The sequence below is a fragment of the Desulfovibrio litoralis DSM 11393 genome (assembly GCF_900143255.1).
Taxonomy (GTDB): domain Bacteria; phylum Desulfobacterota; class Desulfovibrionia; order Desulfovibrionales; family Desulfovibrionaceae; genus Frigididesulfovibrio_A; species Frigididesulfovibrio_A litoralis.
Genome location: NZ_FRDI01000002.1, coordinates 461,208 through 518,878 on the forward strand (window position 1 = coordinate 461,208; position 57,671 = coordinate 518,878).

Annotated in this window: 56 protein-coding genes and 1 tRNA gene (2 of these 57 cut by a window edge); 33 read left to right on the plus strand and 24 right to left on the minus strand. The window is 35.5% G+C overall.

Features of this window, described 5'->3' with window-relative positions:
* The 7 genes from BT999_RS01915 to BT999_RS01945 all read right to left on the minus strand — a co-directional run.
* Nucleotides 1-1,142 carry the 5' portion of an ATP-binding protein gene (locus tag BT999_RS01915; RefSeq protein ID WP_143145474.1) on the minus strand. It extends 382 nt beyond the left edge of the window, so 1,142 of the gene's 1,524 nt are visible here — the first part of the coding sequence; it begins with the start codon at nucleotides 1,140-1,142; its stop codon lies off the left edge, out of view.
* Between the two features lie 209 nt (nucleotides 1,143-1,351).
* Nucleotides 1,352-2,524 (minus strand): sulfate reduction electron transfer complex DsrMKJOP subunit DsrP, encoded by a 1,173-nt coding sequence (dsrP, locus tag BT999_RS01920; protein WP_072695920.1) that lies wholly within the window; start codon nucleotides 2,522-2,524, stop codon nucleotides 1,352-1,354.
* Between the two features lie 9 nt (nucleotides 2,525-2,533).
* Nucleotides 2,534-3,316 (minus strand): sulfate reduction electron transfer complex DsrMKJOP subunit DsrO, encoded by a 783-nt coding sequence (gene dsrO / locus BT999_RS01925; protein WP_072695922.1) that lies wholly within the window; start codon nucleotides 3,314-3,316, stop codon nucleotides 2,534-2,536.
* Between the two features lie 2 nt (nucleotides 3,317-3,318).
* Complete coding sequence (gene dsrJ, locus BT999_RS01930) at nucleotides 3,319-3,768, minus strand: sulfate reduction electron transfer complex DsrMKJOP subunit DsrJ (RefSeq protein ID WP_072695924.1); 450 nt, start codon at nucleotides 3,766-3,768, stop codon at nucleotides 3,319-3,321.
* Between the two features lie 2 nt (nucleotides 3,769-3,770).
* Complete coding sequence (gene dsrK / locus BT999_RS01935) at nucleotides 3,771-5,384, minus strand: sulfate reduction electron transfer complex DsrMKJOP subunit DsrK (RefSeq protein WP_072695926.1); 1,614 nt, start codon at nucleotides 5,382-5,384, stop codon at nucleotides 3,771-3,773.
* 8 nt (nucleotides 5,385-5,392) lie between these two features.
* Nucleotides 5,393-6,400, minus strand: coding sequence for a sulfate reduction electron transfer complex DsrMKJOP subunit DsrM (gene dsrM, locus BT999_RS01940; protein WP_072695928.1), 1,008 nt, complete (start codon nucleotides 6,398-6,400; stop codon nucleotides 5,393-5,395).
* Nucleotides 6,401-6,604: 204 nt separating this feature from the next.
* On the minus strand, nucleotides 6,605-7,147 hold the full coding sequence (locus tag BT999_RS01945; RefSeq protein ID WP_072695930.1) for an RsbRD N-terminal domain-containing protein: 543 nt from the start codon (nucleotides 7,145-7,147) through the stop codon (nucleotides 6,605-6,607).
* Nucleotides 7,148-7,939: 792 nt separating this feature from the next.
* On the opposite strand from BT999_RS01945, the gene BT999_RS01950 reads away from it, so the two are divergent.
* From BT999_RS01950 to BT999_RS02010, 13 genes are all read left to right on the plus strand, one after another.
* Nucleotides 7,940-9,211: an HD domain-containing protein gene (locus BT999_RS01950; protein WP_072695932.1), complete on the plus strand. Its 1,272-nt coding sequence runs from the start codon at nucleotides 7,940-7,942 to the stop codon at nucleotides 9,209-9,211.
* Between the two features lie 70 nt (nucleotides 9,212-9,281).
* Nucleotides 9,282-10,337, plus strand: coding sequence for a CobD/CbiB family cobalamin biosynthesis protein (locus BT999_RS01955; protein WP_072695934.1), 1,056 nt, complete (start codon nucleotides 9,282-9,284; stop codon nucleotides 10,335-10,337).
* A 126-nt stretch (nucleotides 10,338-10,463) separates the two neighbouring features.
* Complete coding sequence (lon, locus tag BT999_RS01960) at nucleotides 10,464-12,920, plus strand: endopeptidase La (protein WP_072695936.1); 2,457 nt, start codon at nucleotides 10,464-10,466, stop codon at nucleotides 12,918-12,920.
* 177 nt (nucleotides 12,921-13,097) lie between these two features.
* Nucleotides 13,098-13,922 (plus strand): 16S rRNA (adenine(1518)-N(6)/adenine(1519)-N(6))-dimethyltransferase RsmA, encoded by an 825-nt coding sequence (gene rsmA / locus BT999_RS01965; RefSeq protein ID WP_072695938.1) that lies wholly within the window; start codon nucleotides 13,098-13,100, stop codon nucleotides 13,920-13,922.
* 194 nt (nucleotides 13,923-14,116) lie between these two features.
* On the plus strand, nucleotides 14,117-14,389 hold the full coding sequence (locus tag BT999_RS01970; protein ID WP_072695940.1) for an HU family DNA-binding protein: 273 nt from the start codon (nucleotides 14,117-14,119) through the stop codon (nucleotides 14,387-14,389).
* An 18-nt stretch (nucleotides 14,390-14,407) separates the two neighbouring features.
* Nucleotides 14,408-14,644: a hypothetical protein gene (locus BT999_RS01975; RefSeq protein ID WP_072695942.1), complete on the plus strand. Its 237-nt coding sequence runs from the start codon at nucleotides 14,408-14,410 to the stop codon at nucleotides 14,642-14,644.
* Between the two features lie 64 nt (nucleotides 14,645-14,708).
* Nucleotides 14,709-14,912 carry a 30S ribosomal protein S21 gene (gene rpsU, locus BT999_RS01980; protein WP_072695944.1) on the plus strand — a complete coding sequence of 68 codons (204 nt, stop codon included), beginning with the start codon at nucleotides 14,709-14,711 and terminating at the stop codon, nucleotides 14,910-14,912.
* 157 nt (nucleotides 14,913-15,069) lie between these two features.
* Nucleotides 15,070-15,513, plus strand: coding sequence for a GatB/YqeY domain-containing protein (locus BT999_RS01985; protein ID WP_072695946.1), 444 nt, complete (start codon nucleotides 15,070-15,072; stop codon nucleotides 15,511-15,513).
* A gap of 60 nt (nucleotides 15,514-15,573) precedes the next feature.
* On the plus strand, nucleotides 15,574-17,982 hold the full coding sequence (locus BT999_RS01990) for an endonuclease MutS2 (protein WP_072695948.1): 2,409 nt from the start codon (nucleotides 15,574-15,576) through the stop codon (nucleotides 17,980-17,982).
* A 124-nt stretch (nucleotides 17,983-18,106) separates the two neighbouring features.
* The gene (gene dnaG, locus BT999_RS01995) at nucleotides 18,107-20,035 is read left to right on the plus strand and encodes a DNA primase (RefSeq protein WP_072695951.1); all 1,929 of its coding nucleotides are present in this window, start codon (nucleotides 18,107-18,109) and stop codon (nucleotides 20,033-20,035) included.
* Nucleotides 20,032-21,801, plus strand: a complete 1,770-nt coding sequence (gene rpoD, locus BT999_RS02000; RefSeq protein ID WP_072695953.1) for an RNA polymerase sigma factor RpoD — start codon at nucleotides 20,032-20,034, stop codon at nucleotides 21,799-21,801. Before dnaG ends, rpoD begins: the two co-directional genes overlap by 4 nt.
* 103 nt (nucleotides 21,802-21,904) lie before the next feature.
* Nucleotides 21,905-22,945: a threonine aldolase family protein gene (locus tag BT999_RS02005; RefSeq protein ID WP_072695955.1), complete on the plus strand. Its 1,041-nt coding sequence runs from the start codon at nucleotides 21,905-21,907 to the stop codon at nucleotides 22,943-22,945.
* Nucleotides 22,946-23,111: 166 nt separating this feature from the next.
* Nucleotides 23,112-23,204: transfer RNA gene (locus BT999_RS02010), tRNA-Ser, on the plus strand.
* 172 nt (nucleotides 23,205-23,376) lie between these two features.
* On the opposite strand, the gene BT999_RS02015 is transcribed toward BT999_RS02010, so the two are convergent.
* The 6 genes from BT999_RS02015 to BT999_RS02040 form a co-directional block, all read right to left on the minus strand.
* A complete protein-coding gene (locus BT999_RS02015; protein WP_072695957.1) occupies nucleotides 23,377-23,628 on the minus strand; it encodes a type II toxin-antitoxin system RnlA family toxin in 252 nt (83 codons plus the stop codon).
* A 19-nt stretch (nucleotides 23,629-23,647) separates the two neighbouring features.
* A complete protein-coding gene (locus BT999_RS02020) occupies nucleotides 23,648-24,571 on the minus strand; it encodes a tyrosine-type recombinase/integrase (RefSeq protein ID WP_178139295.1) in 924 nt (307 codons plus the stop codon).
* A complete protein-coding gene (locus BT999_RS12470) occupies nucleotides 24,501-24,887 on the minus strand; it encodes a hypothetical protein (RefSeq protein ID WP_072695962.1) in 387 nt (128 codons plus the stop codon). The genes BT999_RS02020 and BT999_RS12470 overlap by 71 nt, the downstream gene beginning before the upstream one ends.
* Nucleotides 24,884-25,702 carry a rolling circle replication-associated protein gene (locus BT999_RS02030; RefSeq protein WP_072695964.1) on the minus strand — a complete coding sequence of 273 codons (819 nt, stop codon included), beginning with the start codon at nucleotides 25,700-25,702 and terminating at the stop codon, nucleotides 24,884-24,886. Before BT999_RS02030 ends, BT999_RS12470 begins: the two co-directional genes overlap by 4 nt.
* Nucleotides 25,703-26,144: 442 nt before the next feature.
* Nucleotides 26,145-26,933 carry a hypothetical protein gene (locus BT999_RS02035; protein ID WP_072695966.1) on the minus strand — a complete coding sequence of 263 codons (789 nt, stop codon included), beginning with the start codon at nucleotides 26,931-26,933 and terminating at the stop codon, nucleotides 26,145-26,147.
* Nucleotide 26,934: 1 nt separating this feature from the next.
* Nucleotides 26,935-27,261, minus strand: coding sequence for a DUF2958 domain-containing protein (locus BT999_RS02040; protein WP_072695968.1), 327 nt, complete (start codon nucleotides 27,259-27,261; stop codon nucleotides 26,935-26,937).
* A 307-nt stretch (nucleotides 27,262-27,568) separates the two neighbouring features.
* Here BT999_RS02040 and BT999_RS02045 point away from each other — a divergent pair, with 307 nt between their 5' ends.
* Nucleotides 27,569-28,591, plus strand: a complete 1,023-nt coding sequence (locus BT999_RS02045; RefSeq protein ID WP_072695969.1) for a helix-turn-helix transcriptional regulator — start codon at nucleotides 27,569-27,571, stop codon at nucleotides 28,589-28,591.
* Between the two features lie 33 nt (nucleotides 28,592-28,624).
* Here BT999_RS02045 and BT999_RS02050 read toward each other — a convergent pair whose 3' ends face one another.
* The gene (locus tag BT999_RS02050) at nucleotides 28,625-28,948 is read right to left on the minus strand and encodes a helix-turn-helix domain-containing protein (RefSeq protein ID WP_072695970.1); all 324 of its coding nucleotides are present in this window, start codon (nucleotides 28,946-28,948) and stop codon (nucleotides 28,625-28,627) included.
* A 197-nt stretch (nucleotides 28,949-29,145) separates the two neighbouring features.
* Here BT999_RS02050 and BT999_RS02055 point away from each other — a divergent pair, with 197 nt between their 5' ends.
* The 14 genes from BT999_RS02055 to BT999_RS02115 all read left to right on the plus strand — a co-directional run bounded on the left by BT999_RS02055 (nucleotide 29,146) and on the right by BT999_RS02115 (nucleotide 42,301).
* A complete protein-coding gene (locus BT999_RS02055; protein WP_072695971.1) occupies nucleotides 29,146-29,676 on the plus strand; it encodes a DUF2628 domain-containing protein in 531 nt (176 codons plus the stop codon).
* A 124-nt stretch (nucleotides 29,677-29,800) separates the two neighbouring features.
* A complete protein-coding gene (locus BT999_RS02060) occupies nucleotides 29,801-30,157 on the plus strand; it encodes a hypothetical protein (RefSeq protein WP_072695972.1) in 357 nt (118 codons plus the stop codon).
* An 18-nt stretch (nucleotides 30,158-30,175) separates the two neighbouring features.
* Entirely contained in the window at nucleotides 30,176-30,748 is a 573-nt protein-coding gene (locus tag BT999_RS02065; protein ID WP_072695973.1) for a hypothetical protein, read from the plus strand.
* 28 nt (nucleotides 30,749-30,776) lie between these two features.
* On the plus strand, nucleotides 30,777-31,325 hold the full coding sequence (locus tag BT999_RS02070; protein WP_072695974.1) for a hypothetical protein: 549 nt from the start codon (nucleotides 30,777-30,779) through the stop codon (nucleotides 31,323-31,325).
* A gap of 225 nt (nucleotides 31,326-31,550) precedes the next feature.
* Nucleotides 31,551-31,835 (plus strand): type II toxin-antitoxin system Phd/YefM family antitoxin, encoded by a 285-nt coding sequence (locus BT999_RS02075; RefSeq protein ID WP_072695975.1) that lies wholly within the window; start codon nucleotides 31,551-31,553, stop codon nucleotides 31,833-31,835.
* Nucleotides 31,828-32,148 carry a type II toxin-antitoxin system RelE/ParE family toxin gene (locus BT999_RS02080; protein WP_072695976.1) on the plus strand — a complete coding sequence of 107 codons (321 nt, stop codon included), beginning with the start codon at nucleotides 31,828-31,830 and terminating at the stop codon, nucleotides 32,146-32,148. Before BT999_RS02075 ends, BT999_RS02080 begins: the two co-directional genes overlap by 8 nt.
* Nucleotides 32,149-32,343: 195 nt before the next feature.
* On the plus strand, nucleotides 32,344-33,906 hold the full coding sequence (locus tag BT999_RS02085; protein ID WP_072695977.1) for a type I restriction-modification system subunit M: 1,563 nt from the start codon (nucleotides 32,344-32,346) through the stop codon (nucleotides 33,904-33,906).
* Between the two features lies 1 nt (nucleotide 33,907).
* On the plus strand, nucleotides 33,908-34,933 hold the full coding sequence (locus tag BT999_RS02090) for a virulence RhuM family protein (protein ID WP_072695978.1): 1,026 nt from the start codon (nucleotides 33,908-33,910) through the stop codon (nucleotides 34,931-34,933).
* A 51-nt stretch (nucleotides 34,934-34,984) separates the two neighbouring features.
* Entirely contained in the window at nucleotides 34,985-35,854 is an 870-nt protein-coding gene (locus BT999_RS02095; protein WP_072695979.1) for a hypothetical protein, read from the plus strand.
* A complete protein-coding gene (locus tag BT999_RS02100; protein ID WP_072695981.1) occupies nucleotides 35,847-37,100 on the plus strand; it encodes a restriction endonuclease subunit S in 1,254 nt (417 codons plus the stop codon). The genes BT999_RS02095 and BT999_RS02100 overlap by 8 nt, the downstream gene beginning before the upstream one ends.
* Nucleotides 37,100-40,222: a type I restriction endonuclease subunit R gene (locus BT999_RS02105; RefSeq protein WP_072695983.1), complete on the plus strand. Its 3,123-nt coding sequence runs from the start codon at nucleotides 37,100-37,102 to the stop codon at nucleotides 40,220-40,222. The genes BT999_RS02100 and BT999_RS02105 overlap by 1 nt, the downstream gene beginning before the upstream one ends.
* A gap of 504 nt (nucleotides 40,223-40,726) precedes the next feature.
* Complete coding sequence (locus BT999_RS02110; protein ID WP_072695985.1) at nucleotides 40,727-41,257, plus strand: YcxB family protein; 531 nt, start codon at nucleotides 40,727-40,729, stop codon at nucleotides 41,255-41,257.
* A gap of 19 nt (nucleotides 41,258-41,276) precedes the next feature.
* On the plus strand, nucleotides 41,277-41,438 hold the full coding sequence (locus tag BT999_RS12475) for a hypothetical protein (RefSeq protein ID WP_178139296.1): 162 nt from the start codon (nucleotides 41,277-41,279) through the stop codon (nucleotides 41,436-41,438).
* A 26-nt stretch (nucleotides 41,439-41,464) separates the two neighbouring features.
* Entirely contained in the window at nucleotides 41,465-42,301 is an 837-nt protein-coding gene (locus BT999_RS02115) for a PoNe immunity protein domain-containing protein (RefSeq protein ID WP_072695987.1), read from the plus strand.
* Nucleotides 42,302-42,806: 505 nt separating this feature from the next.
* Here the strand turns inward: BT999_RS02115 and BT999_RS12600 are convergent.
* Genes BT999_RS12600 through BT999_RS02130 form a run of 3 tightly spaced genes read right to left on the minus strand, consistent with a single transcriptional unit; the run spans nucleotide 42,807 to nucleotide 47,054 of the window.
* Nucleotides 42,807-43,430, minus strand: coding sequence for a DUF5989 family protein (locus BT999_RS12600; protein ID WP_072695989.1), 624 nt, complete (start codon nucleotides 43,428-43,430; stop codon nucleotides 42,807-42,809).
* A complete protein-coding gene (locus tag BT999_RS02125) occupies nucleotides 43,423-45,258 on the minus strand; it encodes a carbamoyltransferase family protein (RefSeq protein ID WP_072695991.1) in 1,836 nt (611 codons plus the stop codon). The genes BT999_RS12600 and BT999_RS02125 overlap by 8 nt, the downstream gene beginning before the upstream one ends.
* Entirely contained in the window at nucleotides 45,255-47,054 is a 1,800-nt protein-coding gene (locus tag BT999_RS02130; protein ID WP_072695993.1) for an SGNH/GDSL hydrolase family protein, read from the minus strand. The genes BT999_RS02125 and BT999_RS02130 overlap by 4 nt, the downstream gene beginning before the upstream one ends.
* 298 nt (nucleotides 47,055-47,352) lie before the next feature.
* Here BT999_RS02130 and BT999_RS02135 point away from each other — a divergent pair, with 298 nt between their 5' ends.
* Entirely contained in the window at nucleotides 47,353-47,616 is a 264-nt protein-coding gene (locus BT999_RS02135; RefSeq protein WP_072695995.1) for a hypothetical protein, read from the plus strand.
* Between the two features lie 130 nt (nucleotides 47,617-47,746).
* Here BT999_RS02135 and BT999_RS02140 read toward each other — a convergent pair whose 3' ends face one another.
* Nucleotides 47,747-48,724, minus strand: a complete 978-nt coding sequence (locus BT999_RS02140; RefSeq protein WP_072695997.1) for a M48 family metallopeptidase — start codon at nucleotides 48,722-48,724, stop codon at nucleotides 47,747-47,749.
* Between the two features lie 94 nt (nucleotides 48,725-48,818).
* Here BT999_RS02140 and BT999_RS02145 point away from each other — a divergent pair, with 94 nt between their 5' ends.
* Nucleotides 48,819-49,058, plus strand: a complete 240-nt coding sequence (locus tag BT999_RS02145) for a hypothetical protein (protein ID WP_072695999.1) — start codon at nucleotides 48,819-48,821, stop codon at nucleotides 49,056-49,058.
* A 37-nt stretch (nucleotides 49,059-49,095) separates the two neighbouring features.
* Here BT999_RS02145 and rfaE2 read toward each other — a convergent pair whose 3' ends face one another.
* The 5 genes from rfaE2 to rimI form a co-directional block, all read right to left on the minus strand.
* Nucleotides 49,096-49,611, minus strand: coding sequence for a D-glycero-beta-D-manno-heptose 1-phosphate adenylyltransferase (gene rfaE2 / locus BT999_RS02150; protein ID WP_072696001.1), 516 nt, complete (start codon nucleotides 49,609-49,611; stop codon nucleotides 49,096-49,098).
* Between the two features lie 5 nt (nucleotides 49,612-49,616).
* The gene (trpS, locus tag BT999_RS02155; RefSeq protein WP_072696003.1) at nucleotides 49,617-50,642 is read right to left on the minus strand and encodes a tryptophan--tRNA ligase; all 1,026 of its coding nucleotides are present in this window, start codon (nucleotides 50,640-50,642) and stop codon (nucleotides 49,617-49,619) included.
* 365 nt (nucleotides 50,643-51,007) lie between these two features.
* Entirely contained in the window at nucleotides 51,008-51,319 is a 312-nt protein-coding gene (gene secG, locus BT999_RS02160; protein ID WP_072696006.1) for a preprotein translocase subunit SecG, read from the minus strand.
* A gap of 48 nt (nucleotides 51,320-51,367) precedes the next feature.
* Nucleotides 51,368-52,132 carry a triose-phosphate isomerase gene (gene tpiA, locus BT999_RS02165; protein ID WP_072696008.1) on the minus strand — a complete coding sequence of 255 codons (765 nt, stop codon included), beginning with the start codon at nucleotides 52,130-52,132 and terminating at the stop codon, nucleotides 51,368-51,370.
* A 60-nt stretch (nucleotides 52,133-52,192) separates the two neighbouring features.
* A complete protein-coding gene (gene rimI / locus BT999_RS02170) occupies nucleotides 52,193-52,666 on the minus strand; it encodes a ribosomal protein S18-alanine N-acetyltransferase (RefSeq protein ID WP_072696010.1) in 474 nt (157 codons plus the stop codon).
* A gap of 37 nt (nucleotides 52,667-52,703) precedes the next feature.
* On the opposite strand from rimI, the gene BT999_RS02175 reads away from it, so the two are divergent.
* Complete coding sequence (locus tag BT999_RS02175; RefSeq protein WP_084650544.1) at nucleotides 52,704-53,291, plus strand: NUDIX hydrolase; 588 nt, start codon at nucleotides 52,704-52,706, stop codon at nucleotides 53,289-53,291.
* Here BT999_RS02175 and BT999_RS02180 read toward each other — a convergent pair.
* Entirely contained in the window at nucleotides 53,286-54,350 is a 1,065-nt protein-coding gene (locus BT999_RS02180; RefSeq protein WP_072696012.1) for a glycosyltransferase family 9 protein, read from the minus strand. The two genes, BT999_RS02175 and BT999_RS02180, sit on opposite strands and share 6 nt — an antisense overlap.
* Before the next feature lie 187 nt (nucleotides 54,351-54,537).
* Here BT999_RS02180 and BT999_RS02185 point away from each other — a divergent pair, with 187 nt between their 5' ends.
* Nucleotides 54,538-55,698, plus strand: coding sequence for a PAS domain-containing protein (locus BT999_RS02185; protein WP_178139297.1), 1,161 nt, complete (start codon nucleotides 54,538-54,540; stop codon nucleotides 55,696-55,698).
* A gap of 335 nt (nucleotides 55,699-56,033) precedes the next feature.
* Nucleotides 56,034-57,671: the 5' portion of a SulP family inorganic anion transporter gene (locus BT999_RS02190; RefSeq protein WP_218587505.1), read on the plus strand. Its footprint extends 42 nt past the window's final position; only the first 1,638 of its 1,680 coding nucleotides appear in the window; its start codon is at nucleotides 56,034-56,036; the stop codon falls past the right edge of the window.

Below are 57,671 nucleotides of genomic sequence, written 5' to 3' on the forward strand. Positions count from 1 at the left end.
TTTCCCTCAAAAGCAACATGAGTCAGCGTTTCGGTTTCTTGAATAACTGGTGTTCCTTGAGGTAAAAAGACTTCAAAATAGAATGTACTGCCTTGATCTTCTACACTTTTTACTTTTATGCTGCTTCCTAAAAGATTGACGATATTTTGGCTTATTGCTAAGCCAAGACCGGTTCCGCCAGATTGACGCACAACCTTGTTGTCTGCTTGTTTAAAGGGTTGAAACAAGTTTTTCATAACGCTTTCGGGCATACCTATACCCGTATCATGCACAGCAAAATAGATAAGATATTGGCTGTTTACCTTGTCGGAAACTTTGATTTCAAGAGTAACTGTTCCGTTTTTGGGAGTAAATTTAACTGCGTTTCCAATTAGGTTGATTAAAACCTGCATTATTCTAAGTTTGTCTGTAGATACCCAAATATTTTGCATTTTTTCAAGTTGTACGTTAAGTTTTATTTCTTTTTCGTTACAACGCGGGTTGATAATTTGTTGGGTTTCTTGGACAAGTTCTTCAATTGAAAAGTCGTCTACGCCTAAGGTGAATTCTCCGGCTTCTATTTTTGACATATCTAAAATATTATTAATCAGGCCAAGCAAGTGTTTAGAGGAAACTAAAATTTGTTTAATGCTGTTTAAAACTTTTTCTTCGTTATTTGGAACGCCAAAATTTTTTTCCGCAATATTTGCCATACCCATAATAGCGTGCATTGGTGTACGAATTTCATGGCTCATATTGGCCAAAAAGGCACTTTGGGCTTGTGCAAAAGCAGAGGCTTGGATATAGCTTTCTTCAAGGTTTTTGTTTAATGTTTCAAGTTCGGCGGTTCTTTCTTTGACTTTATTTTCAAGTTTATAGATTAATGTTTTTAATTCTTCACTATAGTTATCGGTAGAAACTTTATATCTTCCCGCCACAAAGGCAAACAAACCTAAGAAAAACGGGGCGGTATCAATCATAAAGAGCATTCGGTTATAGCTATGTATCATTGCAAGGCTGTCTCTTGTCCATGGCAAAGACGCACTATAGATTTCAAAAATCCAAGCGACAACCGGGAATAAAATCCCAAAAAATACTCCATAGAGAGTATATCGTACTAATTTACAGACATCTCTCAATGTATTATTTTGGCTTTTAAACACAAAAGATACCAAGCCTTGTTCATGATTATAAAAGTAATATTGTTAAACATAATCTCTACAAAGATAAGCTGATTTTTGTAAAAAGTCAAAATGTAAATTATTATTATCTGTTAGTTTAATTATATGTATTCAATTTTGTAATGATTTAAAATAAAAAGCTCCGAAAAACATATGTTTCTCGGAGCTTTCTATTTTTTTATATTGTTTAGTTATTGCAATTCATAGGTTTCTGCTTCTTTTTTTACTTCTAAAGCAATCTTCCAAAGTATAGAAAGAATTAAAAGACCTATTCCAAATACGCCCATAGCAATAAGAATTTCAACGATGCTTGGAGTATAAGGGGTTATTTGTTCAAAAGTATTTGGGGTAAAACCACCAATCATCAATCCTAAGCCTTTATCAATCCAGCAGGCTAAAATGAGTAAGCCTAAAGCCCAAGGTAAGATTTTTTCATTCTCACGCAAGCTTGAGGGAATGAGTAAGGCAAGAGAAACGAAAGCACATACTACAGCTGTCCACATCCAACCGTTTACCCAAGATGCGTGTCCGTCATGTCCCATAAATAAGAACGTAATCGGGTGCATAGCTTCGGGGATTTGGCTATAGAAAGCGGTGAATACTTCCATGAGGAAGAAGAAAATATTGATGCACATAGCATAAATAATAATCTTTGTGAGGGTTTGCACAGCTTCTTTGCCCGGATCAAACTTTACTACTTTTTTAAGTACAAAAAGTAATAATAATAAAATAGCAGGACCGGAAGCAAAGGCTGAAGCCAAGAAACGAGGAGCCATAACGGCGGTTAACCAATAATGGCGACCCGGTAAACCGGCAATTAAGAACGCGGTTACGGTATGAATACTTACAGCCCAAATAATGGACAAATAAATAAAGAATTTAATCCATTTTGGCGGATCAACGTCGAGGCGTTCCGCTTCGAGAGTAACCCAACCAACAACGGCATTAATAACAAGATAGCCCATTAATACGCTCATATCCCAAAACATAATTGAGTTTGGAGTTGGGTGAAGCATAACGTTAAGCATGCGTTGAGGTTGACCTAAGTCAACAACAATAAAGAGCATACAAACGATAACTGCGGCTATTGCCATAAATTCGCCAAAAATGACGATACGTTTAAACTTTTTATAATGGTGAAAGTAAATGGGTAATACGAGCATGACTGCACCGGCCGCCACACCAACCATATAGGTGAATTGTGCGATGTAAACACCCCAAGATACATCACGAGAAAGTCCGGTTAAAGACAAACCGTAATACATTTGGAATAACCAAGCAACAAATCCTATACCGATGATGGTAACGAGAAAGCCCAGCCATTTATAGAATGCCCAAGATCCCTTGAATACATTTTCAAGCATGGCTGCCTCCTAAAGAATATAATAGACGCCGGGTTGGGTGCCTATTTGAGCCTTGCGGCGTAGGGTAAAGTTTTGAGATAATAACTTACGCACTTCTGACTTAGGGTCGAGAAGATCACCAAAAACAACACTACCTTCGGAAACTTCGACACAGGCAGGCATTTTGCCTAAAGCCAGTCTTTCGCTACAGAAAGTACACTTTTCTACTACGCCTTTTGTGCGAGTAGGAAAAGTTGGGTCAGTTTCTTTAAGGAAACGGCGAGGGTCAAAATAGTTAAAACTTCTGGCGCCGTAAGGGCAACCGGCCATACAATAACGACAGCCGATACAACGGTGATAATCCATCATTACTATACCGTTAGGCATTTTGTAAGTGGCTTGAGTAGGGCAAACCCTTACACAAGGAGGATTTTCACAGTGGTTACATAAAAGAGGGAATTGACGAGCGGCGACTTCTTCTGATGGGAAGTTGTCTTCTTGCCCGGCAAAGGTTGCGTGATAGCTGTCTGACCAGATCCATTTTACATCTTGGTTTCCCATTTTAGGATCAGTAGGAACGTTATGAATAGAGTGGCAAGCATGTACCATATTATTCATAATTTCAGGTGTTACCTTTCTGCTGTCTATAACCATTGCCCAACGTTTTGCGTTTAATGCCCCTTTCGGATCTCCAAAAGTATCGGCAGCGGCATTTGCAGGCGTTGAGTTTAAAAGACTAAAGGCTGTACCTGTTCCCAGACTTAAAAGAGATAAGCCGGCTACCTTAAGGAGTTGTCTTCTTGTTTTTTGCATTTCTAATTCCCCCTTGGCTCAACATGGCAGTCCCAACAGTATGGGGTAACGCTGTTAGTTGTATGACACTTATCGCAAAAATCTGCTTTGTTGCCGTGGCACTTCATACAAGTGTTTTGCAAGCTGACTTCCCAGATTCTTCCGTCTTTTGCCGTATAGGCTCTTTTGCCTTCACGCAGGGCCATATCGCGCCAAGTATTGAGCATTTGCATGTGTTCTGAACGCATATCAGCAGCAGGCAAAATACAAGCGGGGTTTTTGTCTGCTTCCGGGTTGGCTTTTAAATACTCAGCTCTAACAGTTTCATTGATACCTAAAGGTTGTACATTTCTGTTAGGAAGTGCCAACTCAGGCGTTCTGTACTTTTCAGAGGCAATGTTAAAGATAATCGGAGCTAGTGCCAATACAACAAAAATTACCAGACCAGCGATGATATAATTTTTATTATACATAATTATTCATCCTCCATTCCTGGTAAATCTTCTTGTCTTAAGTCCATGGTACGCTTGATTTCGCCTTTCATAACAAGGGCATTTCCAACAAGCTCATGAAGTCCTGTAACAGTAACACCCGGAGCCCAATAGTTTGCTACCGGAGGTAGAGTCGCTCTATCGATAGCACAAATGCAAGATAAGGTGTTTACATCATGCTTTTGTTGTACATAACGAACTGCATTACCACGAGGCATTCCGCTTCGCATACGAAGTTCCATAATTTCTTCTGTGTTAAGCCCGGATCCGGCTCCACAACAGAAGGTTTGTTCTCTTATTGTATTTTGTGGCATTTCAAAGAAGTTTTTACAAACTGCTTTAATAACCGCTCTTGGTTCTTCTAATAAGCCCATTGCTCTCGCCGGGTTACAAGAATCGTGGAAAGTAACGATTTTTTCATCGTTACGACTTGGGTCAAGAGTAATTTTATTATTATGAATCAAGTCTGCGGTAAACTCAGCGATATGCACCATTTTTGTAGAAGCTGCGTTTTTAAATACAGTTCCGGTAATTGGTGATTTCGGAACTTCCATTTTTGGTGGAGTAGGTCCGTTCATTGTGTCCATGTATTGGTTAATAACACGCCACATATGTCCGCATTCTCCGCCTAAAATCCATTTTGAACCAAGGCGTTCTGCTTCCGCATACATTTTTCCGTTAATCTTTTTCATCATGTCGGCAGAGGTAAAGAGACCGAAGTTTCCGCCCTCTGAGGCATAGGTTGAGATAGTATAATCAAGGCCTATTTCATGGAATAACATCAAATAACCCATAAAAGTATAAATACCCGGGTCGGCAAAAACGTCGCCGGAAGGAGTAATAAATAATACTTCATGGCCTTTTTCGTTAAAAGGCGGATTGATTTTGATGCCGGTAATGGTTTCAATATCTTCGCATAAAAATTCAACAATTTCTTTAAATGCGTGAGGTTGAATTCCAAGGTGGTTACCAGTACGGTTACAGTTTGATACTGGGTCCATAATCCAGTGTAAACCAAGACCAAGTTCATGTAATAATTCACGAACAATCATGGTTATTTCGGCAGTATCAATACCATAAGGGCAAAATAAAGAACAGCGACGGCACTCAGTACACTGATATGCGTAATAAAACCATTCTTTGATTACGTCTTTGTCGAGGCTACGAGCTCCAACGACTTTACCGAGCAATTTACCGACTTTGGTAAATTCTTTACGATAAACAGAGCGTAAGAGTTCTGCTCTTAATACGGGCATGTTTTTAGGGTCGCCTGTTCCGATATAAAAATGGCACTTATCAGCACAAGCACCACAACGTACACAGGTATCCATAAAAACTTTTAACGAACGATATTTGTCTAAACGATCTTGAAGGGCATTATATATAATCTCTTCCCAGTTTTCAGGTAGATTCCAGTCTTCATTTTCCGGAGCCCATTCATGAGGATTAGGCATTTTTAAACCTTTCATGGTGTCATATTTAGCAGGGTAGCAATATGAACCAGGTTTAAATTCCGGTTTTGTATTCATCCAGTTTGCTGTTGGGAGAGAATAGTTGATGCTCTTTACAAGATCTTTGGGAGTTGGTAACTTAGCCATGTATTCTCCTACTTTGATGTATCAGCATCAGGTTGTTTTTCTAAAGGTAGACCCGCTTCAGCCATAAGATCGCGAAACTCATCTTCGTATTCATTATAAGTACGATGTTTTTTCGGTGGGTTCCAAGGGTTAACGTGGCGAACAGCACGGCTGTTGTTCGGCATATTACGCGTTGGAGAGAGGAAAATTCCGCCCATGTGCATGAGTTTTGAAAATGGAAAGTATACTAATAAGATACAAACCAAGAAAATGTGTGCAAAGAACATTGGTCCTATGTTGGCAGGCAAATTAGGGTTTAAAGTTGCAAGCCCCATTGTAAGTACTTTAACACCGGCGATATCTACTTTAGAAAAATAACGCATGCAAATACCGGTTCCTACTATCCCAATCAATAAGAATAGAGGAAAATAGTCGTTTGCCAAAGAGATGTAGCGTACTTTTGAGTTGAAAATACGGCGTAACAATAAAAACAGTAAAGCACCTAAAATAAGGGCATCAGAACCATAAAAACGTGGAACACCGACTTGCATGATTCCATCAACGAACTCTATTCCCGATACAAACATAGGTACGGGTTCAAAGAAGAAACGTAGATGTCTCAATAAAACAACCGCAAAACAGTAGTGGAACGCTAATGCGAATAGCCACAACCATTTTGAGGAATAATAGACAAGTCTTGGTCCTTGCTGTAGGTCCATACTGGTGTTTCTGAATAAAGAACGAAAACACAATACTTCCAAAACCATACGTCCAACTGTTTCGAGTTTGGTGTAAGGGGCATCTAGTCTTTCGGGTTTAATCCAATCAAGAGAACGTTCCTGTCCTCCTGTTGTTGCTATGGGAAAAGGTACGGGAGATTTTGCCCAGTACACTATTCTCCATATAAAACCCGCGATAAAGACGGGTACTGCGATCATTGGCAATGCTAATCCAAAAAGATATTGCATACTTGTGTATTGTGAGCCAAACCAAGCCACAAGACCTAAACCAATAACCGCCAATAGTGAAATAATCATTGTACGTCACCTCGCTATTTGGCTTTAGGATACTATAAAATCATTCAAAGCACATTATCAAACAATATACAAAGTTGTTTAAAGTGTTTTGATAATTACATGTTTTTATTCGATAATACCCTGTTAAAATAAAATAGTCCTTAAAAGTTTAATAAATATAGAGGGGTTAAAGCTCTATAGATATTTTTTTATATAAACAGCCGGTTAGCTGTCTTTGCTCTCAGGGTCATCGGCGGCAACCAATAATCCTGCTTTTCGCATAATTTGACTATGTCTGCGTTTATAGTCTTCAAGTTTAAGGTTAAACATAACTTCGCGGTTTTTAATGTAAAATGAAAAACTTAGCAAAGAGATTCCGTCCAAACGAGATGATATATCCCATAATTCCAGCCAGAGATTATTATTTTTTATTTCTGACTTAAATCTTTTTAAAATACACTCTTTCATTAAAAATAGTACTGCCAAGGCTTGTTCGGGGGTAAAGTCTTGAACGGCTCTGACCCTGATAAACTCATCTAAAGTATGATTGAGTTCATCAATGTTCACATGTTCGTTTGTGATGGCTTTAATCAGGCTTTCTCCTACATGAGTTGTTCGCCACCCGACGGGGTTGGTAAATTGATCGTTTTTTGTTCGTAAAAAACCGGCAGTATCAAAAGCGTAGCCTGAATAAACTAGGGTTGTCCAATCTTCAAGCAATTTGTCTTTATGTTCTGTGATGAGTTGTTTTAATGAGGTTTTATTCATGTTATAGTGCTTTGTTTTCGTCTGGTTTGTTATGTTTAACGACGAGATTATACATTAAAATTATTTATTGACAAAGTAAAAAAACGCTTTTTTATTTTTTTTGTTTGGATAGCCTGAAAAAGATTAAAGGTCAACAAAGAATAAAGTAAGACTTGCTTTTAATCTCGGTTAGCTATTTTGAACTTGTGTATAAAAAATTATACCGTGTTTTTTTGAGATATATAGTATAGAACCCTTGTGTTTATTTAGTTTTTATCTTTTTTCTTTTTTATTGGAATGTCTGATTGTGTAAAAAATTTTAAATAAATTTGTATCTGTATTTTTTTGATGTTTTTTTATAATATATTGATTTATATATGTATAGTTTGTTTTTATTGTTTTGGCATGTATTATGCTAATAATAAATAACCTTCCTAATTTATAGTTATAGTTTAAATAAGATGATTACAGCAAAACAATAAGGGAACAGACAGAGCTAGTGTTTGTTCCCTTATTGTTTTTATTTTATTTTTCGAGTATTGATTTAGCTTGTTGATGAATAAGTTGTACTTTAAAGTTAGTTTGAGACTATTGCACAATAGGCTCAAAGTGGCTTTCGTCAGAAAGACACTCCAAAAACCACGAATAAGGAAAATTTAATTTTCCTGTAAAATGAGTGGGTTTTGTGACTTAAGACGTTTTATGCTATGTGCATACAGAGCATAAAACGATGACAAAAGTACGCAAAACAGAGTTTTGCAATGGTCTTAGTTTGTTTGATATTGTTTTGAAGTTTTTTTAAGGAAAATAAAAATGGCGAGTATTCGTAAAAGTTTGTTACAGTTTTTAATGAGCGGCGTTTATATGAAACGTTGGAATGATAAGTTGCGTCCAACCGAGTTTTACGAAGTCGATAAACAAGCTCACAAAATGATTGTGGCTTTTGCACTCGCCGAACTTTATGCTCAAAATAGAAACTTGAACATATCAGAACGTCAAGAGCTACACGCCACTATTGTAAAAAACGGTATTTACGAATATTTGTTTCGTTTAGTTATAACAGATATTAAACCTTCGATTTTAAACAATATAAGAAACAAAGAAAGTGAATTTTCCGCATTGGCTCAGTGGGGGCTTGATGAAACAGAGCGTTATGTGCGTCCTTTGGGTGATGCTTTGTGGAATGATTATGTTCAATATGTTAAGCGTCCAAAGCTTGTTGCAAAAAATGATAGTATAGAACAGGTTGCCGAAACAATATTATATGCATCTCATGTTTTTTCGAGTTTGTGGGAATATAAGCTAATTGAAAAGTTAAATGTTTATGATGATGAAACTAACAGTGTTTTAAAAGAGTTGCGTAATACTTTAAAAGAATACGCAATATTAGACGAAATCAAACTTTTGGAAGATCGTCATTCGGCATTGTATAAGTTTGTTGCGTTTTGTGGACAGTTGCGTTTTCAAAAACGCTGGTCGCAAGTTCCGAGGGTTCCTGAGACAAGTGTTTTGGGACATATGTTTATTGTTGCGGTTTATGCTTATTGTTTTAGCGTTGTGGAAGAAGCTTGTTCGGCTCGTTGTATAAATAATTTTTACGGCGGTTTGTTCCACGATTTACCAGAACTTCTAACCAGAGATATTATTTCGCCCGTAAAAAAAGCAACCGAAAATTTAGCAAATATTATTCAACAATATGAAAAAAGCGAAATGGATAAAAGGGTTTTTGAGCCTTTAAAAAATGCAGGTTTAACAAATATTTTAGAGAGATTAAAATATTATCTTGGCTATGAAGTCGGTTCTGAATTTAAAGAGTGTATTATTTTAGATAATAAAGTAAAAAAAATAGATTTTAATGAATTGTCTACCTTTTATAATGAAAATAAATATGACCCGAAAGACGGAAGTCTTATTAAAACTTGTGATACTTTAGCCGCTTTTATTGAGGCTTATCTCGCCGTTCGTAACGGTATGAGCTCAGAACAGCTACACGAAGCCTTGTGGCGTATGAGAACTGAACAAATGAAAAAGACAACTTATTTGAAACATATTCATTTAGCTTCTCTTTACGCTGACTTTGATTAGTCTTTTACTTTTGAGGCATTAATTCTCTTTTGAATATTTCCTATAAAATTTTTAACACAAACTTTTAAAAATGTACTTTGATTATCCTCTTGTTTTGTGGGCTCTTGTTTTGGATTATTATTTTGCAGATCCTCAAAAAGTTCCACACCCTGTTGTGTTTTTGGGGTTTATCGCAAAAAAAACAGAAATAGCTTTGCGTAATTTGGCAAACTTCATCTTTTTACGTTTTCAAAATAAGACCGGTTTGTGGTTAAGTCATGATTTGTTGTTAAAAATTGCCGGGTTTTTTGGTGTTGTTATTTTAGTTGGAACAAGCGTTGGCTTGGTTTCTGGGTTTATTTCTCTTGCTAATTATCTTGGAGGCGATAAGGCGGCTTTTTTGATAAAATTATATTTTGCTTGGGCGGGGCTGGCTCTTGGTTCTTTGTTGAGAGAAGGGCGGTTTAGTTTGAGTATTTTAAAAAAGCTTGAAGAATGTGAAAAAAACGCTAATTCCTGTGATGAATTGTTAAATAAAGCCAGATTTTCCGTTAGTATGTTAGTGAGCCGAGATACAAAAAACATGAATTCAACAAATCTCAATCGTTCTTTGGCGGAAAGTTTAAGTGAAAATTTTTGTGATGCTTTTATTGCTCCTTTGTTTTGGTTGTTGATTTTAGGCCCTGTGGGGTTATGGGCTTATAAGGCGATTAGTACGCTTGATTCTATGTGGGGCTATAAAACGGAAAAGTGGCGAGCTTTTGGTTTTGTTGCGGCTCGGCTTGATGATATTGTGGCTTATATTCCAGCAAGGTTGAGTGCTTTGGTTTTTTATTGTGTGAGCTTGGTTAATAAAAATTACCCTGTGTTATCGCTAAAAAAAGTCGCTTGCGATGCCCGTAAAATGGACAGCCCTAACGCCGGTTGGTCTATGAGCAGTGTGGCTTGGTTATTACAAGCTAAAATGGGCGGACTGACTCCATATAACGACGCTTTAATAGACAAACCGCTTTTGGGAGATAAAGGTTCCTCTGATTGGGCTTGTGTTAAATTATATACTTTGTTATCTTTAATCAAACAGAGTACAATATTTGTTTTTTCTTTTATTTTGTTTATTTATCTTATTTTACTCCTGTTTAAAAACTGATTTGTTTAAATTTGTCTGGAATGTTTTTTGCATCTTAGTTTGGGTTAAGAAAAATATGCCTAAGGCTGTTTTTGCGTTTTTAGAATGGTTACAGTTTAAGTTTATATAAAATTATGAGGGTTTTTCATGAGTATTTATAGCGGTGATGCTTACACAACAGAGTTGCCAATTATGAGCTTGCGTGAAGTTGTTATGTTTCCTCGTTCCATTGTTCCGCTTTTTGTTGGTCGCGATGCTTCGGTTAAGGCAATTGAAGCGGCACAATCTTTGTATGATAAAAAGATTTTTCTTGTGGCACAAAGAAATCCTGATCAAGAAAAGCCCACTATCAAAGATTTATATGAAGTTGGAACGGTAAGCCGTATTTTACAGCTATTACGCTTGCCTGATGGTACGATAAAAGTTTTGTTTGAGGGTTTGTATAAAGCCAGACTTGTTGATTTTCAAGCTCAAGAATCAGAAACAAACACCAAAGGCATTGACCTTGTTTATGTTGATGCAATTCCTATCGAAGATGGTGAATATAACAATACAAGCGAAGCTCTCTTCCGAATGATTAAAGAAGCTTTGGAAGAATATGCCGAAATTAATAAAAAACTCTCTCAGGAAAATATTCAGGCAATTTGGAGTTCTCAATCTCCCGGAGCTTTGGCTGATGCCGTTTTACCTCATGTTAAAGTAGATTATAGACGTAAACAAGAAGCTCTTGAGATGGCTGACCCTATTGAGCGTCTTGAAAAAGTATATGAAATTCTTTTAACCGAAATTTCTATCTCTGGTTTGGAAGCACGCATTAAAAACCGTGTCAAAACTCAAATGGAGAAAAATCAAAAAGAATATTACTTAAACGAACAGATCAAAGCCATTAATAAGGAAATGGGGAGAGATGAAGACCCTCAATTTGAACTGCTTGAACTTGAACGTCAATTAAAAGAAAAAAATATGCCGGAAGAAGCAAGAGAAAAGGCTTTGCGTGAGTGTAAAAAACTACGCATGATGTCTTCGACTTCTGCTGAATATTCCGTTGTACGCAACTATATTGATTGGATTTTAGATTTGCCTTGGAATGAGCTTAAAGAAACTCAAATCGATATTGATAAGGCGAGCGAAATTTTAGAAGCCGAACATTATGGTTTGGAAAAACCCAAAGAGCGTATTCTTGAATATCTTGCCGTACAAAAGTTAGTCAACAAGCTAAAAGGCCCTATTTTATGCTTGGTTGGTCCTCCTGGTGTGGGAAAAACTTCTTTGGCAAGGTCTGTCGCAAGGGCAACAGGGCGTGAGTTTGTGCGTTTGTCTTTGGGAGGAGTGCGTGATGAAGCTGAAATACGCGGACATAGACGTACTTATGTAGGGGCGTTGCCGGGTAAAATTATTCAGTCGCTTAAACGAGTTAAACATAGCAACCCGTTGTTTTGTTTAGATGAAATAGATAAAATGAGTGCTGATTTTCGTGGAGACCCTTCCTCAGCCCTTTTAGAGGTTTTGGACCCTGAACAAAACAGTACTTTTAACGATCACTATCTTGACTTAGATTATGATTTGTCTCAGGTGTTTTTTATTACTACGGCAAATAGCCTACACTCAATTCCTCTTCCTTTACAAGACCGTATGGAAATTATACGTCTTCCCGGATATTTGGAAACAGAAAAAGCCAGAATTGCACGCAACTTTTTATTACCTAAACAAATAGAAGCTCACGGGCTTAACTCTCAAAACTTAAAAATTTCCGATAATGCTATTTTGGAAATTATCAGAACTTATACTCGAGAGGCCGGAGTCAGAAATCTTGAAAGAGAGCTGGCTACGGTTTGTCGTAAAGCGGCTATGCATATAGTTAAGGCTGATGCATCAGATAGAATGGTGAATGTAGGCTTACAAAACTTACATCTTTCTCTTGGAGTAAAAAAATATCGTTACGGAGAAAGAGAAGAAAAGGCTCAAGTCGGAGTCTGTACCGGGCTTGCTTATACGCAACTCGGTGGTGAAATTTTAATGGTTGAAACAACACTTATGCCGGGTTCCGGAAAGGTAGAAATTACGGGACAACTCGGCGGAGTTATGACAGAATCGGCAAAAGCGGCGTTTTCTTATGTGCGTTCGCGTTCTGATGTGTTAAGTTTAAAACCAGACTTTCATAAAGAGATTGATTTACATATTCACGTTCCCGAAGGGGCTACGCCAAAAGACGGTCCTTCGGCGGGAATTACTTTGGCAACTTCGATAGTTTCAGCTTTGTTAGGTATTCCCGTTAGAAACGATGTTGCCATGACAGGGGAAATAACTTTAAGAGGGCGTGTTTTACCTATTGGCGGTTTAAGGGAAAAGCTTTTAGCCGCACACAGGGGCATGTTGTCAACCGTTTTAATTCCAAAAGAAAATGAAAGAGACCTTAAAGAAGTTCCTCCTGAAATTTTAAAGGGGCTTAATATTGTTTTCGTCGACCATGCCGATGAGGTTTTAAATCTTGCGTTAAGTATTGATACTGGCGTTTCCGTGTTCTCTTCGGTTAGCGATACTTTGCCGTTTTATAGAACCCTTGCGAAGGGTTTTGTTAGAGAAGAAGATAGCCCTCATCAATAACCATTTGATTTTAATTTGTTTTTTATAAAGACCATTGTGCCCTTGCATAGTGGTCTTTTTTAGTGTTATAATAAAATTAAGACCATTGCAAAACTATGTTTTGAGTCGTTTTTCTAGTGTTTTATAGAATTTTATTTTTAGATTAATATAATATTTTTTTGAGTTTTTTACTTGATTATGCAAGATTTATTAAATTCTCCGAGGGCAAAAAAAAGCCTTGGTCAAAACTTTTTACAAGATAAAAATATTGCCACAAAAATTGTTAATGCTTTAGGTATAACGCATGATGACAACGTTTTGGAAATAGGTCCGGGTCCCGGTGCGTTGTCTAGTCTTATTTTACAACAGAATCCGTCTTTGTTCTTTATGTTGGAAAAAGATTATCATTGGGCAAGAGTGCGTTTTGATGAAGTGAAAAATAGCCTTAAAGAGAAAGAGGCTCAAAAACATCAAGTTATTTTGGGCGATGCGTTAAATTTTGATTGGGAACGCTTTGGACCAGATTGGAAGTTTATAGGAAACCTTCCTTATAATATTGCTTCGCCGATTATGTGGGATTTATTAAGTAATCATAATGGTTTTAAACGTGCTGTATTTATGATTCAAAAAGAAGTAGCAGAACGTATCATTGCGAAACCTGATACGAAAGCCTATGGTGCTTTATCAATCTGGCTACAAACTTTTACTTGTCCCAAAATACTGTTTCATGTTCCTCCTCATGTATTTTTTCCTGCACCAAAGGTTACTTCAAGCGTAATTTGTTTTGAACCTTTAAAGAATGAATTTTCGCCAGAAGATAAAAGTATTTTAAATAAACTGCTTTCTTTTTGTTTTCAAAGAAGACGAAAACAACTACAAAATATTTTTAAAGAGTTTTTTGGAGACAATGGACTGATATTTTTAGATAAATGCGATATAAAACACAGCCTGCGTCCTGAAAATTTAACTTGTAATGATTTTAAAAAACTTGTACAAATTATAAAAAATAAGAACAATGCTTGACTTTAATTAAAATATGATGTTTTTATAAAATGTATCTTTTATGGGATAACATGATTTTTTGCTTGCTTTATCGAGAAAAAATAAATATATGTTATTCGTTATGAGCGTACACAAGAAAACGGAGTAGATATTTTCGTTTGTTAAATGTCTACGTTTATGGTAAAAATATATCTTATTTTCCTAGGAGGAATTCCATGACTAAAGCTGACTTAGTAGATAAAATTGCTGCCAAATCTGAAACCACTAAAGTGAGTGCAGAACGTGCGTTAAACGCCTTTATCGAGTCTGTTCAAGAGATTCTTGTTCAAGAAGGTAAATTAACTCTTACAGGTTTTGGTACTTTTGTTGTTGAAGGCCGCAAAGAGCGTATCGGGCGTAACCCTCGTACTCGCGAACCTATTACTATTCCTGCTGTTAAAGTTGTAAAGTTTCGTCCCGGTAAGATTCTTAAAGAATCTGTAAAGTAAATTTAATGGAGGTGTGCCATGTTGCACGGAGAAACCATTCAAAGCCCATTACCCTTTGATATTCCTTGGTGGATGCCGGATCATGCAATATTCTTTGGGGTGCTTTATGCCGTATTGTTTGTAATTATGAGTGGTCTTGGCTACGTTATAATTAAATCATTGTCGCAGGCTTCCAAAGATGCAACTAAAGACGCAACCCAAGACGCACCTCATGGTGCAAAATGTTGCGACATGGAACACACAAGTTGCCATTAAAGTTTTTCTTTTTATTGTCTGATTTTTAGATAATAAAAAATGTTGAAGAGGGGAGGTGATATTTATGCCCGGTGTATACTTAAATGATGATGAATATAGTTTTGATATTGCTTTACGTCGTTTCAAAAAACAGATCGAAAAAGCAGGCATCCTCTCTGAGATGAAAAAACGTCAACATTATGAAAAACCAAGCGTAATGCGTAAAAAGAAAAAAGCTGCCGCCCGTAAGCGTTTGCTTAAAAAAATGCGTAGAAACGGCAACGCTTAGTTCTATGTATAGTTTTGTTGTTTAGATGATCTATCTCTAAATAATAATGAAATAGTTAATGCCCGGTTTGTCCGGGCATTTTACATTATATTGCCAGAAATATTTCCAGAATATATGGCTTAGAGCTTATTTTGCAACTTTATCAACAGGAGGATTTATGAGCTTAATTCAAAAAATAGAACAAGACTATATTGTGGCTTATAAAGCTAAAGATTCCGTTAGATTAACTGTTTTACGCCTGTTAAAAACAGCTATGAAAAATTTACAGGTTGAATTGATGCGCCCTATTAAAGAAGATGAAACTTTAGACCTTGTTATGAAACAAGTAAAACAACGCAGGGATTCAATTGAACAATTTATCAACGCAAAAAGAACGGATTTAGCAGAAAAAGAAGAAGCAGAGTTAAAAGTATTGCAAGATTACCTGCCTCAAGCCCTCACTCAAGATGAACTTATCAAAGTCGTTGATGCGGCTGTTTTAAAGTTAGAGGCAAAAACCCAACAAGATATGGGTAAGGTGATGCAGCTTATTTTGTCAGAATATAAAGGACGCATAGAAGGCAAGCATCTTTCTGATGCCGTTCGCAGTCGCCTTAGTTAATTTATTTTTTTGTTGTTTTTAAAGTTTAATTAAAATTATTGTTATATTTAGGTCTGTTGTATGCAAAAACGTGCTTGGGAATTGTTGGAGTTCAATAAAGTTTTAAAATGCCTTTCAAGTTATGCGGTTTCTGAATCAGGGGCAAAAAAAGCTTTAGCTTTAGAACCTTTTACCGACCTTATTCAAATCAACCGTGAAAGTAGTTTGTTTGAAGAAACAAGAACTTGGTTTGTTGAAAGTGGTTTTAAAATACAAGATTTTCCTTCGCTTGACTTTTTGTTTAAACAACTAAGTATTCCACATTTTTGTCTTGAACTTGAAACTGTTTGGGCTTTAAGGATCGTTTTAACTCAAGCCGCTAAAGCGTTGAATTTACTTAAAGACCCTAAAACAGGCGAAGTTCACCCGCTATATCCGAATCTTTGTGCTTTGGCGTTTGCATTTGAAAACCCCAAACAAACGTTACAGGCTGTTCAGCGTTGTCTTTCTGATGACGGAACTTTAAAAGATGAAGCGTCTCCTGCCCTTTCTTTAGTACGAGGTGAGCTAAGACAGCTACACCAACAATGTACTCGCAAAGTAAAAGAGTTTGCCAATACTTATAATATTGCTCAATATTTACAAGACGAGTTCATGACTTTATCTTCTGATCGTTATGTTTTACCTTTAAAAACAAACTTTAAAGGGCGAGTTCAAGGGATTATTCATGACTATTCGCAAACCGGCGAAACTTGTTATTTTGAACCTTTCTTTTTGGTGGAAATCAATAACCGTTTGCAAGAGTTAAAAAGAGAAGAGCGTAGCGAAGAACGTAAGGTTTTGTTATATATTTCCAAATTGGCACAAGAAGAAAGCTTGGGCATCTCGGCTCAATTTAATTTTTTGGTAGAGCTTGATTTTCTTCAGGCAAAATGTGTATTGGCAGCAGCCTTTGACGGACATGCCCTGACTATTGACCAAGATGCTTCAATAAACCTTATAGAAGCACGCCACCCTTTGTTGGCGTTAAGTATTGCTTCTAAAGAAGGCGTTGGAGAAACACCAAAAACGCTGTCTTTAAATCAAAAACGTAGCATTGTTCAACCTATTGATTTGACTCTTAATTCTGATCAACGAGTTTTGGTTGTGAGTGGTGGTAACGCCGGTGGTAAAACCGTTTGTTTAAAAACACTTGGCTTGATTGCTTTAATGAGCCATGCCGGTTTACCTGTTCCCGTTAAAGGTTCAAGTTCTCTACCTCTTCTTACAGCGGTACACGCTTTTATTGGTGATGAGCAGAGTTTGGAAGATAGTGTATCTACTTTTACTGCTCAAATTGAACACCTCGCAGGTATTTGGAACAAGCTTGATGCAAGTAGTTTGATTATTCTTGATGAATTTGGAGCAGGCACTGACCCTGCTCAGGGGGCCGCTCTAGCTCAGGCGGTTTTAGACGGAATTTTGGAACAAAAAAGTTATGGAATTGTCGCAACCCACTTTCCTTCTCTTAAAGCTTATGCTTTAGCTCAACAAGGGGTAAGGGCGGCTTCCGTTTTGTTTGACCCCAATACAAAACGTCCTTTGTTTCGCTTGGCTTATGATCAAGTTGGTTCAAGTCAAGCTCTTGATGTGGCAAAGGCACACGGCTTGCCTGAATCTGTCTTGAAAAAAGCTGAGCAGTATTTACTATTGAGCGGAGAAGATAGTTCGGCATTGTTAGAACGTCTTAACACTGTAGCAGTCAGCAAAGAATTGGAGATTGAGACTCTCAAAAAAGAACAGCTTAAATTGAAAGAGAGACGAGCTAAACTTGAAGATTCGTTTAAAAAAGAAAAAGAAGCTCTTTTTAATAAAATTCAAGAAGATGCACATAAAATTTTACATCAGTGGAGAGATAACAAAATATCTCACAAACAGGCATTAAAAGAATTGGCACAAGCAAGAACAACGCTTGCCAATACTGATTTAAGTTCAGCAAATTCAGCCTCTTCAAAATCTGTTGATAACAACAGACAGTTTAAGGTTGGTCAAACAGTCGTTTATTTGCCTTGGGATAAAAAAGGCGAACTATTAGAGCTTGATACACGCAAAGCGAAAGCTCGTTTAGAGATTAATGGGGTGCGTTTATGGGTTGGTTTGGATCAGGTTGCAGAGCTTGGTTCTTCTGTTTCCAATATAGGCATAGTTAATACTGCACAGCCAAAAACCCAAAGTTCAACAGGAATTTCCGTAAATACTGAAATTAATTTTGCCTTAACTCTTGACTTGAGGGGAAAACGTGCTGATGTTGCAATTAGCGAGTTAGCACAATTTATTGATTCAGCTATAGTTTCAGGTAGAAATGAACTCGAAATTATTCATGGGCGTGGAACCGGAGCGTTAAGAAAAGAGGTACATCTTTTTCTTAAAACTTTTCCTGCTGTTAAAAGTTTTAATTTGGCTAACGAAGATCAGGGTGGAGACGGAAAAACAATAGTTGTTTTACGTTAGATTTTATTGGGGCAAATTGTTTAATAAATATTAAGTCTTAGCTTGATGTTTATTGACATTTTTTATTTTTTACCAATGTTGTTTTAGAATAATATAATATTTAGTTAAATAAGATTAAACTGTTATGATAAAAGACAATAAAGCTGTAATTAGAGAAATCAAAGAACGCTTAAATATAGCAGACGTCATTAGACGCTATGTTGACTTGCGTTCCGCAGGGTCTCGTCTTATGGGCTGTTGTCCTTTTCATCAGGAAAAAACCGCTTCTTTTTCGGTGAACGCCGAAGAAGGTTTTTTTTATTGTTTTGGGTGTCAGGCTTCCGGAGATATTTTTGAATTTTATTCCCGTATTAATGGCTTGGATTTTAAAGAAAGTTTGGAACAATTAGCCGAAGAATGTGGCATTAGCCTTCAAACTTTTACTCCAAACCAAAATACGTCGTCTCAAAACCAGTCTTTGAGCCAAAAAAAACAAGCTCTTGATATGTATGAACTGGCAAAGTTACATTTTGTCAAAAATCTAAATTTTAACGACAACGAAGCCAAAATAGTTCAAAAATATTTGGAAAGCCGAGGCTTAAATAGCGAAATAATTCAAGCTTTTGAACTTGGTTGGAGTAAAAATAGTTGGAATTCTTTGAGCGATACTTTGAAAAAAGGTGGCTTTAATTTAAACGAAGCGATGAATTTAGGGCTTTTGGGCAAAAATGAGCGTGGTGGTTATTATGATCGCTTTCGTGAACGTTTAATGTTTCCTATTCGCAATTTAAGCGGAAAAGTAATTGCATTTGGCGGAAGAATTATTGAAACAAAAGAAGGACAAGCAAAATATATAAACAGTAGTGATTCTTTGATTTATAAAAAAGGTGAACACCTTTACGGTCTTTTTGAAGCACGCAAAGCCATAGCTCAAGAAAAATCAATAGTCTTAACCGAAGGCTATATGGACGTAATCAGCTTGCATCAATTTGGCATAAAAAATTCTTGTGCTGTTTTGGGAACTGCTTTAACCCCAGAACAAGTCAAACGTCTCGGACAGTTGAGTTCTAAAATTACGCTTATTTTTGACGGTGATACCGCAGGAAGAAAGGCGGCTTTACGCAGTGCGGAAATGATTTTAGCCAAAGGTTTGAGTTGCAAGGTTGTGCTTATGCCTGAGTCTGAAGATATTGACAGCTTGTTGCATAAATATGGAAAGAAAGCTTTTGATAATTTAGAGCAAGCGGCTCCTGATGGTTTGTTTTTTTGCGTTAATACTTTAAGAAGAGATTTTGCACCAAAAGATCAAATATTTTGGGTTGATGATTTCCTTAAACAAATTTCAGATTTGGCGTTAAAGTCATATTACATCAGAGAACTTGCTTCTCAACTAGGTATTGACGCTCAAGTATTAAATAATAAATATTTAAAAGAAAGTTTGGTGGGTCAAGAAAAAAATGACTTTACCCCTCAAAAAACAAACAATTTTCAAAAACAAGCCTTGCGTTTCGGTGATAAACAATTTACGCAAAATGATAAATGGAGTGGAATTACTGGGTTAGGTTATACAAATAAAAATAATGAATTTCCTCAAAAAAAATATTATAAGAAAAATGCTAATGAGGCTATACCTTTGCCGATAAGGCGTGTATTACCCCATAACAACGTTTTTGAACAACAACTTTTAAAATTTGCAGTCAGGTATCCTAAACATATAGAAAGGTTAAAAGAACTGGGTGCGGATTTTTTTTTGAATCATCCTTTTGCCAAAGGATTATGGAATAAACTGGTACAAGTAAAACAGAAAGATAGTGAGGCTGAAGTTTTTAGTGTTTTAACCGATATGGAAAAAAACTTTTGGATTCGTTGTCGCATGGTCGATACTCTGCCTAAAGACACAGAAGAACAGGAACTAGAAGATGTGTGCACTACATTAATTAAGTCACACCGCCGTGAACACGGAAAAACCTGTCTTATGGCTTTACGTCAGAGCGGAGGCAACAGCGAGACGGATATTGACCTCTTAAAAGCCCTTCAAGAAACCTTGAAAGAGCCAAGCGAGCAAGATAAATGAGCAGTATAAAAGATATAGCACAAATAAAAGTATTAATTGCCAAAGGTAAGGTAAACGGTTTTTTAACTTTTGACGAAGTTAATAAAGCCTTACCCGCCGAAGCAACAACTCCGGAGCATGTTGAAGAGATTATCAGTCTGTTTGACCAGCTTGATATTGCTATTGTTGACTCAGAAAAAGACGGCAAGAAAATTGCTGTTGCAACGACTGAAGCCGATGATGAAGTAATAGAGGGTAGCGTTGAAGTAACCGACGAAGAAGACACACTTGATTATTCTTCTCGCAGTACTGACCCCGTGCGTATGTATTTAAGAGAGATGGGTGCCGTTCCTCTTTTAGATCGTGAAGGCGAAGTTGTTATTGCCAAAAAAATTGAAATGGGTGAACAAGACGTGCTTTATGCCCTTGTTGAAGTACCGGTTGCTGTTGAAGAATTAATTAATATTGGCGAAGACTTACGTTTAAATAGAATTAAACTTAAAGATGTTGTTAAAACCATTGAAGAAGATGACCCTAGCGAAGACGAAATGAACCAGCGTCAGAGGGTTATTTTGTTGCTTGATGAAATTAAACAAGTTTTTCGTAAAAAAAGAAAAATTTACGCAAAGTTTGAAGAATGTGCGACTTTAGAGAAAAAAGTTACTCAAAAAGTTAAGGAAATTATTGAATTTAAAGAAGAAATTGTTGCACGTTTGCGCGATATTAAACTAGAAAAAACTTTAATCGATCGCATTATTGAAACAGTAGAAGATTATGTTAGGCAAATGTATAATTGCCAGCGTGATTTATCGGCTTATGTGAGTGCTACGGGAAAAACTCAAAGTGAAGTCGTAGGCTTCTTTAAAAAACTTGAAAACAAAGAAGAAGAACCGGAAGTAGTAGCAGACGCATTAAAAGTCAGCGTTGATGAACTTTTTTCATATAAAGAAATGATTATGGGAAAGGTTGAAATCTTAAATCGCCTTCAAGATCGCTGTTGCCATAATGTTGTTGACTTAGAAGAAGTTCTTTGGCGTATTAAACGTGGAAATAGAGCGGCGAGCCGTGCTAAACAAGAGCTTATTCGTTCTAACTTGCGTTTAGTTGTTTCTATTGCTAAAAAATATACGAACCGTGGCTTACAATTTTTGGATTTAATTCAAGAAGGTAACATCGGCTTAATGAAAGCGGTTGATAAATTTGAATATCAACGTGGTTATAAATTTTCTACTTATGCAACGTGGTGGATACGTCAGGCGATTACTCGTGCTATAGCTGATCAGGCCAGAACTATTCGTATTCCTGTCCACATGATTGAAACTATTAATAAATTAATTCGTACTTCTCGTTATTTAGTGCAGGAACTTGGGCGAGATCCAACACCTGAAGAAATAGCCGAACGTATGGATTATCCTTTAGATAAAGTTAAAAAGGTCTTAAAAATTGCTAAAGAGCCAATTTCTTTAGAAACACCGATTGGTGATGAAGAAGATTCGAGTCTTGGTGATTTTATTGAAGATAAAAAAGCGGTTGCACCAGCGGAAGAAGTTGTTAATACTAAACTTTCCGAACAAATAACTTCTATTCTCGCTGATTTAACCCCAAGAGAAGAACAAGTTTTACGCAAGCGTTTTGGAATAGGCGAAAAAAGCGACCATACCCTAGAAGAAGTGGGTAAGCTTTTTAACGTTACTCGTGAGCGTATTCGTCAGATTGAAGCGAAAGCTTTGCGTAAGTTACGCCACCCAACCAGAAGCCAAAAATTGCGCTCTTATTACGATAGTTAAAGATATTGGATAAAGTGTTGCATAATAGTCATTTTTCTATTCTGCAACACTTTTGTTTTTTGAATCTTAATTTACATACTAAATTGATAACCGAGTAAATAAAATGAAGAATTTTGCGAGTGATAATACGAGCGGAGTACACCCTCAAATATTTGAAGCATTACAAAAGGCAAATATCAGCAATGTGCCTGCTTATGGCGATGATGAATATTCACAATTAGCCGCTAAGGTTATCAAACAACACTTTGGTGAGCATGTTGTTCCATATTTTGTGTTACTTGGAACAGCCGCCAATGTGTTAAGTTTAGGCTCGGTAACTCCCTCATGGGGGGCTGTAATTTGTGCGGATACGGCTCATATTAATTCTGATGAATGTGGAGCTCCTGAGGCGAAAATGGGCTGTAAACTTTTTACTGTTCCAAACGTGAACGGAAAAATTACCCCCGAAGCTTGTCTTCCGACTATACAGGCCGCTAAAGATAACGTGCATCATTCTCAGCCTAAAGTTATTTCTATTACTCAAAGCACAGAGCTTGGTACTGTTTATACGCCAAATGAAATCAAAGCCTTAGCGGACTTTGCTCATGCCAATGGGCTTTATTTGCATGTTGACGGAGCGAGATTGTCAAATGCGGCAGTAACTTTAAACTTGCCATTTAAGGCTTTTACTACTGATTTAGGCGTTGACTTATTGTCGCTTGGCGGAACAAAAAATGGCTTAATGTTTGGCGAGGCGGTGGTATTTTTAAACCCTGCTTTAGCTGAAAACTTTATTTATATGCGTAAACAATCTATGCAGTTGCTTTCAAAAATGCGTTTTGTTGCGACACAATTTATAGAATATCTTGAAGCCGACTTATGGAAAACCAACGCAACGAACGCAAATATTATGGCTAAAAGGTTAGCAGACGGGATAAAAGATGTTTCGGCAGTAAAAATTTGTTACCCTGTTCAAGCGAATGCTCTTTTTGTCAGAATAGAAACAAAATTGCTGGAGCGTTTAGCTAAAGAATATTATTTTTATGTGCTTGACCCTAATGACCATAAAGATTACCCCAAAGGCTACCAATTAGTACGCTGGATGACCTCATTTAATACAACGACAGAGCAGGTTGATGATTTTATTCAGGCGATTAGAAAATAAATATAAAATGTTATAAATAATCGTTGCCTGCTTAACTTGTCGCTTAATTGTAAGATATATATTTATTTTTATAAAAAAAGCTTGACAAAAACGCCTTATATTGATTAATAACATGGTTCTGGTGCTTTGAGATATACTTTTAAAGCTCAGATAAGATTTAAAATCCGGAGAGGTGGCCGAGCGGCCGAAGGCGCTCCCCTGCTAAGGGAGTATACGGTGTTGAGCTGTATCAAGAGTTCAAATCTCTTCCTCTCCGCCAGTTTTTAAATAAAAACGCTAAGTTACGTAATAGTAGCTTAGCGTTTTTTTGTGGTTAAAAAGTAGTTTGTAGAAATAAAAAACATACCAAAAAACATACTTTTTTTAGAATGATGTTATTGGGATAGTAATGGAGATACTTTACATATCCCCATTACTGAGTTTAGAAACATTTAGCTCAATAAGCCCTTATTGCTATATAGCAAACAGTCTTTTACAAAATTGTAGGCAGTAGTGTTTTTTGACTGTATTAGTAGAGTTCCGTTATCATAGGTGGTGATAGTGACACTACTTATCTTCTTTGTTTTTAAGCGTATAATAGTTCCTGTTTGATCTTTATTTCGTTCTTGTGTGTATTTTATATTAGAGTCGTCAAGGCTTTTCAATACTTTTTTAAATGGCATTTTTATTGGATTTTTTTTCATGAGTATTCTCTCTATGTTATTATTTATTGTTAGGGATAACCATACTATCAATAATATCTGCTAAATGACTGATATTAGATGATAGGGAACGTAGGTATAAATCAGTAGTTGTCGTTCGTTGATGTCCAAGTAGCTGTTGAATTTCTGCTATATTTACCTGTTGACTGCTCATTAATTGAGTAGCTACAAAATGTCGTAAAGCGTGAAATCCAAACTCTTTTACCTGAGCTGTTTGGCATAGTCTTTTGAGCATATACCGTACACATGGTTGAAGCTTATGATAAGGTTGTCCTGTGCGTGAGTTTATAAACACGAATTCTGCATTATCAACTTTGTTTTCTGATAACGATTCTAGAATATTACGCATTTTCCCACCCATGGGCATTAGACGAGATTGCCTATTTCCACCTTTTCTTTTACGTGTCCATAAAATGATGGTACTACGTTCAAAGTTTACATCTATCCATTTTAGATTGAACAGCTCGCCAATACGTGCTCCTGTGGATAATAGAAATAAAAGAATCTCTTTTTCCCAAGATTCTGCTATATTAAGCACTTTTCCCACGTCTTCATTGTTAGGCACATATTTTATGTAATCTTCCTCAGGGTAGGGTTGTACCAAACTCCAAGGGTTGTTTGGAATATTGCCTTTATGCCAATTCCAACAAGCTTTTAAAGTCTGCAAACGTCTATTTGCACCTTTTGCTCCATGTTGTTGATTAGTCTCAGCAATATAGGTTTTTGCTAATTGTGGTGTTATTACATCTATAAAGACATCTTGCTTCAAAAATGTGGCAAACTCTTTATAATGAGATAGTTTTTCTTGAACAGTACCGCCTTGCATTCTTGCTTCACAATCTATGAGATATTCTTTAGTTATTTGCGAATACGTCAAAACGATTGGTTTTCCCTCCTGTTCTTTTAACCGTTTTTTCTCTTCCACTTCCCATGCTATTGCTTCCCGCCTGAGGGTAAATCTTTTGTTGATCTGTTTCCCTTGATACTTGAAGTAAGCTATGTACTTTGTTCCTGTTTGAGTTTGTATTGTGCGTATTGCCATAATAATTCACCTGTTTTTGTTGTTTGCAATGTTCTAAAACGTCTTCAAGAATAAAACGTACACCACGTAAATTAGGCTTTTCCTGTGCATTTGGAGTTATTGGCACATAAGGAAATTGACGCCATATATTACGTACAGTACCGGGGCTAAGCTTTAATAAAAATGCAAGCTCTTTGTAGGTTAGGAGATCATTGCTCATACAATAATCTCCTCATAAGCCAATGCTTCATTTATGGCTTCCTGAATCATTTTACTTGTGCAATAGCAAAGACAACTAGCGTGATGAGAGAGCCTGTTTATGCTCGATTCTGCCGAACTATTATTTATAATCTGACGTTTTAAACATAACCTGAATATTTCCCACTGATTTTCATCTAAAACGAGTTCTTTTATAGGAGCTAATGGCATATCTTTTCTGTGAATAGCACCCCAAAAAGATTTACCTTGCAACTTTTTCATTAACTTTAATGTGTTATGTTCTTTTATTTTTTTAGTTACATAGGAAATATGCAAATCTTTGTATTTTTTAAAATTAATAGTCTTACGTTCTGAAGAACCTGTAATTTTTTGCCACTTTTTACGAAGTTTTCCCCAAGGAACATGTTTTTTACCCATACGTCCTATTAGATGATAGTGAACACCACTTAAATATGACCATTCCATAACAAAGATAAACCAGCATTCGGAATAACTACGTTCTAAGTATCTCCTGAATTTATTAAATAACGCTATGCATTCTTTAGTTTTCCACTTGGCTTTTACTTTTGTATCAAAAATAAGTGTTATAAAAACAGAAGGTTTTTTAGTTAAACGAGCATGTAAAGTCGCTAATGTAGCAATACTACGACGCCGTGCCTTTTTCCTTTTTACTGTCTTTGAGGATTGTTTAGAATACCTGTTTGGTGCTTTTTTACCCTTATTGGGTTTAGTGGAACACCATGATATTGATCCTCCACTAATAGTAAGTTTGTAAAAATACGATTGTTCTAATTGCTCATAAAGATAATCTTCCATGAACGTTGCTCCATAAAGTTATGCACCTCAGTTCACACATTGCTTATTTACGAAATTAAAAATAAAAAAAAGAGTGCAAAATAAATTGCACAATTTTTATTTTTAACTTGTTTTTTATGTATGATAAAAAAATCTGAGAGTGCGACTTATGGATTAAACGAAAAGAAAACACACTCTCAGAAAAAACATGAAAATTGCTCAAACTAGCTCGTAGATGCATCTAACTATAGAGTTAGACCATTCTTTTGCACTTTCTACGTAATTTTACATTTTCATATATAATTTATAATTTTTTATTTTTGTATAAATATGTAGCGTATACTTATATAGTTTAAAGTTATATTTTGTATAAAAATCCAACTATAAAAATAAAAAAATAATATAGAAACGTAATCTGAGTTTATTTTTTTAATTTTTATTTATTTATTTTAAAAAAAATATTTTAATATTTTTTCATATCCACCACACCAATATTTAAACCCATATCATTTGGTATTTCTTCTATGTTTATTAGGCTACCATTTTTGTATACTGTCCAAGGTGGTTTTATACCGTCTTTTTTCATGCCATTACGATCAATTTTTCCTTTATTCCAGACGGAAAGCACCGTTCTTCCATTTTGGGATAAAAACGCTCGTTTTAGCACCATTTCAAACCTAGTCATCTTATCGTGAATAGGATTTAAAATAATATTTATATTTGGGGGAATTGCCCTTTCCAAGCCGTAATAATCAACAATAGTTTTAGACTTTTTGTCATATTTAACTATATTTGTTTCACCGCATATTAAAACACAGCAGTTGCCAAATATGCGAAAAGGTAGTTCTTTTTCAGCGTAACGTTTAGCTTGTTCTACCTGTGCTTTTGTAGATATTTTTGCTAATTTTTGTTTAAAACGATATTCTTTCCAGCCATCATTATTATAGTAAATAATAGAATTTTCTGGTTTTCTTCTTTTGGGGAAATCTTTAAACTCTTCTAGGCAAATCATTTTTACATTAGTGAGTGATGCTAGTTCTGCTATGAGTATGTGGTTATTTTTGGGTATAATGCTATAAAGTGAAAATAAAATAGTATCACACTGTAAATTATCTAAGAAAAGCAGTGTGTCTTTTATTGTATGGCTAAAATCTCTATAGCCGTTAGGGTAACGAATGTTGTAATCACGAGCAACTAGTGCAACTTTTTTTATAGTAAAGGGAATATTCGGTACTTGTGGTCTTTGTTTCATTTTATGCCCCCAGTCTACATTTTTTTATACGTTCAATATTTGACGCCTTTGTTGGTTGCCAATACAAGTCTCGGTCTATTTCAAATCCTTTAATATTTATGCTTGCAAGCTCACTTAGGATAAAATAGCCCCATTCTGCGTTTTCAAGATCATTATTTAGTATAACAAACCCAAAGAACGCATCTTCACCATCAAATTCAGCAACATACCAGTCGCAACCACCAAAGAAGAAGTGCATATAAATGACCTTATCTTTTAATGATATATTTTCAGTAGAATAGAATGTTGGCAGTGTTGCCAGTTGCTTCGCTGTTGGGTGATTCCACATAAAAAGAACTCCTCTTTAAAAATTAAAAAAGCCCCTGTAATAGGGGCAATAAAAAGCGGTACGCATTAACCGCATATGACATTAAAACTTTTTAGCGTATTAGTATTATAACATAATAGTCGTGTAAAGTCAATGTCTTATATTGAAAGTGGTGGTTAAAAAATACTTTTAACATAGCTAAAATCGTTTCTGTTTATGAAATTATCATCTGGTATAAAGAAGTTAATGATTACATTTGACCTGGGCGTAAAAATGATTTTATGTGTTATTTAAAGTTTTTTGCTATTTTTTACAGTTGGAGAACAATATGCCTCAAAAACTTGATGATGCTAAAGCCACAGAAAAAATTTTGCTTTTATACACACAACTTTTATTTTCTGGCAAAAAATATTGGTTAGCAGAGTTGGCAAAGCAATTTAATTGTTCAAAGGCGACTATGATGCGTTTAATGTCAACTATTGAGGTTTCAGGCGTAGCAGAAATTGAGACTGGAATTGAGAACGGTCGACGCTGGTATCAACTGAAAAACCTACCCAGTAGACCGCATATAAGTTTAAGCCAAGAAGAGGTTGAAAAACTATCTTTATGTAGGGATTTGCTAGGGCGTTTATTACCAGAGGGCATTGAACAAGTAATTTCATCAGGTATTGAAAAAATCTCTGGATTAATGCCTCACAGTTCAGAACGTGCAAGTGCTACAGTCATAAGAGGGGCAAATATTGTTTGGGGGCGGATTAAATACACCGAAACACAACAAGCATATTTGGAGTTAATGCTTAAAGCTGTGTCTGAACATACTATTTTTGAAGTAGCATATAAGGAAGAAAAACATCTTTTTGACCGTCCTAACCCTATGCAATATCGCTTTGTGCCTATGCGTCTTACTAATGAAAACGGAAGTATCAATATTGAGGGTTGGCGAATTAGCGATGATGTTATTCCTAAGAAAAAATATGCTATAACCCTTGCTTTACACCGCATAATAACTTGTAAAAGCACAACAGAAAAATTTCTTAAATGTCCTGACTTGCCTGAGCATAAAGGGGCTTTTGGGCTGGTTGGTTTTAGACCATTTGAGGCACGTGTGCGTTTTTCTGAGGTTTATAGCTCTTATATCAGCGATAGAGTGTGGAGCGAAGACCAAAAGATCATTGAACTTGATGGCGGAGAAATAGAATTACAGTTTAAAGCCTCAAGTCATATTGGCTTAGTCAATTGGGTGCTTGGTTTTGGAGCAGGGGCAGAGTTGCTTGAACCAGCTTATTTACGAGAACAAATACTAGAAGAAGTTGAAGAAATGTATGGTTTTTATGCACCAGAAGAAGATTAAATGCCTAACGACAAAGTAGAGTGATAGGTGGAGTTATAAATTGGTAAGCACTTTAAGCATACGGTAAACCAGTTGAGCATCTTTGGATTTTAACTGTTTAACCATGCTGATTATTTCTTCTGTTAGCTGTTGAGGTGATTGTTCGTGGTCGTAGTCTACAATCTCTGTAATAGTTATGCCAAGTTCGGAGGCAAGGTTTGTTAAAAGTTCAATGGAGATATTCCCAACTCCACGTTCCACTTCACCCAAATATTTTGCACTCATTCCAGATCGTTCCGCCAGTTGTTCCTGAGAGAGATCACGGCTAATACGCAAGGCACGAATACGTTTGCCAAGGCGACTGCTGATAGCACTCATAAGGTTCCTCCATTCTTAAAAAAGGAATTATAGACTACTTTGTTGACAAGTGTACCGTTTATAAGTATTGAATTTTAAATTAAAATAACATATAAGTTTTATAGCTTGATGGAAGATAAAATTGCATTTGTGATGATGTGTTGATGGCATTGATTAAAGTTCTGTATTTCAAAAGACTAATAAAAAAGGAGATGAAAATGATTTGTCCATTTTGTAAAGAAGAAATAGCTGACGGTGCAATAAAATGTAAGCACTGTGCCTCAATGCTCAATACCAACGCCAATACTGCCAGTGCGTCAACTGCTAATAGTGGAAAAGATGCGTATGCAACGATTAATTCTTTGAATATTTCTAATGAATTGAAAGATAAATTACGCTTTGTGCATGACAATATAAAAGGCACAAAATTTGGTTTACCTGATTATGGCTTAAAAGGTGCTGAGTTACGTAAGACCTTTAATTGGTGGGCATTCTTTTTTATTGGTTTTTATTATTTAATTAAGGGTATGTGGAAGAAGTTATTATCAATGATATGGCTTGCTATATTAATAGGTCTTTTTATAGAAATATTAAGTGGAATATTATTATATTTATTTGGCTTTGGTATAATCGGTTTTCTTAAAGCTCTCAATATCGTGTCATGGGTTCCTTTGTCAGTAATAGCAATGCAAAGTGCGTATTATGACCTTTATCGGAAGGAAGTATTGAAAGAGGATTTTTGGTGGTAATATTATGAGTTATGCTTGCTATTTTTAACTATTGCTAAGTATGGTTTTATTGTTAAGGCGAGAACGTTGCAATTATACGCTAAAAATTAAAATATTCGGATAGTGATAATCTAGGATTAAAAATATGAAATGCCCATTTTGTAAAGAAGAAATAGCTGACGGTGCAATAAAGTGTAAACACTGTGGGTCAATGTTATATCAAACAGAACCACAACCAATGACTCAACAAGTATTAGTGCAACAAGCACCTATATGGAGTTCTATAACCTCTATGGTTTTAGGTATTCTTGCTCTAATGACTTTTTTGACGGAAGAATGGTTTACTGTAGATGAGGCAATAGGGTTAGCTATTATATCAGGTCTTGCAATCATTTTTTCTGCTGTTGCTTTGTCTCAAAAACAACGGGGTAGAGGAATGGCTATTGCTGGTTTAGTAACAGGTATTTTAGGTGCTTTATGTGCTTTAGGGATAGAATTTTAATAACGATAGGTGGAAAATATGAATAAAATATTTGGTAAGAGACAAGGTTTATTTTGTTTAGTATTACTTAATCTGCTGTTTATTATAAACTTGGCAGGCTGTTCAGATAGCAATATTGAAGTTGTAAAAACTGGTAGCATGAATTTTGATACTAGTACCACTGTTGGAAATGTGCTTGATAATTATCCATATTTTGCAACAACAACATGGAAATCCTTTGAAGATGCACAAAAAAGGCAAATTGTTGAGTTTAATGGTACATTAAATCATATAGAGATGCTTCAAAACTTTATAAAAGATTTGAGTCAGGATAAAAATGGAGAGACAGGTCTTGCTCTCATGCTCATGGGCGTGCCCTCAACACAACACCTTGTGAAAGCTATGGAAAATCCTAATAATCTGTTGCATTCAGGCAAGTGGACAGTAATGATACAATTTACAATATTGCCTGATAATAGATTTAATATCAGTTATGTTGGGTTTGAAGATGCCGATGGGCAACATGAAAAATCTAATATAGACTTGGTAAAGAGTATTTATAGAGGTGAATGTCTTTTCAGTAAATCTTTATTACAAGCTTTAATAAAATAATTTTGCCAATACATGAGGAAGTGTAGCTATGGAGACAATTTATATTAATTGGCATGGTCCTTTTACTAGAGATGATATTAACTGTGAAAATCATTGTAAAGATGATGATTGTTTATGTTTGTCTGGTAATGGATTGTATGCTCTTTTTGGAATGCAAAAATATGAACGCAAGGCAAAGTTGCAGTATATTGGGCTTACACAGCGTAGATATATTGATAGATTTAATGAAAAACAAGACACGGAGAATCAACATAGAATTAATGATATTTCTCGAAATCTCATGATCTGGTTGGGCAAAGTTGAAACACCTAAACGTACTGTAAAAAGAGAAATCCTTGAGGCAGCAGAATATGCATTAATATACTTTTCTGAGCCTCAAATGAATGAAAAAAAGACTATTTATGCTCCTAAGTTTGATTGTACCGTAATATCTAGGTTTTTTCATAAAAATAGTGATAAGCTCAGAAAAAGAATTCCAAAACTTTTAAATGATATACCAGATGTTATTTCTTGGAACGCTTCTCCTAGAAACGAGTTACATTATTGTACTCGCTTAAAATTAATTCAACAAGATTAGCGTATTCTTTGTTTGTTTAATCAATATTCCTCAAAGTCCTTATCTTTAAAGATTAAGGGCTTTTTTTGTGTGAGATTGACACTTGACGAAATTAAGTCTATATTTGGTTTGATTGTGGTTTCCGACAGCTTATCGTTAACTTGTTCTTATGTTTTTCGATTTTGATTTTAGGCTCAATTATATTTTAGTATATTTTTTATTCAGTTCATTTTTTAGGAGGGCGTTATGCGTTTAAGCCAAGATATTAAGCCAATAAGTTATGTTAAAGCCAATAGTGCAAAGGTGCTTGATCAGGTTAATCAAGGTAGCCCCATGATTATTACTCAAAATGGAGAAGCTCAAGCTGTACTTATGGGGATAAAAACTTATGAACGCCTCACAGAAGGGATTGCTTTATTAAAAATTCTTTCGATTAGCGAAAAAAGCATAGAAGCAGGCGAGGGGCTACCTGCAACAGAAGCCTTTGCACATATTCGCAGTAGCATAAAAGAGGCTAAAAACAATGGCTAAGGTTGTTTTGTCTCCTGAGGCGATTGAAGATATTTTAAGCATACATCAATACATATTAGAACGTGATGGTTTTGCACAGGCAGAAGCAATTTTGCAAAGGCTGGAAAATAAAGTTTATAGCTTGGAAAAGCTTTCTTTGCGTGGCAAATTTCCTGATGAATTGTTAGATTTCGGTAATTCTAAAATACGAGAAATTCAAGAAGCCCCTTGGCGAATTTTTTATTACCCTGAAAAAGACACAATATTTGTACTTGCGGTTCTTGACGGTAGAAGATCAATGGCAGACCTGTTGCTAGAGCGGTTAATGGAGTAAGAGAGTAGGCTGACATGGTTATTGTAAATTTAATGATATTAAATTAGTAGGTTTAGCGTTTTATGATCTAAACATCTGTATTGTAATTTTACTGTTAATATGCAAAAAGAAATAGATAAAAACCAGTGTTAGCATATCATAAATTTATACAAATTTATTGTAAGTACACATTATAAATTTTTTAAGGATAGATAAATGGCTGACAATAAAAAAGAACAAGAACGTACTGAGCTTCATAGGGCAATTTGGAATATAGCCAATGAGTTACGTGGTAGTGTTGATGGTTGGGATTTTAAACAGTATATTTTAGGTATGCTCTTTTACAGATATATTTCTGAAAATTTGGCTAATTATATCAACCAAGCAGAATGGGAAACTGGAAATAAAGCTTTTGATTATGCGACTATTTCAGATAATGATGCGGAACAAGCCAGAGAAGACCTTGTAAAAACAAAGGGATTTTTTATTCTTCCGAGTGAACTTTTTCAAAATATAAAAAATACAGCCCAAACAGATGAAAATTTAAACGAAACCTTAGAAAAAATATTTAAAAATATTGAAGCTTCGGCTTTAGGAACGCTCAGCGAAGCCAATTTTAAAGGTCTTTTTGATGATATTGATATTAATAGCAATAAATTAGGAGCTACTGTTGCAAGACGAAACGAAAGGTTGGTAACGCTGATTAACGGTATTGCAGACATGAAACTTGGCGATTATAAAGATAATACCATTGATGCTTTTGGTGATGCTTATGAATTTTTAATGAGTATGTATGCGTCGAGTGCAGGAAAAAGTGGGGGCGAATTTTTTACACCGCAAGAAGTATCAGAGCTTTTAACTCGTTTAACTCTTGTTGGAAAAACAGAGGTTAATAAAGTTTATGATCCCGCTTGTGGTAGTGGTTCGTTGTTGCTTAAGTTTGCAAAAATTCTTGGAAAAGAGAACGTGAGAAACGGATTTTTTGGACAAGAAATTAATATAACCACTTATAACCTTTGTCGTATCAATATGTTTTTACATGATATTGATTATGATAAGTTTGATATTGGTCATGCCAATACTTTAATTGACCCTATGCATGGAGATATTGAGCCTTTTGAGGCTATTGTTTCCAACCCTCCTTATTCTATCAAGTGGGCTGGAGATTCTAACCCTTTGTTAATTAATGACCCTCGTTTTTCGCCGGCCGGAATATTAGCTCCAAAATCTAAAGCCGATCTTGCTTTTGTTATGCATAGTCTTTCTTGGCTTGCAACAAGTGGAACAGCCTCTATTGTTTGTTTTCCTGGTGTAATGTATCGTAGCGGAGCAGAGCAAAAAATCAGGAAATATTTAATAGATAATAACTATATTGATTGTATTATTCAGCTTCCTGACAATCTGTTTTTTGGAACAAGTATAGCTACTTGTATTATGGTTTTAAAAAAGAACAAGAGAGAAAATAAAACCTTATTTATTGACGCTTCAAAAGAATGTAAAAAAGTAACCAATAATAATAAATTAGAAGACAGCAATATTGAAAAAATTGTTTCTGTTTTTAGTTCAAGAGAATCTATTGCTCATTTTAGTTATTTAGCGACAAAAAAAGAAATAGAAAAACAAGACTATAATCTTTCTGTCTCCAGTTATGTAGAACAAAAAGATACCAGAGAAAAAATAGATATTGTTGCTCTTAACGCTGAAATCAGTCAAATCGTTGCTCGCCAACAGCTTTTGCGTAGTGAGATTGACAAAATTGTGGCTGAAATTGAGGTATAAAATGAGCATAGAGCTTGATTTTTTAATATATAACGCACCTAATGAAGATGTAAAAGTTAACGTTATTGTAAAAGACGAGACTGTTTGGGTTACACAAAAAGCTATGGCGGAGTTGTTTGGTATAGACCGCTCTGTTGTAACAAAACACCTAAAAAATATTTTTATTACAGAAGAGTTAAATAAAGAAACAGTATGTGCATTTTTTGCACATACTGCTACAGACGGTAAAACCTACAATACACAATATTATAATCTTGATGCGATTATTTCTGTTGGTTATCGTGTTAATTCTGCTAAAGCGACTAGCTTTCGTATTTGGGCAACAAAAATATTAAAGGAATATATTCAAAAGGGCTTTGTTATGGACGATGAACGTCTAAAGCAGGGTTCTGAGGTTTTTGGTAAAGATTATTTTAAAGAGCTTTTAGAACGTGTTCGTTCTATTCGGGCTAGTGAACGCCGAATTTGGCAACAAATAACTGATATTTTTGCTGAATGTAGCATTGACTATAGTAACAACTCTGATTTTACAAAGAATTTTTATGCTATGGTACAAAATAAATTCCACTACGCTATTACAGGAAAAACAGCAGCGGAGATTATATACAGTAAGGCGGATAAAACCCAAAACAATATGGGGCTTACAACGTGGAAAAATTCACCAGATGGACGTATTTTAAAGAGTGATGCAAAAACTGCTAAAAATTACCTTTCAGAAAAAGAAATTAAACAGTTAGAACGTTTGGTTTCGGGTTATTTTGATTATATAGAAGATTTAATTGAACGGGAAAACACCTTTACGATGGAAGAGTTTTCAGCCAGCATCAATGAGTTTTTAGAGTTTCGCCGTTATGACATATTAAAAGATAAGGGTAAAATATCTATGGAAAAAGCACAAATAAAAGCTATTTCTGAATATGACGCATTTAATAAAACCCAAAAAATAGTTTCAGACTTTGACCGTAGCCTAAAAAAACTTACAGCAAAACACCTTGGCTCTAAAAAAGTTGGTAAAAAAGATGAGTAAATTAGAAGAGCTGATAGCGGAGCTTTGTCCTGACGGAGTGGAGTGGGAAATATGAGGTTAAGCAGCGTGTTATCAAGTCATAATAACAATGAGTCTATAGAAGTTGAATCTTTTGTAGATAAAGATAAATATGTTGAAAACGCTGAAGATGCTTCAGATGGTATAATTGTTGTATCTTCTGGTGATTTTATTGAATTAGATATTGGAACAATAGTGCTACCTTTCTTTTCAACTACCTGTAATGATAATATTCAATTTGTATCACACACAAAATTACACTGCTTAGTTGTAAATAATAAAATGATCAGTATTGATTGTGTATTGAAATGTGTAGATTCCCAGAGATGCAGTAATTGCCAGTCGTTAATTCAAGCGTGGTTTTTAGTAGAAGCTGATGATATTTTTGCACACACACCAAAGGTACACATATTAAAGCATAATTTCAGGTTACCTGATCATATAAAGCTACCCATAGAAACTAAAGATCAATTTTCAGAATTACTAGGAAAAGCTGAAATTGCCTATAAAGAAAGACTTGGAGCAGGCTCAATTATATATTTACGTTCGGCTTTTGAAAAAATAACACACATTGTGGGTGATGATGCTGGAGTAGCAATATACAAACCCAATGGCAAAACAAAACCTTTTGATCAGGTATTAACGTTGGTTGATGAACGATGCTCTATTATACCTGAACAATATTCAGCAAATCGTTATGAAATTTTTTCTCAACTTAGTGAAATTGCCCATGGTAATTCTGATGAAAAATCTGCACTTGATAAATACTATGCACTTAGGCGTTTGGTTATGGGTATTATAGATAATGTAGAAAAAAACAAAGAAAAGATAAAAAATAATCATGAAATACAGCAGGCACTTAGGGCAATAGGTATAGGTAATGGAGACGAAGCAAATGAGTAAATTAGAAGAGCTGATAAATGAGCTTTGTCCTAACGGGGTGGTATTTTACTCACTTTGGGAAGTGACAATTTGGGATAAAAAATTTAATGCAGTTGAAAGAATTAAACAACCTAAAATTATTAGTTATCCTTATTTACTTGCCGCAGAACTTTTTGCAATTGAAAAAGAAGAAGGAAATGTATTTCTTCTGTCAACAGGAGAACAAACTGGTTGGACAACAGAAGCGTTAGCCAAAAATTATTTGTGTGTTGGAGAAGTAATAACAATCCCGTGGGGGAAATCTCGACCAGTTAGAGATGTCATGAAATATTATAAAGGTAAATTCGTAACTGCTGATAATCGCATTGCTACATCTTCTGATACAAAGATAATGTTAAATAAATATTTGTATTATTGGATGATAAGCCAAGGTGAATTGATAGACTCATTTTACCGTGGATCAGGAATAAAACATCCTAGTATGAAAGATGTGTTAGATTTGTTAATCCCTGTCCCGCCACTTCCTGTTCAACAAGAGATTGTGCGTATTTTAGATAATTTTACAGAGCTTACAGCAGAGCTTACAGCAGAGCTTACAGCAGAGCTTACAGCCAGAAAAAAGCAATATGAATATTATCGAGATGCCTTATTGACGTTTGGCGATGAGGTGGAATGGAAAACGCTGGGAGAAATTGCCGTTGATATATATCGTGGTTCAGGAATAACAAGGGATCAGATTATTACCAACGGGACACCATGCGTTAGATATGGAGAAATATATACCAAATATGATATTTGGTTTGATCAATGTGTATCATATATAAATGAAGATGACGTTAAAAGTAAGAAATATTTTGAATATGGGGATATTTTATTTGCAATTACAGGTGAAAGCATCGAGGATATAGCTAAATCTTGTGCATATATTGGTAAAAAAAAATGCTTAGCTGGGGGCGATATAGTTGTTTTAAAACATAAACAAAATCCAAAATATCTTTCGTATGCATTATCAACATTAAATGCGTTACATCAAAAACGTAAAGGGAAAGTTAAGAGCAAAGTAGTACATTCCAGTGTACCTGCTATAAAAGCAATAAAAATCCCTGTCCCGCCACTAGCCGAACAACAACGCATAGTCGATATTCTAGACCGCTTCGATAGCCTTTGTAACGATATAACAACGGGTTTACCTGCCGAAATTACAGCACGCAAAAAACAATATGAATATTATAGAGATAAACTCTTAACCTTTAAGGAGGCAAAATAATGACTTTTTTTGATATAATTGCGGATACAAATAAAAGCACTGTTTTTGCCGAATATATTCCCGAACAAAGAAAAAGCACCGACTACCAAAGCGAAGCGGCTCTTGAAGACGATTTTATAAAACGCCTTACTGATCAAGGCTATGAATATATTAAAATCAAAAATAAAGATGAGCTGATAAATAATTTACGCCGTCAACTTGAAAAGCTAAATGAGTTTTCTTTTTTAGATAAAGAGTGGGAAGAGTTTTATACTAAAAATTTAGCCAGCAATAACGAAAGCATTTTAGAAAAAACTCGCAAAATACAAGATGATAGCGTTCAGATACTTACCCTTGAAAACGGTATGACAAAAAACATCAAACTCATTGATAAAAAAGATATTCATAATAATAAGTTACAGGTGCTTAATCAATATGAAGAAAACGAAGGCACTCGCCAAACAAGATATGATGTTACTATTTTAATAAACGGTTTTCCGCTAGTACATATTGAGTTAAAACGCCGTGGTGTGGCTATTCGTGAGGCATTTAACCAAATAAAACGCTACCAAAGAGATAGCTTTTGGGCGGGGTGTGGGCTTTTTGAATATGTTCAAATCTTTGTTATTTCTAACGGAACACATACAAAATATTATTCCAATACTACCAGAAATCAACATGTTAAAGATATTAACAACATAAACCCACAAAAAAAGGCAAAAACAAGTAACAGCTTTGAATTTACCAGCTATTGGGCAGACGGAAAAAACAAAATAATTCCAGATATTGTAGATTTTACCAAAACTTTTTTTGCTAAACACGTTTTGCTTAATATAATTACTCGCTATTCTGTGTTTACCTCAGAAAACTTATTACTGGTAATGCGACCTTATCAAATTATCGGCACCGAACGCATTTTAAACAGAATTGAACTGGCAACAAACTATAATAAAACAGGCACAATAGAAGCTGGCGGTTATATTTGGCATACTACTGGTTCGGGTAAAACCTTAACCAGCTTTAAAACAGCACAATTAGCGAAAGCTCTTCCTTATATCGATAAAGTCTTGTTTGTTGTTGATAGAAAAGACCTTGATTATCAAACAATGAAAGAATATGACCGCTTTGAAAAAGGGGCGGCGAACAGTAATACCTCTACAAAATTATTAAAAAAACAGTTAGGCGACAATAACGCAAAGATAATCATTACAACAATTCAAAAATTAGATAAGTTTGTCAGTAGAAATAAAGAACATAATATTTATCAACAACCTATTGTGATTATCTTTGATGAGTGCCATCGCTCGCAGTTTGGCGATATGCACATTAATATAGAAAAAAAATTTAAAAATTATTATATCTTTGGGTTTACAGGTACGCCAATTTTTACGGGTAATTCAGGAAATAATAAATACCCTTACCTCAAAACAACAGCACAAGCTTTTGGAGATAAATTACATACTTATACAATTGTTGACGCTATTCACGATAACAATGTTTTACCTTTTCGCATTGATTATATTAATACCATTAAAGCAACTGAACACATAAAAGACAAAAAAGTAAAAGCCATTGATACAGAAAATGCCCTACTTGACCCAAAACGTATAGAAGAAGTTACAAAATATATTTTAGAACATTTTGACCAAAAAACTTATCGCAATCAAAGTCGCTCCGCTTATGATCATAGAATCATTAAAAATGTAAAAAATATGGCGGCATCAAAAAATAATACAGTAGAAGAACAAAAAGAAAGTAAAAAAGTAAACGGTTTTAATTCTATTTTTGCCGTGGCATCAATAAAAATGGCTATGGCGTATTATAATGAATTTAAAAAACAACTGGAACAAAGCGGTAAAAAACTTAACTTCGCAACAATCTTTAGCTACAGTCCCAACGAAGAAGACCCTAACGAAAATTCTTGCGAAACCTTTATTGATGAAGATTTTGATAACAGTAAGCTTGATAAAACTTCAAGAGACTTTCTTGACTCGGCAATAAAAGATTATAACGCCATGTTTAAAGTCAATTATGATACTTCTGTTGATAAATTTCCTAACTATTATAAAGATGTTTCGTTACGCATGAAAAACCGTGAAATCGACATACTAATTGTTGTTAATATGTTTTTAACTGGTTTTGACGCTACAACTTTAAATACTTTATGGGTAGATAAAAATTTAAGGGAACATGGGCTTATTCAAAGCTTTTCACGTACAAATCGTATCTTAAATTCAGTAAAAACATTTGGGAATATCGTTTGTTTTAGAGATTTAGAATACGCAACAAACAAGGCTCTTTCTCGTTTTGGAGATTCAGAAGCTGGAAATAAAGAAGCTGTTAAAGTTGCTTTACTTAAAACTTATAAAGAATATCTTAATGGTTACGATGAAGATGGTAAACATATACAAGGTTATAAAGAGCTTATAAACAAACTTGAAACCTTTTATCCTGTTGGAACCGATATTGTAGGAGAAGACGCAGAAAAAGATTTTATAAAACTCTTTGGTTCAATTTTAAGGCTTAAAAATATTCTCGTTTCTTTTGATGAATTTTCAGAAGAAGAAATAATCCCCAAACGAGACTTTCAAGATTATCAAAGCAAATATATTGATTTGTATCAAGCCTATTCAAAAAAAGATGATGCTGAAAAAGAAAAGATTAACGATGATATTATTTTTGAAATTGAACTTATTAAGCAAGTAGAGGTAAATATTGATTATATTTTAATGCTTGTAATAAAATATCATGAGTCTAATTGTAAAGATAAAACAATTCTTGTTACTATTGATAAAACGATAAGTGCTAATATTGAACTTCGTAGCAAAAAAGACTTGATAGAAAACTTTATTTCTCAAATTAACGCAAATACTGACGTTGATAACGATTGGCGTAAGTTTGTTACAGAACATAAAGAAAAAGAACTAAATACAATAATTCAAGAAGAAAATTTAAAAGCTGAGGAAGCTAAAAAGTTCATTGATAATGCCTTTAGAGACGGTAGCATAAAAACCACTGGTACAGATATAGATAAAATACTGCCCCCAGTTTCAAGATTTTCTGGTGGTGATAGAACAAACAAAAAACAAACTGTAATCGCAAAGTTGCTAACGTTTTTTGAAAAATATTTTGGCTTGGGCTAAGATGAGCAGGGGGACTGGTACCGTTTAACGATATTTTACATAAAGAACATACCAAAAAACATACTTTGTATCTTTATGTGGATATTTTTATGTTTTTGAGAGTAGTCCAAAATGCAGTATTCACAATACAATACAGGGTTGGTGTGTGTAATAAAAGTTGACTGAACCACCTGCTAAGGGAGTATACGGTGTTGAGCTGTATCAAGAGTTCAAATCTCTTCCTCTCCGCCAGTTTTTAAATAAAAACGCTAAGTTACGTAATAGTAGCTTAGCGTTTTTTTGTGGGGGGTTTGTGATTAAGAAGTACTGGATAAAATTATAGCATGAAAGAGTAGAGCACAAATGGAGATAGCCATCGAAAAAAGAAAATTCATTTTTTATGTAAAATACTTGAAAACTAGATACTATGATTATATAGTAGCATGAGAAAAATTTACTTATCTGCTTTTTGGTAGATTTTAAACAAGCGTTGTGGAATATATATAATATTTAGGAAGGTAGTGCATGACTATTCATTACAAAGTATCGGAGCAAGATTATATTAATTTCAACATTGATCATTATAACAATATGAAGTCACAAAAAAACAAGAGGTTTGTTTATGGGGTAATTCTCCTAATGTTCTTTTTTTTGTTTCTTCCCTTTCTTAATGACAATAGCTTATCGCTAGTAGAAATAATTTCTTCTGTATTCTTCTTGATTGCATGGTTCATTTTTTTTCCAAAAATAATAAATGTTTTCATTCGTAAATCTGTGAGAGAATATATCAAAAATGGAAAAGCCAATGACTTTATTGGCAATCAAACGATATTACTTGCAGATGACTATATTGAGACTTTAAACGCAACTACTCAATCTCGAATACAATATGCTGCTGTTGAACGAATATGTACAGGTAATCAGCTTTTTTATATTTATGTAGGTTCTGTAAAGGCATTAATAATTCCTTTTTCAGCGTTTGAGAATGAAGAGATAAAAAACTCTTTTTTCGAAATCATACACCAAAAGACAGGTTTAAATGTTTTAGCCAAATGATGCTGATGGTAAATTTTTTGTGGCTCTTGATAACCTTGATGATTCGAGCTTCCGCGACATGAACTATTATCCGCGAGATCTTATAGACTATAGCCGTAAACACGGTTGGATAGAAGAATTCAAAAAGGCTGTAACGGAAACAGACCTAAGGGTAGAAAATTATAACCCAACAACTTCTTAAACTCCCTAGCCTTAAAGGTTGCATTAATGAACGAACAGGAATTTGAAGAAAGAAAGCGTGATATATTTATTATAGAAGCAGCTTATGATGAGTACTTAAAAGTGCAACATCAACTCTTCAGCTACCCCGACTATGCCGAAGACCGTAATGTCATTATTGCCACAAGAGGATCAAAGGAAAAAGCAAGGTCGTTTAGCTTTAGTAGGGCACGGCAAATGATTGAGTTCGCGTGGGTCATGTACTCCTGTGGGCTCCCCATAGAAGAAATTCATAGTAAAGTTATCTACGCCTTTGATGACCTGGAGCGGCACTTAGCTGTTTACCCAGATGACACCTTTAAGCTCTGGGAACCAGATGCCTATTATTTTTGCATGCTGCTCATAAGCTGGACAGTGCTTTTTAACATGCCGGAACGGCTTCCCCTTATTGCCAGCTTTATTAGCCAGGATGAAGAAGATGGGCTAGACCCCTTTATTGCTGTACTGTTCCATAGCCTTGGAATACGCAACTTTTCCGGAGCCAATGCCCCGCTACAACACCCCAAGCCCTATGTCATTTTGTATGAATCGCTGCGTGAAGACCGTGCAGGGCAGGCAAAAGCCATGGGTAAGTACCTGAAAGCCTGGTACAAGGGGAAAAGCATTAAAAATTGTTATTGGCATGGGCGGCACGAAGGTCGTGTGCCAGAAAATCACCTTGGCTATTGGGCCTTTGAAAAGGGCATGCTTACGGTGCTGAATAACCTTGATGATTCGAGCTTCCGCGACATGAACTATTATCCGCGAGATCTTATAGACTATAGTCGTAAACACGGTTGGATAGAAGAATTCAAAAAGGCTGTAACGGAATGGAAAACAACCTAAGGTTAGAAGATAGATCTTGATTTTTTCGGCAGAGAAGAGTGTAGCCATAGCGTGTAAGAGTAATGGCTTTTTTTATGTAAAATTGACAGATATAAGCCAATAACTGTAATGGATATGCTCGGTTCAAGCATTGTCGCAAACATTTATTTATCAGACCCATACAAATTATTGCGTAAAATTTTCAGGGAAAATCATTGCTCAGATATCTAGACCAAAAATATTTTACAGTTTTTTAATCAAAAAGAATCTTAACGCTTGTTACCGGCGTATTTATTGTCTTTTAAAGTTGAATTTAAAACGCAAAACAAAAAACGTTTGCCAACAAAAGAAAAGCTAATATTAACAATTAGTTTGATATAATGTCGTTGATACGTTTGCTGTTGGTTATAAGTATTCTCTTTTCATAAAATAAAGTTATCTTCTTGTTTATTGAGCCAAGTAGAGTCTTTTGTTTTAAGAGGTAGAGTACTTTTTTATGTAACTTAAAGAGATTTTATCCGTTTTTTTAAAACAGCGTATAAATAAAAGGTGCAATAACCGAAGTTTGTAAAAAGAATAGTAATAACCCTAAGGAAATCAATATCAACAAGACAGGAATAAAGATTATTTTTCCTGTTTTTACAAAGAAAGTTAACACAGAAAAAAATCCTGTTTTTCTTATTTTGACTTGTCCGTGGGTCTTCATTAAGTTTTCTATGTCTTGCGGCAATGTTTTTTTGACCCAACCATTCATTTTGCTTGGTGTTTCATTCCATTCATAAATAGGATCTTTACCTTTGAAGCGTTGGATCAACAAGCCTACCGGAGTAATAAGCAAGTAATAAATTATTGCAAGCAAAACAGTCATGATCTTGTTGCCGACCATATTGCCAACAGCTCTAAGACCATGTTCAACAGGCTTTAGTGCAGATGGAATAATAAAAGTGCATAAAATAAACAATACACCGATACATGCCACTATAGCCCATAAAATATCTAAACTTTCAAGACTCAAAAAATATTTAAAAGTTCCCCAAATAAGGAATAAAAAACCAAATCCGTATCCCATGACGATTTGTTGAGTTAACTCTTGTGAATTTTTACGCCATTGTCTGCGTATCAAAAAATTTTCATTTTGTTTTTTAATCAAGGTCAAATCTCCTGAGCCATTTGTTGCGTTCTTCATCGTTAAGAGGGGTGCCTTTTTGTTCCTTTCTATAAAGGAGCCTATTTCCTATAACTAAATAGTCTATGTCTGTTGCCATAAAACATCTATAAGCATCTTCGGCAGTATTTACAATTGGTTCTCCGCGAACGTTAAAAGAGGTGTTAATAATTACGCTACAACCTGTAATCTTTTTAAATTCAGAAATTACTCCATGAACAAAAGGGTTGCGTTGCTTATCAATGGTTTGCACTCTTGCAGAATAGTCTACGTGGGTAACGGCCGGAATTGTACTACGCGGAACATTTAATAAATCTATTCCCCAAAGCTTTTGTTGTTCAGGTGTAAGAGGAATTCTATGTTCTTCTTTGACGGGATAAGCAAAAAGCATATAAGGACTTTCTTCGGGAATTTCAAAGTATGATGTAGCGTCTTCTGCTAAAACCATGGGAGCAAAAGGGCGAAAACTTTCTCTGAATTTAATTTTTAAATTCATATGCGATTGCATTTTGGAAGAGCGTGCATCTCCTAATATAGAACGAGCTCCTAACGCCCTTGGTCCCCATTCCATACGTCCCCTGGCAAGACCAACCACATTTTCTGAGGCTATCAATTCTGCAATTTTTTTGTGTAACTCATTGTCAGGTAATACGATCCAGCTTGCACCAAGTTTTTTTAATATTTCATCATCTTCTGTTGACGTTGGTGGAATATCAGATCCAAGGAACGAACCTTTCATGCTATCTGGTTTTTGAATATTTCTAGGTTGTTGCAAAACCGAATGCCAATACCATAAAGCTGCACCCAAGCTACTGCCTGCATCACCAGCGGCCGGTTGTATCCAGAGAGAGTCAAAAATTTGCTTGCTTGATAAAATTCCGGAAGAAACAACATTTAAAGCAACTCCGCCGGCAAGAACAAGGTTTTTTGCTTGAGTTTCTTCTTTAACATGTAAAGCCATTTTTGTAACAATAATATTTAAAACAGCTTGGATACTGGCGGCTATGTCCATTTCTCGTTGAGTCAGTGGAGATTCCGGTATACGGGGCGGCCCTTCAAAAAGTTCGGCAAAGTTAGCGTTAGTCATTGTTAACCCGCCAATATAATCAAAATATCGTTGATTTAATTGAATTGAGCCATCTTGTTCAAGGTGAATAATTTCCTTTAAAATAATATCCACAAAACGAGGTTTTCCATAGGGAGCAAGCCCCATTAGTTTGTATTCTCCGCTATTAATCTTAAAACCTGTAAAATAAGTAAAAGCAGAATATAGTAAGCCGACTGAATTAGGAAAACGCATTTCTTTTAACAAGTTAAATTTATTACCACTGCCGTAACCATAAGTTGTTGTAGACCATTCTCCGACTCCATCAATCGTAATGATTGCCGCATCTTCAAATGGTGAGGGATAAAAGGCTGCTGCGGCATGCGAAAGGTGGTGGTCGCAACAGTGTACAGCCCCTTTACGGTCGAGTTCTCGGTTAATTATTTGATCTGTCCAAAGTTTATTGGTTAACCACGCAGGAAACGCCTGTAAATAACTCTTGATGCTTTTTGGTGCAGACAAGTGGTAGATACTTGTAAGACGTTCAAAGTGGGTTAGCGGGTGTTCATAAAATACTACATGGTCTATTTCGTGCTCTGTGATACCGGCGGTTTGCAAACAATAATTGACAGCATGAGCAGGGAAAGAAGAGTCCCCTTTAATTCTGGTAAACCGTTCTTCTTGTGCGGCTGCTACAATCTCGCCGTTTTTTAAAATTGCAGCGGCAGAGTCGTGATAATATGCTGAAAGTCCAAGAATATATGTCATTGTGTTACCGCCTGATCGGAGAAAGTAATCTTTAAGGAAATCGGGTTTTCTTTTTTAAGAGAATAAGAATATTTTTTCCCGTTGTTCCGAGGGTCTGAAAAATCACTGCTGGAAAAATAGAGATTTTTTTGCCAATGTGCATATCTGGCATTTTTAGTTTTAATATCTTCAATTTTTGAGTGGGCAAACACAAGAGGGGTATCATTTTCATACATGACTAAAGTGGAACGCTCCGGGTGTTCCGGGCTATCGGCAATATTTTCAAGTTCTTCTAGTGAAGCAACAAAGACACCACCCGAATCTCTTTTTATTGAAGATGTCGGAATAATTGTTGTTGGCGGAGTTGTTAGTCCGTCAATTTTTATGCGTAGCGATGTAATGCGTAACTCTTGAATATCAGATGAGAAAATTATTTTAGCCTCTTTACCTTGTGCTGAACCGGCAAATATATATTCTGCTAATTCAAAATCTTTTTCTTTATCAAGAGCAGTAACCCAAACAGAATACTTTAAATCTCTTGAGTCATTGAATTGCAATTCTTTAATCAACCTCGGACGCTCAAAACTAAGAACGGCGTGAGGTTCTTTTATTGGCATGTACAATAAGGCATCCGGAGGCGCAATTCCTTGAAAAGTCCATTCGTCTTTAGCTGTTTGTTTAACATCAAGAGCAGGGGGTAACCAATCGTTAATTTTAGGGGTGATTGGTGTTTGAGTGATAGTTCTGTTTCCTAAAACATCAGGATAGTCTTTTTCTAAAATATCAACAACTTGCTTCGCAAAAAAACGGGTAACTCGTGGACCTGGGTGTCCGTTTGCCGGATTGGCAAGTACATTTTCTTTTGGAGAAATCTCTTTTATCATTGTTGGCAATAAATTATAAAACGGAATACCGGCTTTAGGAATATCTTCTTTAATTTGAGCATATCTAGGGGCAACATATGTTGCATTTGGACTGGTTGGAGTCGAAACAAAAAAAGCCGGAACATTATAGTTTTTAAGTTCTTTTGACAGCTCTAAAATGAGCTTTTTATATTCTTCATAGTTTTTGCCTTGTAAAAGCATGAGTTCCCATTGTTCATAAGGATAACCGGTTAAGTCGTTATATTTACCTGTGGTTTCAAGTTTTTTTTCATATCTTTCAATAACGGCTTCTCTTATGTTGGGAAAGAGTCTTGCCAAAAGAGACCTGCTTGGTCTTTTGTTTGTGCTATATTGTTTAACGTAACCCATATCAGGGTCATTGGTTACATAGCCAAAAATAATAGCATCAGGTTTATATTTTTCAAAAATACTAAGACCGCTTTCTTTATCTTTTTCTTTAAGCCAAGCCAACTGATCTTTGGTGGAAGCACCATTAACTCCGATAGCGATAACGTCGATGTTGTTATAACCACGCTTTTCTAATTCCCAATTTAGTTGACGCCACCAGACAGTGTTAATATTAACTAGACCATCACCCCAAATATAAGAGTCTCCAACAACAAGAATACGTTTTCTTTCATTGGATACTTCAGGAGGGGCAAAACCTAAACCTTTCATTATTGGGTTTGTTTTGTTATTTAATATTTTTATATAGTTTTGTTTGTTTATTTTGCTATTTTCCAGCACCCATTCCGGAGTAGATATTTGTTGTGTTTTTGCCATCATTCCAAGTTCTAATTCCAAAAAGAAAGCAATTGCAACTAAACAGATAAATACAATACATAACCCTATTATAGAACGTAGCGGAAATACGGGAACAGATTTTTTTTTGGAAAGCCAAAAAAACGCTCTAATATAACCTTTTTTGATCATGTATGTAATACTCCTTAAATGAGGTAAATAATAGCAAATAAAAAAGACATATATTTGATTTGTTGAAAAGTGTAAAGGCTACCCAATCGTTTCTTTATCTTTTTTGAGATCAATGAGGAAGCAAATATATCAAAAAACACAAATAACTTGCAACAATTTTATAAATACGCTTAAAGTGAGCTTAACGAAAAAATGAGACATGAGCTAAATAAAAATCTGTTAACTGTAAATTTTTGTAAGTTGATGGTGTGTGCGTTCATGCAATAACGAATATGATATAACAATAGGTGTAAATAATATGACAAATCAAGCTAATGCAAATGCATCTGTTCCATCCAATAAGAAAAAGTGGGGGACGTTTTTGAATGCAGTTGTTTGTTTTATCATGTTCGTTGTTGTCGTTGGTATGATCATGGGGTCTTTTGTTGTTAACAGTGCGTCTGAAGTTACTGTAATATTGGGTATAGGCTTTGTATTAGCTCTTGTTGGTTTATTGGCTATTGCCGGCGTTTTTGTTTTTGGAATTTGGCTTATTAGACTTATATTTTGTTCAAAAAAATAATCATATGTTATGTTTATAAAAAAGGACTCTCGATTTCTCGAAAGTCCTTTTTAATTTTTCCTACTCCTCGGTGGCGAGCATAGCCAGTTCGCAAGGATAATAAGAATCGGTAGTTTTTTACAACCTATTTTTATTCTTTTTCACTTTTGCCGGAAAGTTTGCCAAAGCCTTTGCTAAATCCGGAAACGAGTCCTTTTGCAGCATCTTTGGCTTTATCCGCTGTGCTTGTAGTATTTGCCGTTTCGTCAGAAGCTGATGGCAATTCTTTGCGTGGTGCTTTACGTTCAAGAATATTAGTATATTCACCGCTATCATTAAATTTAACTAATTCATGCACTCGAGATACAGACCATGGATGAGAGCGTCCATTGCTTAAAATAATTTTTTGTACTAGACCAAGCCCTTGTGAGCTTACGCTTTCAAAATTTCTGCTTTGTTCAATAAATTCTTCAAGGTTTAATTCATTTACATAGCGTTGGCTTGAACCGGCTAGTTTCATAAGAGCCGTGCATGATGCAGTAAAGTTTTGACAGGCTAAATAGCCGCCTCGGTCGCAAGAATATTCGGCTGCTCTGTACCATTCAAAATAAGCATAATTAAGTGCGTAAATCGCAGGTTGAGAGAAGGTGCTCAACCCCGGAACGGTTGAAAGCACGGCACTCAATAAATTTTCTCCTAAAATAGTTCCCAAAGCCTGATAAACAATATGTTGAGACTTGATGTGTGAAAGCTCGTGTCCGATAACAAAACGAATTTCGTCATCTGTCAAAATATCAAGAAGATAGCTATAGATACAAACAATTGGTTTATCCGGGCATGCTGTATAAGCGTTAAGCTGAGGAGCAGAGCTTAAATAAAAAAGTGGCTCTTCAACTTCAAGAGTTTCACAAGCTTCTTTCATTAGCTTGTAAAGAGAAGGCATTTGCCTTTCTGAAACTTTAAGATTACTGCCAAACAGTTCTAATCTGGTTATGCTGTTTTGCGGAACTGTACATAGTTCCAAGACTTTCGGGAATAACGGTATTTTTCTTAAGGCTTCTAAACCGATGCGATCAAGAGGGTGTTCGTATTCTGATGAATGTAAGTCTTTAATCTTAACTGATGTCATATTTTGTTCTTTCCTTTTGGGTTTGGAATATTTTTTTTATTGATGTTTTTATATAAAAAGTTATTATAAATTAACTTTTTAATGAGGAGGCTTGATGTTTTTTGCTCTTGTGATTGTTCCGCTGTTGATTATAGGCTTTGTTATGTTTTTTTCTTATGCTATTGTTAAAGCTGTGTTGATTAATTTAGTCGATGATGAAGAGAAAAGAAAGGCTATTTTATTTACTGTAAAGTGGGTAATGGTTATAATTGTTTTTTTAGTTATTTTTATATTTCCCGAGAGTGTTATTGACCATATTTCCAAGCTGTTATACGGCACTATCAATTGGAGATAACGAGCTGTTTTTACTTTTGTTATTTTTGCAAATTGTTTTATTGTTTGAGCGAAGGGGAAACGCCACAACGAATCTTTTCAATTAAAGCTGTTGTGGAATAACCTTTGATTAATTCCAAGCTTAAAACTTGTCCACCTTTTTTTTCTACAAGCTCTTTGCCAACGATTTTATCAGGGGACCAATCTCCCCCTTTAATCAATATATCTGGCTGAATTATTTCAATTAGTTTAAGCGGTGTGTCTTCGGTAAACTCAGTAACAAAAGAAATACTTTCAAGGTGTGCTAAAACAAAAGCACGCACTTCAAAGCTATTTAAAGGACGATCAGGTCCTTTATTTTGTCTGCGTACCGAATCGTCGCTATTTAAGCCCAAGATCAAAACATCACCATATTTTTTGGCACGTTCGAGCAAGTCCACATGACCCGGGTGAATAATATCAAAACAGCCGTTTGTAAAAACAATACGCTTATTGGTTTTACGCAAGGTCTCAAGAGTATCCGACAATTGGCTACGACTTAATATTTTGGGGTGGGTGAGCTTTTGATTCGACATATTTTTTAGTTCATGCCAACAAGTTTACGCACTTGTTCCATTGTTTTTTGAGCTTCTATACGGGCTTTTTGGTTCCCCGCCTCAATAATTTCATATAAAACTTTATCGTTGAGTTTTGCACGGCGTTCTTGCATTGGTTCTAAGAAAGCACCAAGATTTTTTAACAAGATTTTTTTACAATCCACACAGCCAAGAGCAGCACTCGTACAGCCCTGACGTATTTCTGTTTGTTCTTGTTGTGATGATAAAAGTTCATGATAGGGAAAGAGATTGCAAGTATCAGGGTCGCCCACATCGGTTCTGCGAATACGCTTACTGTCTGTGAGCATTCCTTTTATTTTTGGTTCAACGTCACTGAGGCTTTCGCTTAACATAATTGAGTTTCCGTAACTTTTCGACATTTTTCGACCGTCAAGCCCGGGGCATTTTGCCGCTTTTGTTAAAAGAGCTTCAGGTTCGAGAAAAAATTCCCCGTAAAAGTTATTAAAGCGTCGGCAAATTTCGCGTGAAAGCTCGAGATGGGGCAATTGGTCTTGCCCTACGGGAACAAGCTTGGAGCGAAACATTATAATATCAGCAGTCATAAGAACGGGATAGCCTAAAAAACCATAGGTTGCGAGGTCTTTTCCGGTGATTTGTTGTTGTTGTTCTTTATAAGTTGGGCAACGTTCTACCCAACTGACAGGCGTAGACATGGATAAGAGCAGGTGTAATTCGGCAATTTCTTTAATATCAGATTGGCGGTAAATAACAGATTTTTCAGGGTCAAGACCTGACGCTATCCAATCTTTTACAAGTTCCGGAACAAAGGTTTTGATTCTTTTTGGATTTTCATATTCACTGGTTAAAGCGTGCCAATCAGCGACAAAGAAATAACACTTATATTTTTCTTGCATTTCAACCCAGTTTTTTAAAACGCCAAAGTAATGCCCGAGGTGTAAGGCTCCTGTTGGACGCATGCCTGAAACTATTTTGGTTTCAAGTTTTTTTAAGCTTGTTAGTTCATTGTTTGTGTTATTATCTTTATTCATACTACACCTCTTTGGTTTTTTATAGCTTTTGAGATTATTGCACAATAGTCTCAAAAGTGGTTTTCGCTAGAAAGACACTCCAAAAACCACGAATAAGGAAAATTTAATTTTCTGTAAATGAGTGGTTTTTGTGCTTTAAGGCGTTTGATGCTATGTGCATATAGAGCCTCAAACGATGATAAAAGCACGCAAAACAGAGTTTTGCAATGGTCTTTTTTGTTCATTAAAGTCTAATAATTTTAGCGTGTTTTTATGTAAAAAGCAAACTTTTTAGAGCGTGCGATATGTTTTTTGCTTTGCTTGTTATACAAACAAAAAATCCGGCAATTAAACCGGATTGTTTGCACTCTTTACAATAAAAGTTTTTAGTTAGACGGGGTTGTCTGGTTGGTTTGAACAGGTTTATTAACCTCTTCAATCGGAATAACCGTATCTAAAATAGATTTATTTTTTGGCTTAGAAATAATAATGTTATATGCCAATGAGGTACAAAGAAAAATTAAGGCCGTAAACGCTGTTAATTTCACTAAAATTCCGCCTGCACCGCTACTACCAAAAACAGAACCTGAGCCTCCGCCAAAAATAACGCCCATGCCTTCTTTTCCAGATTGTAACAATACTAAGATTACCAATAAGATACATACAATAATATGTAGTGTCAAAACAAGAGTTTGCACTGAAAACCTCCATTTAAGTCGACTGATGTATAAAAATTAAATATTTTATTATGCCAAGACAATTTTAGCAAAACTTTCTGACTGTAGAGAAGCGCCACCTACCAGAACTCCGTCAACATTGTCAAGCTTTATTATTTGAGTTGCGTTGTCCGGTTTGACGCTTCCGCCGTATAAGATTCTGATTTGTTTACCTTTTTCTTTAAATAATTTTATTAACACGGAACGCACAAGGTTGTGTGCTTCTGTAATTTCTTCTACGCCTGCGACTTTTCCTGTTCCTATTGCCCAAACAGGTTCGTAGGCAACCGCAAAGTCGTCGGGGTTAAAGTCTTCGGAAAGGTCTTTAACGCCTTCTTTTATTTGTTGTTCTAATATACTGTTTAGCTTTCCCGCTTCACGTTCGGCTAAGGTTTCGCCGATACAAAGGCAAGTCTTCAAGCCCGCATTCATGGCGAAAGCGGTTTTCTGACCGACAAAAGCGTTGTTTTCGCCGATAATTGCTCTACGTTCCGAGTGTCCGGTTAAAACCCAAGTTGCCCCGGCGTCGATGAGCATACCGGGTGATATTTCACCAGTATACGCTCCTTCGCTAGCAGGATAAAGGTCTTGTCCGCCGACGGAAAAGCCTTTAACGGGTTGTCCGTTTTTCTTAAAACTTTCGGCGGTTGTTTCAATAGCGGTAAAGGGAGCAAAAATGACAAGTTCTCGGTCTTCCGGCATGGTGCCTATTTTTGCAAACAGTTCTGAGGCTGTTTTTTGAGCTTCTTGCCTGTTTTTATACATTTTCCAGTTGGCAGCCATTAAATATTTCATTGTTTACCCCTTAGCGTTTGCTACGTTTTTGCGTTAACTAGTTGTTTTTATTTTTGAAGTTTAAGAATTAAGATCGAGAGCTAAAATTAAAGCATCTTCATTGGTATTGGAATAATATCTTGGTCGCAAGCCAACTTGCTGAAATCCTATACTTTTATATAGATTGATAGCCGAAATGTTGCCTTTTCTTACTTCCAGAACGGCTCTTATTATGCCCATTTTGTTTGCTGTTTGCAACATAATATTTAATAATTGTTTTCCTAAGCCTTGTCTGCGATATTCCGGCTTAACAGCCAAATTTAAAATTTCAATTTCGTTGTCTCCGAACTCTGTTAAAGGGTGATAAAGAGCGATATAGCCTAAAAGTTCATCATTTTGTTTTGCTCCAAACATAGAAAAAAAACTATCATTTAAAGAAGAATTTATTTGTTCTTCGCTCCACGGAGTCGGAAAACACAGTGTTTCTAAAGCACAAACTTGAGAAATATCTTTTTTTTCCAACTTAATATATTGAATAGTATTTGAATTAAGCATATATTTTTTTATTAGTATAAAAAACGAGGTGATATTGTTGCCAGTCGATAATAATATAAAATCATTGGATTATTATATCAGAATGATCCAAGACGATGTGCTTGAACAAGATGTCGAATTAATAGAAGTTTTGGATAATAGCGGTAAAACGTTAATGATAATGCCAAGGTCTGAACTTGTAAAGCAAGAACTTTTTTTTAAAGCCGTGCTTATTTTGTTTATTAACAAAAACAAAAAAATATATATTCATAAAAGAGCGAAACACAAAAAACCGTATGCAGGTATGTGGACTTGTTCGGCAACAGGTTTTGTAAAAGCCGGAGAAAGCTTTGAAGAGGCGGCTTTTAGAGAACTTTTTGAAGAAATTGCAATTAGCGGAGTCAGGCTTAACCTTATTGCCAAGCACAAAGCAGAAAAAAACACGGGGAACGCCGCCTTGGCGTTATATATTTCAGAACCAAGCAATTTTATTCCTTGTTTTAATACAGATGAAGCAGAAGACGGTATGTTTGTTGACTTGGAAGAACTCAACAGTTTGATTGTAAACTTTCCCGAATTGCTAACACCCGCGCTAAAGTGGGCTTATCTTTGTTTAAACAATAAAGAACTTGATTTAAAATTATAATGAATTTTTGTTTAAGATCTTTAAGATATTTTCAAAAACTCTTTCCGGAGTAATTTTAAACATGCAGTTTTCTTCTTTGGGCAATTTACATGGTTTTTTTCCGTGTAACGAACAGGGACGACAAGCTAAATCAGTTTCTAAAACAAGTCCTTCACTTTCATCTGGGTAAAAACCCCATTCTTTTACCGTGGGACCAAATAGTCCGATAAGTGGTGTTTTTACTGCTCTGGCTAAGTGCATTGGACCTGAGTCAGGTGTAATAAACAGGGTACAAGCTTTTAATAAAGCGGCGCTTTCTCTTAAATCGAGTAAGTTTGTTAAATCGTTGGTTGTATTAAAAAACTTATCTTTGTTGCGTCCTATACAGACCCAAGGAATTTTTGCCGCGTCTAAAAGTTGCACAAGTTTTTCCCAATGTTCTTTATGCCAAGCTTTCGGCTGATAAGAGGCGTAGGGGTGTATTGCGACTACTTTAATATTTTTTTCGCTTACTGAATCTATTTTAAATGTTTTTTCGATTGTTTCAGCTAAAAGTTTTTTTCCTCTGGCTGTTTCTTGGTCGGTTAAAAATAGTTGAGGCAAGAGCTTATTGTTTTCCGGTGTGTTATTTGTTAACGCCAGAGCATAACGTTGAGGAATTGTGTACTTGTTTAATAAACTTTTAACCTGAATATCATTTTTGTTTTTTAAAAACGTTTTACGTTCTTTTGAAAATTTAGCATAATTTTGTATTTTGTTTTTCCAAAATATTTTCAATAAAAAAGTACGCAAATTACAATGTAAATCAATTAAAATATATTGTTTATATTGAGACGCCAGTGTATAAAAAGTTTTTATCAGTTGAATAAAATTAAGTTGCGTTGTATTTAGCTCAATAATATTTTCTATCGCCGGGTGATTTTTTAAAAGGCAGGCAAAGCCGCTTTTGGTTATAACGGTAAATTTTGTTTGGTTTTGTTTATTCCAATAATCTAAAACGCCGCTGATTAAAATTATGTCTCCGATAGAGCTTAGACGAATTACGATATTTTTTTTATTGGTGATTTTATTTTTGTTCATATTTTATTTTTATTTAAGTTTTATTGAAAATATATTACATTAGTGTTAGTTATAAGCAAAACATTTTTTATATAATAAAATAAGGATATATATGTACCTTTGGGTTTTATCAAATTGGGTTTTATTGCTTGTTTGCATATTATTGGTACTTTTGGTTGTAGTTTACTTTCAAATGAGAATCAAAAAAATGCGACAAGCTTTAGAAACGTCTAATTCTGAAATTGCTCAATTATCTCATATTGTTGCTCAAGGTGAAGTAGAGTGGCAAGCTCTTTTTAGCACTATTCAAGAAGGTATAGCAATACAATATGATGGTTATATTCTTAACGTAAATAATCATTTAGCTTATATGGTTGGTGTTGAAAAAAGTGAGCTTGTTGGCTCTGAACTTTCTCGCCTGTTGTTTCGTGATGATCGTGATATTTTTGCTCATTCAGTCGCTTCATTGCGTTCAGGCTTGGAAACGCCTAAAATACAAGTCAGGTTTCGTACTGTTTCCGGTGATTTACGTTCGGTTGTTGTAGATATCCAGCGTTTTACTTACCTTGAAAAACAGTGTGAAATTGTCTTTTTTCTAGAATCTCCGCACCATGAAGTTCCTTATAATCAACCTGTTTCCAAAGAGCAACATTTTATTGCACTGGTTGAAGAGCTTGACGATATGTTTGCTGTTTTTGATATGCACGGAGTCTTGCAATGGGGCAACGCCGCTTGGCGTTCTTTTTGGGGAACTAACGGTGGAGTTGAATTAGGATCTTATGCCTTGTTTCAAGACCCAAACTATAACAGCACTGAGTTAAAAAACTGTCTTGAACGTATTTCAAGCGGGTTAAGTTCACGTTTAAATAGCGTTGCCATGACAGGTTCAAAAGGCTATTCTCGCATATTAAACATGCGTTTTTCCCCTGTGTTTGAAGCGGGAACAAACTCGTCCGTCCAATGTGGTTTTGCTGTGATTCAAGCTGATGTTACCGAGTTTGAGAGTTTGAAATCTGACCTTAAAGGTGCAGATGAAGATTTAAAAAAATTCAGTTTAAAAATGCGTGATTTTATAGACAAACAAAATGATGTTTTTAATTCTATGAGTAGTGTTTTTATTTTAGTCAGCACTCAGGGAATTATTACTCATTGGAACAGAGCGGCGGAAATTAAATTTGATATTTTGCGTTCTCACGCTTTGGGGCAATCAGTTAGTATTTTGTCAAACTTTTTTAATGATATAACTAATGCCGTAAACTCTGTGGCTAAAGACGGAACTAGAATTCAGCTTTGTGCTACTAGCGGAGAGTGTTTATTGCTTTCTCCTTGCGTTGATCGTAAAACGGTCATTCTTGAAATATTTACATGATATATTCATTGAAAGTGAATATTAATTTTATATTTTGCTATTGCTAATTACAGTTATTTCGAACCTATTGCACAGTAGTCTCGAAGTGGCTTCCTTTAGGAAGACACTCCAAAAACACGAATAAAGACACTAAAGTGGCTTCGCTTGTCGGTGAACCTTAAAGCTCTTGCGGGGCTTCGGGGTATCCACGAAACAATGGGAAAATTTAATTTTCCTGTAAAATGAGTGGCTTTGTGCTTTAATTCGTTTTATGCTATGTGTATACTGAACATAAAACGATGATAAAAGAACGCAAAACGGAGTTTTGCAATGGTCTTATTTCAGGAGAACAGTAAGTGAATTTTCAAATAAAAAATGTTTTTAGACCACGTATTTTTGATTCTTTAAGCGATTATAATTTATCTGTTTTTCAAAAAGACGTTATGGCGGGTATAACCGTCGGAGTTGTTGCCCTTCCTTTGGCAATGGCGTTTGCGATTGCTTCCGGCGTTAAACCCGAAGCCGGCATTATCACCGCCATTGTCGCAGGTTTTTTAACTTCTTTATTGGGTGGAACAAAAGTTGCGATAGGCGGACCAACAGGGGCTTTTGTTGTAATTATTCTTGGAATAGTTCAGCTTTATGGAGTTGATAATTTACTAATTTGCACCATGATGGCGGGAGTAATACTTTTTTTGCTTGGTGTTTTTAGAATGGGCTGGTTTGCCAATTATTTCCCCCAACCTTTAATTAGTGGTTTTACTTCGGGTATTGCCATAACAATTTTATCGACTCAACTTAAAGATATTTTTGGATTGCCGCCGGGGCAGGCTCAAGCAGGTTTTATCGCTTCTATTAATAATATTTTTCATAATGTCAATTTTATTAATTACACTGCTTTAATCTTAACAATAGGTTGTTGTTTGGCTATTGTTTTTTGGCCTAAACGCTTGTCTAAATTTGCCCCGGGACCTATAGCCGTATTAATTTTAGGAACGGCGTTGGCATATTTTTTAAATCTTCCCGTTGAGACAATAGGTTCTCGCTTTGCAGGGGGTATTCCCAGTGTTTTACCGGCTTTTAAAGTGCCTGCCTTTGATTTTGATACTTTTCAGTTTTTACTTGGTCCTGCGGTAACTATTGCCTTACTTGGCGGTATTGAATCGGTTTTATGTGCTGTTGTGGCTGATGGAATGATCGATGACAAACATGACTCTAATCAAGAATTAATGGCTCAAGGAATAGCCAATATGGTGTCTCCTTTATTTGGCGGAATTCCTTCGACGGGAGCGATAGTTAGAACAGCAACAAATATTCGTAACGGTGGGCGTACCCCTATTGCCGGAATTGTGCATGCATTGACATTACTGGTTATAATGCTTGTAATTGCTCCTTTAGCTTCTTATGTTCCTTTGGCGGTATTATCTGCAATTTTGGTTGTTGTTGCTATCAATATGGGGCAGTGGAGAGATTTTAAGCAACTTCATATTTATCCTAAAAGCGACGCTGTTGTCTTGTTAATCACTTTTTTATTAACGGTGTTTTTTGACCTTACTGTTGCTGTTGAAGTCGGAATTTTAACAGCCTGTGCTTTGTTTATTAAGCGTATGGCATCTCAGGCAAGTATTCAGGTCAAATATATCGATATGATTGAACCTAATACGTCTGTTTCCGATGTAAGCAGAGCAGGGACAGAACTCTTTTATTCTGATGTGGTTGAGTTTAAAATGTCTGGTGAGTTTTTTTTCGGAGCAACTCAAAAATTACAAACTCTCTTTGCCCATCTTCAAACAGCACCAAAAGTGATGATTATCAATATGAAATATGTAAGGTCGTTGGACGCATCATCTTTATTGGTGTTTCAACAGCTTATTGTTAAGGCTTATGCAAAAAATATAAAAATAATTATTTCCGGGTTAGAAAGACAACCCAAAAAGGCTATGATCAAATCAGGTTTAGCAAAAGAAATCGGTGAAGAATATTTTGTTGCAAAC

Coding starts and splice junctions, on each gene's coding strand:
- dsrP (WP_072695920.1), bottom strand. CDS start 2,524: ATGCTTGAAAATGTATTCAAGGGATCTTGGGCATTCTATAAATGGCTG.
- dsrO (WP_072695922.1), bottom strand. CDS start 3,316: ATGCAAAAAACAAGAAGACAACTCCTTAAGGTAGCCGGCTTATCTCTT.
- dsrJ (WP_072695924.1), bottom strand. CDS start 3,768: ATGTATAATAAAAATTATATCATCGCTGGTCTGGTAATTTTTGTTGTA.
- dsrK (WP_072695926.1), bottom strand. CDS start 5,384: ATGGCTAAGTTACCAACTCCCAAAGATCTTGTAAAGAGCATCAACTAT.
- dsrM (WP_072695928.1), bottom strand. CDS start 6,400: ATGATTATTTCACTATTGGCGGTTATTGGTTTAGGTCTTGTGGCTTGG.
- BT999_RS01945 (WP_072695930.1), bottom strand. CDS start 7,147: ATGAATAAAACCTCATTAAAACAACTCATCACAGAACATAAAGACAAA.
- BT999_RS01950 (WP_072695932.1), top strand. CDS start 7,940: ATGGCGAGTATTCGTAAAAGTTTGTTACAGTTTTTAATGAGCGGCGTT.
- BT999_RS01955 (WP_072695934.1), top strand. CDS start 9,282: ATGTACTTTGATTATCCTCTTGTTTTGTGGGCTCTTGTTTTGGATTAT.
- lon (WP_072695936.1), top strand. CDS start 10,464: ATGAGTATTTATAGCGGTGATGCTTACACAACAGAGTTGCCAATTATG.
- rsmA (WP_072695938.1), top strand. CDS start 13,098: ATGCAAGATTTATTAAATTCTCCGAGGGCAAAAAAAAGCCTTGGTCAA.
- BT999_RS01970 (WP_072695940.1), top strand. CDS start 14,117: ATGACTAAAGCTGACTTAGTAGATAAAATTGCTGCCAAATCTGAAACC.
- BT999_RS01975 (WP_072695942.1), top strand. CDS start 14,408: ATGTTGCACGGAGAAACCATTCAAAGCCCATTACCCTTTGATATTCCT.
- rpsU (WP_072695944.1), top strand. CDS start 14,709: ATGCCCGGTGTATACTTAAATGATGATGAATATAGTTTTGATATTGCT.
- BT999_RS01985 (WP_072695946.1), top strand. CDS start 15,070: ATGAGCTTAATTCAAAAAATAGAACAAGACTATATTGTGGCTTATAAA.
- BT999_RS01990 (WP_072695948.1), top strand. CDS start 15,574: ATGCAAAAACGTGCTTGGGAATTGTTGGAGTTCAATAAAGTTTTAAAA.
- dnaG (WP_072695951.1), top strand. CDS start 18,107: ATGATAAAAGACAATAAAGCTGTAATTAGAGAAATCAAAGAACGCTTA.
- rpoD (WP_072695953.1), top strand. CDS start 20,032: ATGAGCAGTATAAAAGATATAGCACAAATAAAAGTATTAATTGCCAAA.
- BT999_RS02005 (WP_072695955.1), top strand. CDS start 21,905: ATGAAGAATTTTGCGAGTGATAATACGAGCGGAGTACACCCTCAAATA.
- BT999_RS02015 (WP_072695957.1), bottom strand. CDS start 23,628: ATGAAAAAAAATCCAATAAAAATGCCATTTAAAAAAGTATTGAAAAGC.
- BT999_RS12470 (WP_072695962.1), bottom strand. CDS start 24,887: ATGAGCAATGATCTCCTAACCTACAAAGAGCTTGCATTTTTATTAAAG.
- BT999_RS02030 (WP_072695964.1), bottom strand. CDS start 25,702: ATGGAAGATTATCTTTATGAGCAATTAGAACAATCGTATTTTTACAAA.
- BT999_RS02035 (WP_072695966.1), bottom strand. CDS start 26,933: ATGAAACAAAGACCACAAGTACCGAATATTCCCTTTACTATAAAAAAA.
- BT999_RS02040 (WP_072695968.1), bottom strand. CDS start 27,261: ATGTGGAATCACCCAACAGCGAAGCAACTGGCAACACTGCCAACATTC.
- BT999_RS02045 (WP_072695969.1), top strand. CDS start 27,569: ATGCCTCAAAAACTTGATGATGCTAAAGCCACAGAAAAAATTTTGCTT.
- BT999_RS02050 (WP_072695970.1), bottom strand. CDS start 28,948: ATGAGTGCTATCAGCAGTCGCCTTGGCAAACGTATTCGTGCCTTGCGT.
- BT999_RS02055 (WP_072695971.1), top strand. CDS start 29,146: ATGATTTGTCCATTTTGTAAAGAAGAAATAGCTGACGGTGCAATAAAA.
- BT999_RS02060 (WP_072695972.1), top strand. CDS start 29,801: ATGAAATGCCCATTTTGTAAAGAAGAAATAGCTGACGGTGCAATAAAG.
- BT999_RS02065 (WP_072695973.1), top strand. CDS start 30,176: ATGAATAAAATATTTGGTAAGAGACAAGGTTTATTTTGTTTAGTATTA.
- BT999_RS02070 (WP_072695974.1), top strand. CDS start 30,777: ATGGAGACAATTTATATTAATTGGCATGGTCCTTTTACTAGAGATGAT.
- BT999_RS02075 (WP_072695975.1), top strand. CDS start 31,551: ATGCGTTTAAGCCAAGATATTAAGCCAATAAGTTATGTTAAAGCCAAT.
- BT999_RS02080 (WP_072695976.1), top strand. CDS start 31,828: ATGGCTAAGGTTGTTTTGTCTCCTGAGGCGATTGAAGATATTTTAAGC.
- BT999_RS02085 (WP_072695977.1), top strand. CDS start 32,344: ATGGCTGACAATAAAAAAGAACAAGAACGTACTGAGCTTCATAGGGCA.
- BT999_RS02090 (WP_072695978.1), top strand. CDS start 33,908: ATGAGCATAGAGCTTGATTTTTTAATATATAACGCACCTAATGAAGAT.
- BT999_RS02095 (WP_072695979.1), top strand. CDS start 34,985: ATGAGGTTAAGCAGCGTGTTATCAAGTCATAATAACAATGAGTCTATA.
- BT999_RS02100 (WP_072695981.1), top strand. CDS start 35,847: ATGAGTAAATTAGAAGAGCTGATAAATGAGCTTTGTCCTAACGGGGTG.
- BT999_RS02105 (WP_072695983.1), top strand. CDS start 37,100: ATGACTTTTTTTGATATAATTGCGGATACAAATAAAAGCACTGTTTTT.
- BT999_RS02110 (WP_072695985.1), top strand. CDS start 40,727: ATGACTATTCATTACAAAGTATCGGAGCAAGATTATATTAATTTCAAC.
- BT999_RS02115 (WP_072695987.1), top strand. CDS start 41,465: ATGAACGAACAGGAATTTGAAGAAAGAAAGCGTGATATATTTATTATA.
- BT999_RS02125 (WP_072695991.1), bottom strand. CDS start 45,258: ATGACATATATTCTTGGACTTTCAGCATATTATCACGACTCTGCCGCT.
- BT999_RS02130 (WP_072695993.1), bottom strand. CDS start 47,054: ATGATCAAAAAAGGTTATATTAGAGCGTTTTTTTGGCTTTCCAAAAAA.
- BT999_RS02135 (WP_072695995.1), top strand. CDS start 47,353: ATGACAAATCAAGCTAATGCAAATGCATCTGTTCCATCCAATAAGAAA.
- BT999_RS02140 (WP_072695997.1), bottom strand. CDS start 48,724: ATGACATCAGTTAAGATTAAAGACTTACATTCATCAGAATACGAACAC.
- BT999_RS02145 (WP_072695999.1), top strand. CDS start 48,819: ATGTTTTTTGCTCTTGTGATTGTTCCGCTGTTGATTATAGGCTTTGTT.
- rfaE2 (WP_072696001.1), bottom strand. CDS start 49,611: ATGTCGAATCAAAAGCTCACCCACCCCAAAATATTAAGTCGTAGCCAA.
- trpS (WP_072696003.1), bottom strand. CDS start 50,642: ATGAATAAAGATAATAACACAAACAATGAACTAACAAGCTTAAAAAAA.
- tpiA (WP_072696008.1), bottom strand. CDS start 52,132: ATGAAATATTTAATGGCTGCCAACTGGAAAATGTATAAAAACAGGCAA.
- rimI (WP_072696010.1), bottom strand. CDS start 52,666: ATGCTTAATTCAAATACTATTCAATATATTAAGTTGGAAAAAAAAGAT.
- BT999_RS02180 (WP_072696012.1), bottom strand. CDS start 54,350: ATGAACAAAAATAAAATCACCAATAAAAAAAATATCGTAATTCGTCTA.
- BT999_RS02185 (WP_178139297.1), top strand. CDS start 54,538: ATGCGACAAGCTTTAGAAACGTCTAATTCTGAAATTGCTCAATTATCT.